The 57,671-nt window shown below is 39.5% G+C and carries 57 protein-coding genes and 2 riboswitches (1 of these 59 running past the window's edge); of the genes, 12 read left to right on the plus strand and 45 right to left on the minus strand.

Annotated elements, in window-relative coordinates; genetic code table 11:
* Positions 1-89: 89 nt before the first annotated feature.
* From lpdA to ACFVSW_RS02825, 5 genes are all read right to left on the minus strand, one after another.
* Entirely contained in the window at positions 90-1,505 is a 1,416-nt protein-coding gene (lpdA, locus tag ACFVSW_RS02805) for a dihydrolipoyl dehydrogenase (protein ID WP_387311910.1), read from the minus strand.
* Between the two features lie 3 nt (positions 1,506-1,508).
* Positions 1,509-2,849, minus strand: a complete 1,341-nt coding sequence (locus ACFVSW_RS02810) for a dihydrolipoamide acetyltransferase family protein (protein ID WP_387311913.1) — start codon at positions 2,847-2,849, stop codon at positions 1,509-1,511.
* Positions 2,850-2,965: 116 nt separating this feature from the next.
* Positions 2,966-3,943, minus strand: a complete 978-nt coding sequence (locus ACFVSW_RS02815) for an alpha-ketoacid dehydrogenase subunit beta (protein ID WP_387311916.1) — start codon at positions 3,941-3,943, stop codon at positions 2,966-2,968.
* Positions 3,944-3,946: 3 nt separating this feature from the next.
* Positions 3,947-5,062 carry a pyruvate dehydrogenase (acetyl-transferring) E1 component subunit alpha gene (pdhA, locus tag ACFVSW_RS02820; protein ID WP_387311919.1) on the minus strand — a complete coding sequence of 372 codons (1,116 nt, stop codon included), beginning with the start codon at positions 5,060-5,062 and terminating at the stop codon, positions 3,947-3,949.
* A gap of 435 nt (positions 5,063-5,497) precedes the next feature.
* A complete protein-coding gene (locus ACFVSW_RS02825) occupies positions 5,498-6,160 on the minus strand; it encodes a YkyA family protein (protein WP_387311921.1) in 663 nt (220 codons plus the stop codon).
* Between the two features lie 175 nt (positions 6,161-6,335).
* Between ACFVSW_RS02825 and def the strand changes: the two genes are divergently transcribed.
* The gene (gene def / locus ACFVSW_RS02830; protein WP_387311924.1) at positions 6,336-6,890 is read left to right on the plus strand and encodes a peptide deformylase; all 555 of its coding nucleotides are present in this window, start codon (positions 6,336-6,338) and stop codon (positions 6,888-6,890) included.
* Positions 6,891-6,924: 34 nt separating this feature from the next.
* On the opposite strand, the gene ACFVSW_RS02835 is transcribed toward def, so the two are convergent.
* Entirely contained in the window at positions 6,925-7,695 is a 771-nt protein-coding gene (locus ACFVSW_RS02835) for a Cof-type HAD-IIB family hydrolase (RefSeq protein ID WP_387311926.1), read from the minus strand.
* Between the two features lie 505 nt (positions 7,696-8,200).
* Between ACFVSW_RS02835 and ACFVSW_RS02840 the strand changes: the two genes are divergently transcribed.
* Positions 8,201-8,410, plus strand: coding sequence for a DNA-dependent RNA polymerase subunit epsilon (locus ACFVSW_RS02840; RefSeq protein ID WP_387311928.1), 210 nt, complete (start codon positions 8,201-8,203; stop codon positions 8,408-8,410).
* 6 nt (positions 8,411-8,416) lie between these two features.
* On the plus strand, positions 8,417-10,084 hold the full coding sequence (gene rnjA / locus ACFVSW_RS02845; RefSeq protein WP_387311931.1) for a ribonuclease J1: 1,668 nt from the start codon (positions 8,417-8,419) through the stop codon (positions 10,082-10,084).
* 42 nt (positions 10,085-10,126) lie between these two features.
* On the opposite strand, the gene ACFVSW_RS02850 is transcribed toward rnjA, so the two are convergent.
* The 10 genes from ACFVSW_RS02850 to ACFVSW_RS02895 form a co-directional block, all read right to left on the minus strand.
* Complete coding sequence (locus ACFVSW_RS02850) at positions 10,127-10,786, minus strand: potassium channel family protein (RefSeq protein ID WP_024031121.1); 660 nt, start codon at positions 10,784-10,786, stop codon at positions 10,127-10,129.
* 87 nt (positions 10,787-10,873) lie between these two features.
* On the minus strand, positions 10,874-11,782 hold the full coding sequence (locus tag ACFVSW_RS02855; protein ID WP_387311935.1) for a DUF4349 domain-containing protein: 909 nt from the start codon (positions 11,780-11,782) through the stop codon (positions 10,874-10,876).
* Positions 11,783-11,937: 155 nt separating this feature from the next.
* Positions 11,938-12,393: a TlpA family protein disulfide reductase gene (locus ACFVSW_RS02860; RefSeq protein WP_387311938.1), complete on the minus strand. Its 456-nt coding sequence runs from the start codon at positions 12,391-12,393 to the stop codon at positions 11,938-11,940.
* A 265-nt stretch (positions 12,394-12,658) separates the two neighbouring features.
* Complete coding sequence (locus ACFVSW_RS02865) at positions 12,659-13,207, minus strand: peroxiredoxin (protein ID WP_387311940.1); 549 nt, start codon at positions 13,205-13,207, stop codon at positions 12,659-12,661.
* Between the two features lie 162 nt (positions 13,208-13,369).
* Positions 13,370-14,494, minus strand: a complete 1,125-nt coding sequence (locus ACFVSW_RS02870) for an N-acetyldiaminopimelate deacetylase (RefSeq protein ID WP_387311942.1) — start codon at positions 14,492-14,494, stop codon at positions 13,370-13,372.
* 60 nt (positions 14,495-14,554) lie between these two features.
* Positions 14,555-15,265 carry a 2,3,4,5-tetrahydropyridine-2,6-dicarboxylate N-acetyltransferase gene (dapD, locus tag ACFVSW_RS02875; protein ID WP_387311943.1) on the minus strand — a complete coding sequence of 237 codons (711 nt, stop codon included), beginning with the start codon at positions 15,263-15,265 and terminating at the stop codon, positions 14,555-14,557.
* A gap of 73 nt (positions 15,266-15,338) precedes the next feature.
* Entirely contained in the window at positions 15,339-16,226 is an 888-nt protein-coding gene (locus ACFVSW_RS02880) for a transcriptional regulator CcpC (RefSeq protein WP_387311946.1), read from the minus strand.
* Positions 16,227-16,302: 76 nt separating this feature from the next.
* Entirely contained in the window at positions 16,303-16,746 is a 444-nt protein-coding gene (gene cbpB / locus ACFVSW_RS02885) for a cyclic-di-AMP-binding protein CbpB (protein WP_024029052.1), read from the minus strand.
* 114 nt (positions 16,747-16,860) lie between these two features.
* Positions 16,861-17,097: a YkuJ family protein gene (locus ACFVSW_RS02890; protein ID WP_024029051.1), complete on the minus strand. Its 237-nt coding sequence runs from the start codon at positions 17,095-17,097 to the stop codon at positions 16,861-16,863.
* A 261-nt stretch (positions 17,098-17,358) separates the two neighbouring features.
* Positions 17,359-18,570 (minus strand): EAL domain-containing protein, encoded by a 1,212-nt coding sequence (locus tag ACFVSW_RS02895; protein ID WP_387311950.1) that lies wholly within the window; start codon positions 18,568-18,570, stop codon positions 17,359-17,361.
* A gap of 290 nt (positions 18,571-18,860) precedes the next feature.
* On the opposite strand from ACFVSW_RS02895, the gene ACFVSW_RS02900 reads away from it, so the two are divergent.
* Entirely contained in the window at positions 18,861-19,730 is an 870-nt protein-coding gene (locus tag ACFVSW_RS02900; RefSeq protein ID WP_387311953.1) for a metallophosphoesterase, read from the plus strand.
* A 41-nt stretch (positions 19,731-19,771) separates the two neighbouring features.
* Here ACFVSW_RS02900 and ACFVSW_RS02905 read toward each other — a convergent pair whose 3' ends face one another.
* Positions 19,772-21,889, minus strand: a complete 2,118-nt coding sequence (locus ACFVSW_RS02905) for a sensor domain-containing protein (protein ID WP_387311956.1) — start codon at positions 21,887-21,889, stop codon at positions 19,772-19,774.
* Positions 21,890-22,191: 302 nt separating this feature from the next.
* Between ACFVSW_RS02905 and ACFVSW_RS02910 the strand changes: the two genes are divergently transcribed.
* Positions 22,192-22,671, plus strand: coding sequence for a YkyB family protein (locus ACFVSW_RS02910; protein WP_387311957.1), 480 nt, complete (start codon positions 22,192-22,194; stop codon positions 22,669-22,671).
* 42 nt (positions 22,672-22,713) lie between these two features.
* Here ACFVSW_RS02910 and ACFVSW_RS02915 read toward each other — a convergent pair whose 3' ends face one another.
* Positions 22,714-23,226, minus strand: a complete 513-nt coding sequence (locus ACFVSW_RS02915) for an RDD family protein (protein WP_387311960.1) — start codon at positions 23,224-23,226, stop codon at positions 22,714-22,716.
* Positions 23,227-23,432: 206 nt separating this feature from the next.
* Between ACFVSW_RS02915 and ACFVSW_RS02920 the strand changes: the two genes are divergently transcribed.
* Positions 23,433-24,629 carry an aminotransferase A gene (locus ACFVSW_RS02920; protein ID WP_387311962.1) on the plus strand — a complete coding sequence of 399 codons (1,197 nt, stop codon included), beginning with the start codon at positions 23,433-23,435 and terminating at the stop codon, positions 24,627-24,629.
* A gap of 83 nt (positions 24,630-24,712) precedes the next feature.
* On the opposite strand, the gene ACFVSW_RS02925 is transcribed toward ACFVSW_RS02920, so the two are convergent.
* From ACFVSW_RS02925 to ACFVSW_RS02970, 10 genes are all read right to left on the minus strand, one after another.
* A complete protein-coding gene (locus tag ACFVSW_RS02925) occupies positions 24,713-24,892 on the minus strand; it encodes a hypothetical protein (protein WP_387311965.1) in 180 nt (59 codons plus the stop codon).
* Between the two features lie 70 nt (positions 24,893-24,962).
* Complete coding sequence (locus tag ACFVSW_RS02930) at positions 24,963-25,841, minus strand: NAD(P)-dependent oxidoreductase (RefSeq protein ID WP_387311968.1); 879 nt, start codon at positions 25,839-25,841, stop codon at positions 24,963-24,965.
* 162 nt (positions 25,842-26,003) lie between these two features.
* Positions 26,004-26,477 carry a hypothetical protein gene (locus ACFVSW_RS02935; RefSeq protein WP_387311971.1) on the minus strand — a complete coding sequence of 158 codons (474 nt, stop codon included), beginning with the start codon at positions 26,475-26,477 and terminating at the stop codon, positions 26,004-26,006.
* Positions 26,478-26,774: 297 nt separating this feature from the next.
* On the minus strand, positions 26,775-28,490 hold the full coding sequence (ptsP, locus tag ACFVSW_RS02940) for a phosphoenolpyruvate--protein phosphotransferase (protein ID WP_387311973.1): 1,716 nt from the start codon (positions 28,488-28,490) through the stop codon (positions 26,775-26,777).
* A complete protein-coding gene (locus tag ACFVSW_RS02945; RefSeq protein WP_024029040.1) occupies positions 28,490-28,756 on the minus strand; it encodes a phosphocarrier protein HPr in 267 nt (88 codons plus the stop codon). Before ACFVSW_RS02945 ends, ptsP begins: the two co-directional genes overlap by 1 nt.
* A gap of 276 nt (positions 28,757-29,032) precedes the next feature.
* Entirely contained in the window at positions 29,033-30,718 is a 1,686-nt protein-coding gene (locus ACFVSW_RS02950) for a glycerol-3-phosphate dehydrogenase/oxidase (protein WP_387311976.1), read from the minus strand.
* Between the two features lie 141 nt (positions 30,719-30,859).
* Positions 30,860-32,086 (minus strand): hypothetical protein, encoded by a 1,227-nt coding sequence (locus ACFVSW_RS02955; protein ID WP_387311979.1) that lies wholly within the window; start codon positions 32,084-32,086, stop codon positions 30,860-30,862.
* Positions 32,083-33,282, minus strand: coding sequence for a DUF58 domain-containing protein (locus ACFVSW_RS02960; RefSeq protein WP_387311982.1), 1,200 nt, complete (start codon positions 33,280-33,282; stop codon positions 32,083-32,085). Before ACFVSW_RS02960 ends, ACFVSW_RS02955 begins: the two co-directional genes overlap by 4 nt.
* On the minus strand, positions 33,279-34,229 hold the full coding sequence (locus ACFVSW_RS02965; protein WP_387311984.1) for an AAA family ATPase: 951 nt from the start codon (positions 34,227-34,229) through the stop codon (positions 33,279-33,281). Before ACFVSW_RS02965 ends, ACFVSW_RS02960 begins: the two co-directional genes overlap by 4 nt.
* A gap of 139 nt (positions 34,230-34,368) precedes the next feature.
* A complete protein-coding gene (locus ACFVSW_RS02970; protein WP_387311987.1) occupies positions 34,369-34,680 on the minus strand; it encodes a hypothetical protein in 312 nt (103 codons plus the stop codon).
* Between the two features lie 124 nt (positions 34,681-34,804).
* On the opposite strand from ACFVSW_RS02970, the gene ACFVSW_RS02975 reads away from it, so the two are divergent.
* A complete protein-coding gene (locus tag ACFVSW_RS02975; protein WP_387311989.1) occupies positions 34,805-34,993 on the plus strand; it encodes a YkvS family protein in 189 nt (62 codons plus the stop codon).
* A gap of 40 nt (positions 34,994-35,033) precedes the next feature.
* On the opposite strand, the gene ACFVSW_RS02980 is transcribed toward ACFVSW_RS02975, so the two are convergent.
* On the minus strand, positions 35,034-35,153 hold the full coding sequence (locus ACFVSW_RS02980) for a DUF6254 family protein (RefSeq protein ID WP_387311991.1): 120 nt from the start codon (positions 35,151-35,153) through the stop codon (positions 35,034-35,036).
* A 164-nt stretch (positions 35,154-35,317) separates the two neighbouring features.
* On the opposite strand from ACFVSW_RS02980, the gene ACFVSW_RS02985 reads away from it, so the two are divergent.
* Positions 35,318-35,929, plus strand: a complete 612-nt coding sequence (locus ACFVSW_RS02985) for a CPBP family intramembrane glutamic endopeptidase (protein ID WP_387311993.1) — start codon at positions 35,318-35,320, stop codon at positions 35,927-35,929.
* Between the two features lie 32 nt (positions 35,930-35,961).
* On the opposite strand, the gene ACFVSW_RS02990 is transcribed toward ACFVSW_RS02985, so the two are convergent.
* The gene (locus ACFVSW_RS02990; RefSeq protein WP_387311995.1) at positions 35,962-37,011 is read right to left on the minus strand and encodes a YkvI family membrane protein; all 1,050 of its coding nucleotides are present in this window, start codon (positions 37,009-37,011) and stop codon (positions 35,962-35,964) included.
* Between the two features lie 186 nt (positions 37,012-37,197).
* Here ACFVSW_RS02990 and ACFVSW_RS02995 point away from each other — a divergent pair, with 186 nt between their 5' ends.
* Positions 37,198-39,357, plus strand: coding sequence for an ATP-dependent Clp protease ATP-binding subunit (locus tag ACFVSW_RS02995; RefSeq protein WP_387312697.1), 2,160 nt, complete (start codon positions 37,198-37,200; stop codon positions 39,355-39,357).
* Positions 39,358-39,403: 46 nt separating this feature from the next.
* Here ACFVSW_RS02995 and ACFVSW_RS03000 read toward each other — a convergent pair whose 3' ends face one another.
* Both ACFVSW_RS03000 and ACFVSW_RS03005 read right to left on the minus strand, forming a co-directional pair.
* Positions 39,404-41,098 (minus strand): M3 family oligoendopeptidase, encoded by a 1,695-nt coding sequence (locus ACFVSW_RS03000; protein ID WP_387311998.1) that lies wholly within the window; start codon positions 41,096-41,098, stop codon positions 39,404-39,406.
* Positions 41,099-41,202: 104 nt separating this feature from the next.
* A complete protein-coding gene (locus ACFVSW_RS03005; RefSeq protein WP_024030713.1) occupies positions 41,203-41,643 on the minus strand; it encodes a MarR family winged helix-turn-helix transcriptional regulator in 441 nt (146 codons plus the stop codon).
* Between the two features lie 270 nt (positions 41,644-41,913).
* Here ACFVSW_RS03005 and ACFVSW_RS03010 point away from each other — a divergent pair, with 270 nt between their 5' ends.
* Positions 41,914-43,152 carry an MFS transporter gene (locus ACFVSW_RS03010; protein WP_387312000.1) on the plus strand — a complete coding sequence of 413 codons (1,239 nt, stop codon included), beginning with the start codon at positions 41,914-41,916 and terminating at the stop codon, positions 43,150-43,152.
* Positions 43,153-43,173: 21 nt separating this feature from the next.
* On the opposite strand, the gene ACFVSW_RS03015 is transcribed toward ACFVSW_RS03010, so the two are convergent.
* On the minus strand, positions 43,174-43,701 hold the full coding sequence (locus ACFVSW_RS03015; RefSeq protein WP_387312002.1) for a hemerythrin domain-containing protein: 528 nt from the start codon (positions 43,699-43,701) through the stop codon (positions 43,174-43,176).
* A gap of 218 nt (positions 43,702-43,919) precedes the next feature.
* Between ACFVSW_RS03015 and ACFVSW_RS03020 the strand changes: the two genes are divergently transcribed.
* Positions 43,920-44,267: a hypothetical protein gene (locus ACFVSW_RS03020; RefSeq protein WP_387312005.1), complete on the plus strand. Its 348-nt coding sequence runs from the start codon at positions 43,920-43,922 to the stop codon at positions 44,265-44,267.
* A gap of 126 nt (positions 44,268-44,393) precedes the next feature.
* Here the strand turns inward: ACFVSW_RS03020 and ACFVSW_RS03025 are convergent, their stop codons facing one another.
* The 10 genes from ACFVSW_RS03025 to ACFVSW_RS03070 form a co-directional block, all read right to left on the minus strand.
* Positions 44,394-44,678, minus strand: a complete 285-nt coding sequence (locus ACFVSW_RS03025) for a ferredoxin family protein (protein ID WP_040204690.1) — start codon at positions 44,676-44,678, stop codon at positions 44,394-44,396.
* Positions 44,678-45,973, minus strand: a complete 1,296-nt coding sequence (locus tag ACFVSW_RS03030) for an FAD-dependent oxidoreductase (protein WP_387312007.1) — start codon at positions 45,971-45,973, stop codon at positions 44,678-44,680. The genes ACFVSW_RS03025 and ACFVSW_RS03030 overlap by 1 nt, the downstream gene beginning before the upstream one ends.
* On the minus strand, positions 45,966-46,997 hold the full coding sequence (locus ACFVSW_RS03035) for an electron transfer flavoprotein subunit alpha/FixB family protein (protein ID WP_387312009.1): 1,032 nt from the start codon (positions 46,995-46,997) through the stop codon (positions 45,966-45,968). The genes ACFVSW_RS03030 and ACFVSW_RS03035 overlap by 8 nt, the downstream gene beginning before the upstream one ends.
* Before the next feature lie 35 nt (positions 46,998-47,032).
* On the minus strand, positions 47,033-47,857 hold the full coding sequence (locus ACFVSW_RS03040; protein ID WP_387312012.1) for an electron transfer flavoprotein subunit beta/FixA family protein: 825 nt from the start codon (positions 47,855-47,857) through the stop codon (positions 47,033-47,035).
* Positions 47,858-48,625: 768 nt separating this feature from the next.
* On the minus strand, positions 48,626-48,868 hold the full coding sequence (locus ACFVSW_RS03045; RefSeq protein WP_387312014.1) for a Spo0E family sporulation regulatory protein-aspartic acid phosphatase: 243 nt from the start codon (positions 48,866-48,868) through the stop codon (positions 48,626-48,628).
* A gap of 243 nt (positions 48,869-49,111) precedes the next feature.
* Positions 49,112-49,642, minus strand: a complete 531-nt coding sequence (locus ACFVSW_RS03050) for a 1,2-dihydroxy-3-keto-5-methylthiopentene dioxygenase (RefSeq protein WP_387312016.1) — start codon at positions 49,640-49,642, stop codon at positions 49,112-49,114.
* Between the two features lie 235 nt (positions 49,643-49,877).
* Positions 49,878-50,507, minus strand: coding sequence for a methylthioribulose 1-phosphate dehydratase (locus tag ACFVSW_RS03055; protein WP_387312018.1), 630 nt, complete (start codon positions 50,505-50,507; stop codon positions 49,878-49,880).
* On the minus strand, positions 50,501-51,175 hold the full coding sequence (locus ACFVSW_RS03060; RefSeq protein ID WP_387312021.1) for a 2-hydroxy-3-keto-5-methylthiopentenyl-1-phosphate phosphatase: 675 nt from the start codon (positions 51,173-51,175) through the stop codon (positions 50,501-50,503). Before ACFVSW_RS03060 ends, ACFVSW_RS03055 begins: the two co-directional genes overlap by 7 nt.
* Positions 51,176-52,387 carry a 2,3-diketo-5-methylthiopentyl-1-phosphate enolase gene (gene mtnW, locus ACFVSW_RS03065; protein WP_387312024.1) on the minus strand — a complete coding sequence of 404 codons (1,212 nt, stop codon included), beginning with the start codon at positions 52,385-52,387 and terminating at the stop codon, positions 51,176-51,178. It abuts the gene before it with no gap.
* 77 nt (positions 52,388-52,464) lie between these two features.
* A riboswitch (SAM riboswitch) is annotated at positions 52,465-52,572 on the minus strand.
* 77 nt (positions 52,573-52,649) lie between these two features.
* Positions 52,650-53,828, minus strand: a complete 1,179-nt coding sequence (locus ACFVSW_RS03070) for a pyridoxal phosphate-dependent aminotransferase (RefSeq protein ID WP_387312025.1) — start codon at positions 53,826-53,828, stop codon at positions 52,650-52,652.
* Positions 53,829-54,067: 239 nt separating this feature from the next.
* Positions 54,068-54,224, plus strand: a riboswitch (SAM riboswitch).
* Positions 54,225-54,329: 105 nt separating this feature from the next.
* Here ACFVSW_RS03070 and mtnK point away from each other — a divergent pair.
* Positions 54,330-55,520: an S-methyl-5-thioribose kinase gene (mtnK, locus tag ACFVSW_RS03075; protein WP_387312028.1), complete on the plus strand. Its 1,191-nt coding sequence runs from the start codon at positions 54,330-54,332 to the stop codon at positions 55,518-55,520.
* A 34-nt stretch (positions 55,521-55,554) separates the two neighbouring features.
* Here the strand turns inward: mtnK and ACFVSW_RS03080 are convergent, their stop codons facing one another.
* Both ACFVSW_RS03080 and ACFVSW_RS03085 read right to left on the minus strand, forming a co-directional pair.
* Positions 55,555-56,679 carry an ATP-binding protein gene (locus ACFVSW_RS03080; protein WP_387312031.1) on the minus strand — a complete coding sequence of 375 codons (1,125 nt, stop codon included), beginning with the start codon at positions 56,677-56,679 and terminating at the stop codon, positions 55,555-55,557.
* A gap of 164 nt (positions 56,680-56,843) precedes the next feature.
* Positions 56,844-57,671, minus strand: the 3' portion of a protein-coding gene (locus ACFVSW_RS03085; protein ID WP_387312034.1) for a thiamine pyrophosphate-dependent enzyme. Its footprint extends 1,467 nt past the window's final position; the window shows 828 of its 2,295 coding nt (coding positions 1,468-2,295); the start codon falls outside the window, past its right edge; the stop codon is at positions 56,844-56,846.

The raw sequence follows: 57,671 nt of genomic DNA on the forward strand, positions 1-57,671 counted from the left end.
CACCTGTCCCGCTGCTCCCGCAGGAGTCTCACGCCTTCCACTCCAATCAACATTGAGCTTAAATTTAACAATATGTGCTTTAAAACAGCCTATTTCATTATATGGATTGGGCTGCCAAGGGCTACTTCGGCTGCTTCCATCGTAATTTCACCTAGTGTTGGATGGGCATGGATCGTCATCGCAAGGTCTTCAGCTGTCATTCCAGCTTCAATTGCAAGACCTAATTCTGCAATCATATCCGATGCACTTGCGCCAGCAATCTGCGCTCCAATCACAAGACCGTCTTCTTTACGCGTGATTAATTTTAAGAAGCCATCACCGCTGTCTAGTGATAATGCACGGCCATTTGCTGCAAATGGGAATTTAGCAGCATTCACTGTGATCCCTTCTTCTTTCGCTTGTGTTTCTGTATACCCAACTGAAGCTAGTTCAGGTTCAGAGAAAACAACTGCTGGAATACCTAAGTAGTCAATAACAGACGAATGACCGGCAATCGCTTCGGCAGCAATTTTTGCTTCATATGACGCCTTATGCGCTAATTGAGGACCTTTAACAACATCACCAATGGCGTAAATATTACTAATATTTGTTCGGCATTGCTTGTCGATTTCAATCAAGCCGCGGTCACTCAATTTCACACCAACTTGTTCAAGTCCCATTTCATCAGTGTTAGGACGGCGTCCAACCATGACAAATACGTAATCGGCTTCGATTTTCTTCTCTTCGCCTTTTGATTCGAATGTTACAATCACACCGTTTTCTGTTTCTTCGACACCCTTAGCCAATGCTTTCGTATAGAATTCTGCACCTTTTTTCTTCATGTTGCGCTTAACAAGGGCAGCCATTTGCTTATCAAAAACGCCAAGACCTAAAATTTCATCAGCGCCCTCTAAGATGGTTACTTGAGAACCAAAGTTTGCATAGGCGCCTCCAAGCTCAATCCCGATAACCCCGCCGCCGATTACAACGATTTTTTGGGGAATTTCCGCTAAGTCAAGTGCACCAGTAGAATTAAGCACACGTTTTGAATATTTAAAGGCTGGAAGTTCAATTGGGCGAGATCCTGTTGCAATGATCGCATTCTTAAAGGTATACGTCTGCGCTGAATTTTCATCCATCACTCTTAGTGTATTAGCATCAACAAAATATGCTTCACCGCGTACAATATTTACTTTATTTCCTTTTAATAGACCTTCTACACCGCCAGTTAATTTCTTCACAATTCCGGCTTTAAATTCTTGAACCTTGGAAAAGTCAACCTTTACATTTTCAGCCGTAATCCCGAATGACTCAGAATGAACCGCTGTTTCGTAGCGATGGCCGGCTGCAATTAACGCTTTAGAAGGAATGCAGCCAACATTTAAACAAACGCCACCTACATATTCCTTTTCTACAATCGTTACTTTTTGTCCGAGTTGCGCAGCCCGTATCGCTGCTACATACCCTCCAGGACCCGCACCGATGACTATTGTATCCGTTTCAATAGGAAAATCTCCAACTACCATTTTTTACGCCTCCATTAACAAAAGTTCTGGATCGTTTAATAATCGTTTGATGTGATTTAATGCGTTCTGTGCTGTCGCCCCGTCAATCATGCGGTGGTCGAAACTTAATGAAAGAGCTAAAACTGGAGCAGCGACAATTTCACCGTCTCTAACAATCGGTTTTTCGGCAATTCTCCCTACACCCAAAATAGCTACTTCAGGATGGTTAATAACAGGGGTAAACCATTGTCCGCCTGCTGAACCAATATTTGAAATTGTGCATGATGCACCTTTCATTTCGTTAGGAGCCAGTTTTCCTTCACGTGCTTTACCAGCTAATTCATTAATTTCATTGGAAATTGAGAAAACGGACTTACGATCTGCATCTTTAACAACTGGTACTAACAAACCTTTTTCTGTATCCGCTGCAATTCCAATGTTGTAGTAATGTTTATGAATAATTTCACTTGTTGCATCGTCAAGTGAGGTGTTTAACGCTGGGAATTCACGCAGCGCACTTGTTAATGCTTTTACTATATACGGTAAGAAGGTTAGCTTAATGCCTTTTGCTGCCGCTACTTCTTTGAATTTCTTGCGATGAGTAACTAGTTTTGTTACATCGACTTCATCCATGAGTGTTACATGTGGAGCAGTGTGTTTCGAGTTAACCATCGCTTTGGCAATTGCTTTACGGATGCCGCTCATTTTCTCACGTGTTTCCGGATATTCACCCTGCGGAATTGGAGCTGCCTTCGCTTCTGCATTGTTGTTTACGGCTTCAGGAGCTTCAACTGCTGCAGTCGCTTGTGGTGCAGCTGGTTGTGCACCGCCACTTAAGAATGTATCAATGTCTGATTTCATAATACGGCCGTTTTTCCCTGTACCAGCAACTAAGCTTATTTCTGCCCCTTTTTCGCGTGCATATTTCCGAACAGACGGCATAGCAATAATCCGGCGATTAGGATCTACTTCAGCTTGTGGTTGTACAGCAGCTGCTGCAGGTGCTGGTTGTGGTGCTGCTTCTGGCGTTGCTTCAGGAGCAGGAGCAGTAGTAGGAGCAGCTGCCTTTTCTTCTTGTTTAGGCTCGTCATCACCGTGATCGCCCTTAAATTGCAAGTTCTCATATCCTGGTGCATCAAATGTTACAAGGGTTTGACCAACTGTTGCAACAGTTCCTTCACCAACTAATATATCGACAACTGTTCCTTCTACAGGGGAAGGAATTTCAACGACTGCTTTATCATTTTGGATTTCACAAAGGACATCGTCTTCTTGGACCTTGTCACCTGGTTTGATGAACCATTTGACGATTTCCCCTTCGTGAATACCTTCACCGATGTCAGGCATTTTAAATTGAAATGGCACTGAGATTCATCTCCTATTATTCATGTATTTTAGCCAATTTTGCTAAGATGAAAACGGGAAAAGAACAGCCTTTCCCCGAATATTTATAACCCTGCTAACTACCGAGCAGCGCTTTTCTAGAATGTTAATACCTTTTTAGCCGTTTCGATCACATCTTTATAATTAGGGAGCCAGACAGACTCAGCTTGCGGGAACGCAAATACTGTATCTGGTGCTGCTACTCGTAATACAGGTGCCTCCAAGCTTAAAATTGCTCGATCGTTAATTTCAGCAACTACATTCGCAGCAATCCCAGCCTGTTTTTGAGCCTCTTGAACAACAATGGCACGCCCTGTTTTTTCAACAGATGCAATAATTGTTTCAATATCAATCGGGCTTACTGTACGTAAGTCAATAACTTCAGCAGAAAACCCTTCTTTTTCTAGCTCTTCAGCAGCCTTCAATGATTCGTGAACCATTGCACCATAAGTAATGATTGATACATCTGTTCCTTCTCGTTTCACATCCGCTTTTCCAAGTGGAATTGTATATGCCTCTTCAGGAACTTCCTGGCGGAAAGAACGGTATAACTTCATATGCTCAAGGAAAATGACCGGATCATTATCACGGATCGATGAAATGAGAAGTCCTTTTGCATCATATGGTGTTGATGGAATGACAACTTTTACTCCAGGTGTTTGCGCCATAAGACCTTCTAAGCTGTCAGCGTGCATATCTGGAGTATGGACGCCGCCGCCAAAAGGCGCACGGAAAGTTACCGGTGCATTATATTTTCCGCCTGTACGATAGCGGAGACGAGATGCCTGACCAGAAATTGAGTCAATTACTTCAAAAACAAAGCCGAAGAATTGAATTTCCGGAACTGGACGGAAGCCTTGTAAACTAAGACCGACCGCTAAACCGCCGATACCTGATTCAGCAAGTGGTGTGTCAAATACACGATCTTCGCCAAATTCTTTTTGCAATCCTTCTGTCGCACGGAATACACCACCGTTTACGCCTACGTCTTCACCGAAAACCAATACATTTGGATCATTACGTAATTCCGTCCGCATTGCATCAGTAATTGCTTGAATCATTGTCATTTGAGCCATGGCTTACTTCGACTCCTTTTCTTTATAAATTTCATATTGTTCTTTTAAGTTATAAGGCATTTCTTCATGCATGATGGAAATAAGATCAGTAACTTTTTGTTTTGGTGCCCCATCAGCTTTTTTAATCGCTTCTTTAATGTCTTCCTTTGCTTGTTCGATTACTTCGTTTTCTTTTTCTTCGCTCCAAATCCCTTTGTTTTCAAGGAATTTACGGAAACGAACGAGCGGATCTTTCTTTTCCCACTCATTGTCAAGGTCAGCTGTACGATAACGGGTCGGGTCATCACCAGCCATTGTATGCGGACCATAGCGGTAAGTTAATGTTTCAATTAGTGTTGGTCCCTCACCATTAAGGGCACGTACGCGGGCATCGTGAGTCGCCGCAAAAACTGCTAATGGATCCATACCATCCACTTGGATACCAGGGATACCCGCTGCAATTGCCTTTTGCGCAAGTGTCTTTGCAGCAGATTGTTTGTCAACAGGAGTTGATATCGCAAAACGGTTGTTTTGAACAATAAAGATAGCTGGAGCTTTAAATGCACCTGCAAAGTTAATTCCTTCGTAGAAATCCCCTTGAGAAGTTCCACCGTCTCCTGTATAAGTAATCGCAACTGCTTTTGCTCCACGTTTCTTCATTCCAAGCGCTACACCAGCAGTTTGAACGAACTGAGCGCCAATAATGATTTGCGGAATAGCAATATTAACCCCTTCAGGAATCTGTCCGCCTTGAAAATGTCCTCTTGACCATAAAAACGCTTGGTATAAAGGCAATCCATGCCAAATAATTTGTGGAACATCGCGGTAGCCCGGTAAAATGAAATCTTCTTTTTCAAGAGCAAACTGTGATGCTAATTGAGACGCTTCTTGTCCTGCAGTCGGTGCATAGAAACCTAATCTTCCTTGACGGTTTAATGAAATTGAGCGCTGATCAAGAATTCTTGTATACACCATGCGGCGCATTAATTCCTGCAGTTGCTCATCTGTTAGGTCAGGCATTGCCGACTCGTTTACCACTTCGCCTTCTTCATTAAGAATTTGAAGTGTTTGAAATTGATCTTCTACAGCTTGGAGTACTTTTGTCGCATCAAGCTGGGCGTTTTTTGTTTTAGAAGCCATTTTAGTCACCTCTTCCTTTCTATTCAGAGCATAATTTTTAAATATATATACCTTGTTAGATTACCCAAAAAGCAGTTGAATAAAAGCATGTTGAAAGCATCCTTTTATTTTTTCCACTGTTTTTTCGGAAAATCGTCTGATATTATATAGGCTATGATTCGCATCATTCTATTAATATCATATTCTGTATTACTTTTTTATGTAACATCATTGATACAACTTTTTAACTCATTTATGAGTGTACACCATTCATTTTTACTCGTCAATCACTGCGCATCATAATTTACCAACGCGAGCATATTAATAATATAAAATATCATTTTCCTATCTGTATCACTTTACTCCTCATCCTGTTATATATGATTTCACAATTTGGACAATTGTTATAATATAGGAAAAATCGGCTGGTTTCAGCCGATTTCTATAGCGGGATCATTATTTATTTAATTTTAGTCCTGCTTTCTTATAAAATAACAGTTTCTTATCATTGTATTGTTCAGTAAGCTTATTAAAATGTTCATTAGCCTCAAGAACCTTTTTATACGTCTCATTTAGTTTTGTAACTTGTGCCTCAAGGTCTTCGCGGGCTAGGTTTTTATTCTTAAACATCCCGTACAAATCTTTATCGCTTTTTAAGGATTCTGAATATTCCTTGTACAACTCTTCATGTGCTCGATATCTTTGCGTCATGATTTCATATAATTCATTTATCAATTTCTTAAGTTCTGGATTATCTAGTTCATCCTTAATGTCAGCAACTTTCCTAAATTCCTGCTCAGATTTCTTAAGGCTCTCAGTTTCTTTGTCCATATGTTCTTTTCTTTTATCGGTTAAAGCAATTGCTTCGTCGGATAGCTTGACTATCTGGTCATACTCTTTCATGCCAAGCCCGATAATCTGGTCATATTTTTCTTTTTCTTCCTTTTCCAAAGTTACAAGCGGATCTTGCTGTTCTTCAAATACCGCTTCTTTAGAAACAACCTTCTCTAAAACATCATACATTTTTTCAACTGGTGTCCTTTTATTAACACAACCTGATAAAATTAAACAAATAGCGAGCATAAAAATTAAAAAGCGGCCTTTTTTCTTATAAGACAATTCACAACCCCCTAACTAATACCAACTATATCGATACTTGGTTTATTTGACAATATCCTCTAGATAAAAACGCGCAAAATATGGAAGGAATCATTATTTCATTATTAACATTTTATCCATTGTTTGATAGACTAATGGTTGCTAATAACTTTTTTGCACACAGGAGTGAAGGTTTATGATAACGATGGAGGATATCATTAGAGATGGCCATCCCACACTTAGAAAAGTGGCTGCAGAAGTGGCTATGCCGCCATCCGATGTGGATAAACAAATTCTATCAAGCCTTTTAGAATACGTAATCAATAGCCAAAACAGCGAATTTTCTGCCAAATATGGATTGCGTCCAGGAATCGGTCTTGCAGCACCACAAATTAATGTTTCTAAACGGATGATTGCCGTACATCTCACTGACGATAAAGAAGAACTTTATAGCTATGCTTTATTTAACCCTAGAATCATCAGCCATTCTGTTGAAAAGTCCTATTTACAATCCGGTGAGGGCTGTCTTTCGGTTGATGAACCGTTCCCAGGTTACGTTCAAAGACACGCTAGAATTACCGTCAAGGGAGTTAACCTTGAGGGCGAAGAAATAAAGCTCCGCTTAAAAGGATTGCCTGCTATCTGCTTTCAACATGAAATTGATCATTTAAACGGTATCATGTTTTATGATTATATTGACAAACAAGACCCTTTTAAACAAATAGAAGGGGCAATAGCGATTGAAAGGTAAAGAAAACACCGGCCAATAATTGGCCGGTGTTTCTTTATATGAGTTGTAATTCCTTTAAGCCATTCCAAATGCCGTCGTTATCTACATCAGTTGTGACAAAATCAGCAAGCTTCTTAGCCTCGGGAACACCATTTCCCATTGAAACACCTGTCCCAACAGCCTTCAACATTTCTAAATCATTTAAACCATCCCCAAAGGCATAAACATCCTTTAAATCAAAACCTAATCGTTCGATCATTTTTTTGATACCTTCCGCTTTCGAGCCGCCTTTTGGCAACACATCAACAGAATAAGAATGCCACCTTATGTAATTAAATTCCGGGAAGTCAGCAAGATATTTTTCTTCTTCCCTTTCTTCACAGAAGAGTAAGGACTGATATATATTTCGATTTACATAAAAAGAAGAGTCTTTCTCTGGATGTGAAAAATTAAGGCTTCCTAAACTTTGTTCGATGAAAGAGTGATGCTGTACACTCGCCTTCATTGTATTCTCGTTCATAAAAACAATTGGATGATTACTTTTTTCAGCGCGCTGGTGCAACCTTTTTAGTTCAACTTCATTCAAAGGATTTTCGTAAACCACTTCATTTTCAAAGACAACAAATTGACCATTAAAGCTTACATAGGAGTCAATTCCAAGTTCTTCGCGCAAGCCTTCAAACATAAATGGGGCTCTGCCAGTGGCAATGGCGATAAAAGTTCCGTTCTCCTTCAATAATTCGATTGCTTTTTTCGTGCTTGCTGGAAGACTCTTTTCATGATCAAGCAGGGTACCGTCTATATCAAAAAAAACTATTTTTTTCATTCTTTATCAATTTCCTTTCCGCAAACCAATGCTTCCTTTTCGATTCTCTTCAAAAAGACTAAACCTTCGAATTATAAATGTCAATTTCAATAATTGTACCATTATTCCATGATTATCCATGATATAATCAGCTAATTCACCATATAATAATAGTAAAAAAAACGTTTTTTTTTAAAATAATTCAATTATCTGCTATTGCTTGCTTTACATTGGACAAGGATCGTATAAAATAGGAAGTAAGGAGATGATCCACTATGTTAAAGAAGCTAAGGAAGAAGCTCTTAAAACAGTGGAACGATTTACTGCGAAAGAAATCCATTGCCTAATTTTTTAAGGGCCCTTCAAAAATTAGAAGGGCTCCTTCGTTATTGTAAATTGTAAAACAGCGGCACTTTTTACATACTTTTCATATGAAGTCCAAGACTTTTGTAGAAAATAAATGAAAAAGATGAAAATGTTTTATATAATAGAAAAAGTTATGACCAAAGTTAGGAGCGAAATTGTCATGATATTTAAAGTTTATTTTCAAAAAAACATTAAAGAAGTTCCAGTTAGAGAGAACACCAAATCTCTATTTATTGAAGGGGAATCGGTACGAGATGTCCGCTCAAAAATTGCCGATCGCGGCTTTAATGTTGAATTTGTACAAGAAGTTAAAGGAGCATATTTAGAATATGAAAAACAAAATGCAGACTATAAAGTATTGGAGATTTGATAATTTATGAAATTTGTAAAAAATGATCAAACTGCAGTTTTTGCGCTTGGCGGTTTAGGTGAAATCGGCAAGAACACATATGCAGTTCAGTTCCAGGATGAAATCATATTAATCGATGCCGGTATAAAGTTTCCGGAAGATGAACTTTTAGGTATTGATTATGTAATACCCGATTATACCTATCTTGTAAAAAATGAAGACAAAATTAAAGGGTTGTTTGTGACCCACGGACATGAAGATCACATTGGCGGTATTCCCTATTTATTACGTGAAATCAATATTCCCATTTATGGCGGAAAGCTTGCCCTGGGATTAATTAAAAATAAACTAGAAGAACATGGACTATTACGCAATGCCAAATTGATTGAAATTAAAGAAGATGATGTGATTAAATTCCGCAAAACATCGGTTACGTTTTTCCGAACAACCCACAGCATTCCGGATTCATATGGAATTGTTGTGAAAACTCCTCCGGGTCAAGTCGTCCATACAGGTGATTTTAAATTTGATTTTACCCCTGTAGGTGAACCAGCCAATATCACAAAAATGGCGGAGATCGGAAAAGAAGGTGTATTGTGTTTACTTTCTGATAGCACAAATAGTGAAATTCCTGACTTCACAATGTCAGAACGCCGGGTTGGAGAAAGTATTCACGATATCTTCCGTAAAGTCGATGGACGAATCATCTTTGCGACTTTCGCTTCAAATATTCACAGATTACAGCAGGTCGTCGAGGCAGCAGTAGACAACGGAAGAAAAGTAGCCGTTTTTGGCAGAAGTATGGAAGCTGCCATTAATATAGGACTTGACTTAGGTTATATTACCGCACCAAAAGAAACGTTTATTGAAGCAAATCAAATTAATCGCCTGCCTGCCGATAAAGTGACTATTCTTTGTACCGGAAGCCAGGGTGAAACGATGGCGGCGCTTTCAAGAATTGCCAACGGAACACATAGACAAATTCAAATTATCCCTGGAGATACGGTTGTATTTTCATCATCACCAATTCCTGGGAACACAATAAGTGTCAGCAGAACGATTAATTTATTGTATCGTGCTGGTGCAGAAGTCATTCACGGGAAGTTAAGTAATATCCATACATCCGGACACGGCGGGCAAGAAGAACAAAAACTAATGCTCCGATTAATTAAACCGAAATTCTTTATGCCGATTCACGGTGAATACCGGATGCAAATTATGCATGCCAAACTTGCGGTTGATTGTGGTGTTGAAAAAGAAAATTGCTTTATTATGGATAATGGTGAAGTGTTAGCACTTTCAGATGACACCGCACAAGTGGCTGGAAAGATTCCATCCGGTTCTGTATATATCGATGGAAGCGGCGTAGGTGACATTGGAAATATTGTCTTGCGTGACCGGAGAATTCTTTCAGAAGAGGGCTTAGTCGTTGTTGTTGTCAGCATTAATATGAAGGAATTTAAAATTGCTTCAGGCCCAGACCTTATTTCCCGCGGATTTGTTTATATGAGGGAATCAGGCGACTTAATCAATGACGCTCAAAACCTAATTACAAAACACTTAAATAAGGTGATGGAGCGAAAGACAAGTCAATGGTCTGAAATTAAAAATGAAATTACCGATACATTAGCACCATTCCTGTACGAAAAAACAAAACGCAGACCGATGATTTTACCAATCATTATGGAAGTATAAAAAAAAGCGGAAGCGCCTAACCTGGCGCTTCCGCTTTTCTATTTATTCTAAAACTTTTCTTTCGAATCGGGCAATATCATTATCGTTTCCGATTACTATTAAGACATCATTGACGTAAATCGTTTCTTTTGCTTGCGGGGAAACAATGATTTCTTCTCCCCTTTTAATCGCAACAATATTTAATCCATATTTCTTACGAATATCCATACCCATAATGGTATGACCGCTAAGTTTTCCGTTTGCAACTATTTCTACAATACTATGTTCATCAGATAGTTCTAAATAGTCAACAACATTACCTGACGCCATGTTATGAGCAATTCGTTTACCCATATCTCGTTCAGGGTGAACGACATGGTCCGCACCAATTTTACGAAGCACTTTTTCATGATAATCATTTTGGGCCTTTGCGGTAACTCTTCCTACCCCTAATTCTTTGAGAATAAGTGTAGTTAGGATACTTGATTGAATATCGTCGCCAATTGCAACAATCACATGGTCAAAATTTCGAATCCCAAGACTTTTTAAGACATTTTCGTCCGTTGTATCACCTACAACAGCGTGGGAAGCTATCATCGAAAATTCATTGACTCGTTCTTCATCTACATCTATTCCCAGAACTTCCATTCCTTCATCGGTCAGCGTCCGGCAGATACTCCCGCCAAATCGGCCAAGCCCAATGACTGCAAAACTTTTTTTCACAAATAACTCCCCCAGGAACACAAAATATCTAATATGGTATCATTTTAGCATCCTTTGTCCATTTTTAATATAGTGAGATATCATCAGTTACTCCCGTCTATTTTTGTTTCTCCTTTTTTTGTAAAAAAGGAAGCATAAGGAGCCAATAATGATCAAAGTTAATAAAATCGGCAGATTGCCGAGAAGAAAAACGACTAAGCCAGAAAGCCCTGCCAATAACGTGTTCGTACTTTTCATAAATTGTTTTTTTGTTTTTTCCCATGTATTTAGTTTATCTTTATCGATATTCGGGATCACAACTTTATTTTCGTAAAGGGTAATATTGACCGTCGAAAGCGATGTTTGATTCTCTAAAAACTTCATTTTCCCTTCAATTGTTTCAATCTCTTCTTGAACAGCTGCCAAATCTGCAGAAATTTTTAATAAATCCTCAGTTTTAGCTGCACCTTTCATAAAGGTCAGGAGCCGTTCCTCGACGACTCGCTTTGATTTTAAACGTGATTCAAGGTCAACATATTCCTCGGTTACATCCTGGCCTGTAATGGTCCTTTGGAGGACCTCTGCAGCCTGCCCTTCTGCTTCATGCAAAAAGTCCTGGAAATGATTTTGTGGAATTCTAATTTTGATACTGCCGCTAACCTGCTCTTTTCCTTCTTTTGTGACATTCGATTCAGCAATATAACCGCCATATTTTAGCGCCTTTTCCTCCAAACTTTGCAAAGTTTGATTAAACTTCTTCACCCTTAGCGCTAGATCTGCTTGATAGATCACCATCTTATTCGATACTGTTATTTTTCCAGATTCCGTAGTTGCCTTATTTTCGGTGGCTTTATCCCCTGCAGATATAGAGTCATACTCGCTTGAACTGGACTTGGCTGAATCCATCGCTTCGTCATTCATCGTTCCGCTCTTATCTTCACTACTCGCACTGCACCCAGCAAAAAAAACCAACAAGGCAATAAAATAAATTGGTACCAATTTTTTTAGTTTTTTCAACTCACGACACCCCTTTTTCTCTCTTGGTAGACCGTTCTGGTACTTATCTTTACTAATACCGACGATTAAACGGACACAAGGTTACAGGAAAACAACGCACCATCAAAAAAAAACTGCCCGTTGGCAGCAACGAGCAGTCGATTCTTTATCATGGATTATTCTGTTTTTTCTATCTCATCTAAAACTCGATTAACCCGTTTCTCAAGCATTTTCATCCCGCTTCCGCCAGCTTGGAAATGGCGGAGCTTGCCTTCACGATCAAACACATAATAGGCAGGAACGTATTGATTTTCAAAGACTTCCGTTAATTTATGATCGCTATCGACAAAAATCGGCTGACTAATTCCGTGTTCAGCAGCTGATTGCTTAATTTCTTCCATGTTCAAATCGTTTTCAGAGCGCGGCATATGAACGGCAACAACATTTAATTTTTCTTTGAAATCATCATGGAATTGATTGACCTGTGGCATCGCCTCTTTACATAAATGACAGCTAATCGACCAAAAATGAATTAAAGTTGGTTTGTCGCCGATTAACTCCTCTCTTGTCACTTCGCCGTTCAGCCATTCCGTTGCACCGGTTAACTCCGGCATTGGTTCACGTAATTTCATTTAATTAGCCCCCTATTTTAAAAAAGACCTAACGCTAAATAGTGTTAGGTCTATCTCTTTGTTAATGGCTGTGTTAAAAGTGAATGTTGATTTCCGTTCCAGGCGCGAGCGGCTCGCGGGGCGGGCGGTGAGCCTCCTCGGCGCTAAAGCGCCTGCGGGGTCTCACCTGTCCCGCTGCTCCCGCAGGAGTCTCGCGCCTTTCACTCCAATCAACATTGTGCTCAAAATCAACAATGTGCTTTAACACAGCCTTGTTAATAAAAAATTACACGTTCAATGTTGCTTGTCCAGGCTTCCAGTTTGCAGGGCAAAGACCGCCAGTTTGTAATGCTTGAAGCACACGTAATGTTTCATCAACGTCACGGCCAATATTATTGTGGTTAACAACAGAATACATCATTTCACCTTCTGGGCTGATGATGAATAGGCCGCGCAGTGCGATACCTTCTTCTTCAATCAGCACACCGTAATCGCGTGCGACAACATGGTTCGTGTCAGCTGCTAATGGGTAGTTTAAATCACCCAGTCCGTTTTCTTTGCGGTCCGTTTTGATCCAAGCAAGATGTGTGTGGATCGTATCAGTTGACGCACCAATTACAACTGCATCTAAATCGTCAAATTCTTCAAAACGGTCAGACATCGCAGTAATTTCAGTTGGACATACAAATGTAAAGTCCATTGGATAGAAGAACAATACTGTCCATTTGTCGTTTTTCATGTTTTCTTCAAGACTAACTTTTTTGAATTCTTTGTTCGGCATAACGGCATCCATTTCAAATCGTGGTGCTTGTTTACCTACCATACGTTCTGGCATTTCAAATCCCTCCATGATAATTATTTAAATAGTCATTCTCATTTGCTCCTACATAAGTTTTACCTATTTCACATAAGAATAAACGACAATATGTAACAATCTTCCGTTAATTCTCTATAATTTTAGCATAATTAACCAAAGGAACCAAATAAAATGGCTTCCTTACTCTTCATTCCCTTTAAAGGAAATATAGCTGGTCATTACATTTACAGCAACGTCAATTGCGGCTTCATTTGGTGATAATTTAGCATGATGAAGTCCGAAGGGTGATTCGACACCAAGCCAAAACATCAGTCCTGGAATATCCTTGAGCATATATCCAAAATCTTCTCCCGTCATCGCTTCTCTGCATTCTATTACCTTTACATCTAACTCCTGCTGTATATAATTGATAAAATCTTTTGTAATTGACTCTGTGTTAAATACTTGGTGGTACATTGAACCGTAGTCGATGACCGCTTTACATTCATAGCCAGTCTCGATTCCTTTCACTAATGCTTCAATCCGGTGCTTGACCTTACCCATTGATTCTGGCGATAATGTCCGAATTGTACCTTCCAGTCTCGCTTTTTCTGCGATAATATTTTGGACTGTACCCCCGGTGATTTTCCCGATGGTAATGACCGCACTATCTAATGGATCGACATTCCTAGAAATAATCGTTTGGAGCTGATTAACGAGCGTGCAGGCAGCAATCACCATATCATTCGTTTGGTGCGGGTAAGCTGCATGCCCTCCCTTGCCTTCTAGATCAATGAACAATTCAGATGTGTTGGCAAATAATAGGCCTTCTTTCACAGCAATAGTTCCTACGGGATATTCCGGGGCAATATGAAGAGCGAAAATCATATCGGGCATCCATTCCTGCATTTCAGCCGATTTCAACATTGGTTCTGCCCCGCCTGGCCCTTCCTCAGCAGGTTGGAAAACAAAGACTATATCGTCGATAATAGGATTATCTACAAAGTGGGTTAAGACCCCGAGAGCAATGCTCATGTGAAAATCATGCCCGCAGGCATGCATCCTTGCCTCATGTATTGACGAAAAAGGCAAGCCTGTTTGTTCACTTATGGGTAGACCATCTATATCTGTTCTGTACCCAATTGTTTTTCTTGGATTTAAACCATGAACCTTAACCAGCAACCCAGTCTTCCATTTTTTAATCGTAATCCGCTCTTGAGCTAATGCCTCCAGGTAATATAATAAGTAGGCTTGTGTCTTAAATTCTTGAAAACCGATTTCGGGAATTTGATGGAGGTCACGGCGAATTTTGACCAAAGGGTTCATCTTTAAGTCCTCCTCTTCTATAAAAGAAGCGTGGAAATTCTCCACGCTTTTGCTCACTGCTTATAATTGTCTAAGTTCTTGCATGATTTCTGTTTTTGACTTTGTCTTTTCGTCAATATCTTTAATTTTTCTAGCAGGAGTTCCCGCAACGACTGTAAATGGCTCTACGTCTTTTGTAACAACCGCCCCAGCAGCAACAACAGAACCGGTTCCTACCCTTACTCCTTCAAGAACAACCGCGTTGGCACCAATTAGCACATCATCTTCAATGATTACTGGCTGTGCTGATGGCGGTTCAATTACGCCTGCTAAAACGGTTCCTGCACCGATATGGCAGTTCTTACCAACCGTTGCTCTGCCACCAAGGACAACGCCCATATCAATCATTGTTTTCTCACCGATCACTGCACCAATATTGATTACAGCGCCCATCATAATGACGGCATTGTCGCCAATTTCTACTTGATCACGGATCGTGACACCTGGCTCAATCCGGGCATTAATATGTTTAGTATCTAATAATGGAATCGCTGAATTACGGCGGTCGTTTTCCACTACAAAATCTTCCACTTTTTCTTTATTCGCTTCTAAGACAGCATTGATTTCAGACCACTCGCCAAAAACAACACCTGTATTTCCACTAATAAACGCTTTTGCATCGCTTCCGAAGTCAATTCCTGCTAATTCACCTTTTACATAAACCTTAACCGGCGTTGACTTTTTACTATTTTGAATAAAAGAAATAATTTCATTTGCATCCATCATTTTCATATGGTAAACCCCCTAAGTATGTACTAGAAAATACTTTAACAAACAAAAGAACTGAAAACAAGAAAAAACAACCTTACTCTTCTGAGGATTCAGCGATATATTCTTTGATTAATTCCACAAATGCCTGAACTTGCTTTAATTGAAAGGCAGATTCATAACCAAGCAGCCATGTGTCACGTTTTAGCGGTTCGTTATTCTCATCAACAAGCGGTATTTTAAAAATATCTCTTTCCGTTTTGGTTAACGTAATCGCCGGTAAAATAGCGTAGCCAATTCCATTAAAGGCCATCTGTTTACACGTCTCAATTTGATCGACAACAACCGTTCTCTTCGGTGCTGTTTTAAAGTTCCGCATCCACCAATCTTGAATCTCCTGGTAATAATTCGAATCACTTTTAAATTGAATAAAGGGGCGGTCGGTATTTAATACCTCTTCTGGCTTAGTGATTTCCCTGTCGACTAAATAAAGCGGGTCGTTAAAGAGATGGACCTTTACGCCTTTCCAGTCAGGGGTTCCTCGAATAATTCCAATATGAACCTGGTCATCGTATAAGCATTTAAGGATTTCGCTGCTCCACCCCGTCACAAGAGAAATTTTCGCCTGCGGATACTTATCAATAAACTTCTTGAGAACCTGTGGAAGCCAATTCTGACCGACAATAGAAGCTACCGCGATTTTTAAGGTGCCTGACACTCCCGATTGCAGAGAATAAATGGTTTCACGAACCTTCTCCTGTTTTTTGATCACGTCGTTTACAAAATCAATTACATGTTCACCTGCAGGAGTTAGTGCCAGACCTTTTTGCGAGCGGATAAATAGCTTTGTACCCCAGTCTTTTTCGATCGTCTGTAAGCGCTGTGACAGGGCTGGCTGTGAGACAAACAGCCGTTCCGAAGCTTTGCGCATATTCATTTCCTGGGCTAAAACGGATAATAATTGAAATTCTGATAATGAGGACAAGGGAAACCTCCTTCAAAAAAACCGTTTCTTTTCTTATAAAAAATACAGCTCCCTTTTCGGGAGCTAAAGTTATTTTCTATTTTTTAAACCTTTTAACAATTTTATTTACTTGATTTAATACTGTGCTCCTCGGCAAAATTCCTGCAAAAAATCCATCTTCTGTTTCAACACAGAGAAACGGATGGCTAACAAGTAATTCAAGACACGTAATAATTGACGCTGAAATTTTTATCCGTGGAATTGAGCCCTTCATGACCTCTTCAACACGTTTGTTTTCAAGTTGTTCAAATTCAATTCTTTCAAGACCTAGTATAGAATCCATAATAATGGGTGTACTAATTAACCCATGGAGCTTGTAATCTGGATCTAAGACAGGAATAGCTGTATATCCACTTTTCGTCAGCACCAATAAGGCATGCTCAAGATTGTTTCCAATTTGCACATGTGCAACCCGCTCTGATGATATCATTAATTCTTTTATCGTTAATTCCAAAAACTCTCCACTGGGAAGACTGATCATCGCCGAAAACTCCCTAATATTTGTTTTCCTTCAGACACATTCTAACATGTTTTCGAGAGTCTGGGTTAACTTTTCACACCTCTTTAGGTAAAAAGAAAGGAACCCATAAGGTCCCTATTGAATCAAATCAAAAATTTCGATGGTAATCATATCAATATTATCAAATTGATATTTTTTAGGTTTTTCCTTCTCGTTGTATATTTCTAATTCAAATGTTTCGGTTTTCGGATGAAATGTTACTTGACACTTTCTTTCTCCATTTACCTCGAAATAGCGTTGTGCTGGCTCACCACTATTTGATTGTTCCTGTAGGTTTTTTAATCTTGTTAATATGCCTTGAAGCTGTGACATAGGTTTATCCTCCTTTTAAACACAAACAAACTATCTACATTTATGTTTCTCATTTGTCATATTTCTATCCTAATGTGATTCTTTTTTAAAATTTTACATTAGAATTTTTTATGCCAATATTAAAAGAATAAAATAACGCTCCCCATTTGTCCAAGTAAAAATGAAAAAATTAGCTATTTTTTTCTATTTTGTATATAAAAAAAGGTCTCATCGGCTTGAGACCTACAATAATAAAGTAAATCTTTCTATACTGGTGCCTACTTAAAGTAATTGGTCGTGTTCGAATAAATACTGATAGCTTAAATCAATAAATAAATATTCATTACCGTTCATTGGAAATGAAAAAGTTCGAATTGTCTCTCCCGTTTCAATATCACAATACAAATCAGACAGGATCCCCTTTTGTTCGTGACGCATTTTGATGATATTTTCCAAAAAATAAGGACGCCAGCTCCAATTTTTATTCAAATATTCAGACTGTGTTATCCAGCCGTTCTGACCCTTAAAAATATTGGCTGACTTTTGAAATCCATCCCCGTCGCAAACATACATGCGAAAAGCAATTTGGTCCATTTCCCTTATTAACACCTGAAATAATTCTTCGTAGCCGCCTTTTTTATTTTTGAAGACTATTTCCTGAACCTTTGCATGAAAATATTCTGTTGCAGTAAAAACAGCTTCTAATTTTTTCTTTTCATAGGAAATAAAGTCATGAAACTTTTCTTTTAAGCGATGTCTTAACAGATCCCGTTCAACAAACTCGCTAGAAGGAGGATGTAAATAATAACCCTGATAATAGCGGCCGCCATTTTTCCACGCAAACTGAAGCTGATAACTCATTTCAATATTTTCAAACAATAGCGCCGCCCCGATTTTCCTTGCCAAAAGTGACAAAGAAAATAAAACATCATTAAAATTTATCCCCGTTGCCGTCGATTTCAATGCCTGAAGATTAATTTTCAAAATATCCGGTTCGAGCTGCCCGATTCGTTCAAAATAAAGACTTTCATTATCAATACCGGCTATGGCAATTTTTATACCATAAGTCCGGTAATATTGCAGCAGATGATCAAATTGATCCAAATCACCATGGTAGTTCCGGTCGGATATTTCAAGAACAATCCGCTTTAAACTCAATCCTCTTGCTTCAAATGCTAAAAGCTCCTGTAAAAATGGTTCGCCGTTCCGATACATTAATAGCTCTGCATTACGATTTAAAAATATATTAACGTCCTCATCCAGCTCAAGAGCTTTTTCTAGAGCCATATTTACTAACAGCAAATCCACTTCAAATTTGTATTCATCAGGAATTTGGTCATCCTGAAAAAAGGGACCTAAGCTTATAATATTGCCCTCCGATTGATACCTTCCCAGTACCTCATAGGCAATTACACGTTGTTCATCGGCACTAAAAATCGGTTGAAAATACGGAAAACAATTTTCAAGATCCGATAGGATTTCCAATGCATCCATCCAAGTACCTCCAAAAATTTTTTTCTCACTATATGATACGCTTCACTCAAGCTTCTCGTTCTTTTCCAAAAGGATACCATTATAGCTTGAAGGATACAATCGTATCCGATATTCAAGTTCTATAGAGGGATGACCCAAATATTATTGGGCTGCTTTTTAGCATGTTTTTTATTTTTTCGAATAATAAACTACTAATGAACTTTTCACTTGCAATATAGGCTGTTTTTAACGAAAATACTTATGGACTCTTTTATTTTATAGATAGAAAAAAGATAAGGCTGGGGAAAAAAATGGCAAATAAACTGACGAGGAGAAGGTTCCTGAAACGAACATTTGGATCTTTTCTTACTGTTTTCGGGTTGAGTTCGGGGGGCTACTTTTATGCCAATCGAATTGAGCCCACATTACTCGATATTAAGAAGCAGCAAATCAAACATCCATTAATCCCTAAAAGCTTTGATGGAATGAAAATAGTTCAATTTAGCGATACCCATCTGGGGTTTCATTACAATCTTACCCAATTCAAAAAGTTAATTAATAAAATCAATAAGCTTCAGCCTGATATTATTTTATTTACCGGTGATTTAATGGACGAGCCGAATAAATATAGGGAAATGAATCAACTTGTACCATTGTTAGAACAATTACATGCCCCGCTCGGGAAATTCTGCATTTTTGGCAACCATGACCACGGTGGCTATGGTTCCGAAATCTACCGAAATATTATGGAAAGCACGAATTTCACCGTTCTTCTCAATGATTCAGCAGCAATAAAACGGAAGGACGGCGGCAGCATCTATCTGCTTGGTATTGATGATGCGATGTTAGGGAAACCTGATTTGCCTTTGGCTCTGAAAAATGTGCCTGATCATCGATTTACCATTTTATTATCACATGCCCCTGACCTTGCTGATGATGCCGCTAATTATCCAATCCACTGGCAAATAAGTGGACATAGTCACGGCGGACAGGTAAAAATCCCCTTTATTGGAGCGCTTGTCAAGCCGCCATTTGCAAGAAATTATCCTGAAGGGCTTTATACAATTGGAGATGACGACCCGTTAACCCTCTATGTAAACAGAGGAATTGGCACCACCCGGCTTCCGTTTCGCTTTATGGCAGTACCGGAATTAACCATCTTTACCTTAAATTCTGGTTAAAAAAATCCTTATCACAGTTGATAAGGATTTTTGCTTTGTGATTATTGCTTTAGCTTATTTTTTGCTAAAAATTGTTTTTCAATTTCATCACCGTGAAGCGGTTTAGAATAATAAAAGCCTTGAATTTTATAACACTCCGCATTTGAAAGGAACTCTACTTGTTTTTGATTCTCGACTCCTTCGGCAATTACTTCAAGCCCGAGACTTTTTCCTAAGTGGATGATCGTGGATGTAATCGCTGCATCCTTTTCATCCAACAGGATATCCCTAATAAAGGACTGATCAATTTTTAAGACGTCAATCGGAAACTGCTTAATATAATTTAAGGATGAGTACCCCGTCCCAAAATCGTCTACAGAAATGGAAATACCCAGTTCTTTCACTTTCTTTAGAATGGGAATCGTTTCCTTCGTATCATTCATGGCACCTTCTGTAATTTCAATTCCTAAAGACGAGGCTTGAATATCATATTTTTTAATCATCGACTGTATAAACTGAACAAGGTTTGGGTGCTGGAATTGCTTTGGTGAAATGTTAATAGCCACATGGATATCATTATAACCGTTGTCATTCCAGGATTTTATTTGCCTGCAGGCATTTTCGATAACCCAATACCCAATTGAAATGATCAGTCCTGTATCTTCAGCCAATGGAATGAAAATACTTGGTGAAATGTGACCGAACTCCCTGTCCTTCCAGCGAAGGAGGGCTTCAAAGTTTTTCACCTCTCCAGTTGCCGTGTTTACTTGAGGCTGATAATATAAGCTAAGTTCCGCTTTATCAATTGCCTTCCGTAAATGTGTCTCTAATGTAACAACATTATTAAAGACAGAATTCATCTCTGTCCGATAAAATTGATAATGTGCCTTCCCTCTTTCCTTCACACGATAAAGTGCCTCGTCCGCATTCTTAATTAGCATTTCAGCATCTTTGCCATCGTTTGGATACATACTAATCCCGATACTTGGCGAAATAAAATATTCTTGGGAATTTAAATAAAAGGATTGTGAAAAGGCCGAAAACACCTTTCGTACAAATATATTGGCCTTCTTGCTTCCTCTATTCAAAAGTAAAATGTTGAACTCGTCCCCGCCAACGCGATAAACAAAACAATGTTCATTTTGAAACCGCAATAATCGTTCTGAAACCCTTTTTAATATTTGGTCGCCTGCTAAATGACCAAGTGTATCATTTAAGAATTTAAACCGATCCAGATCGATGGTGATTAAAGCAAACTCGTTTGTTTTGTAGGACGGCGAAAAGATATGTTCATTCAAATGCTCATGCAGTGCTCTTCTATTAAGTAATCCCGTTAGCTGGTCATGAAAAGCCATAAATCTAATCATTTCCATATTTTTAGCCTGGTCTGATAAATCCTTTAACATGACATAAAGCCCGTTTATTTGTTCATGGACCACGATGGGAACCGTCTTTATATGGACGATCAGCTGATTTCCTTTGCGATGCATAATTTTGCAATCCAGTGACTCAAGTGCATAACCGGAACAAGTCTTTTCTAATAAAGTTTTAAATTTCTCTAAATCTTGGTCAATGATCAAATCATATATGTTTCTATTGGTCATTTGTTTTTCCGAATATCCCGTCATTAGTGCTGCTGCAGGATTAGCTTCAAGAATTTTACCTTCGGGGCTAATCATAAAAATCGCGTCTAAGTTGTTATTTACAATGGAACGATATTTTTGCTCGCTTTCAATGATTTTATTTTTTTCAATAGACCATTTGGTAATATCCCTCGTTACGGCAACGATGTAACTAATTGATTTTTCATCGTTATATACAGGGGTTAAAATAGTTTCTCCATAAATTTTTCTCCCGCCATCAAAGTAGAATTTATCTTCAAACATGACTATTTCTTTTTTTCTTAATAATTTCTCATAGTTCTGTTGTAGAGATTTAGCATTTCCCACAGGAAGAACCTCTTGAAGGGTCTTTCCAAGTGCTTCAATTGAAAGTTTTGCTTTCTGCATCCCTGATTCATTGACAAACAAATACCGAAATTTCGGTCCATTTTCCACCTTCATAACAAAAACCATGTCTTGAACATGTTGAAATATAATATCAAACATGATTTTCTGAATGAGGTTACTTGTATTTTCTAATTCTAATTCATTAGCTAATAATCTATTTAAATATTCCATATTATCATCCTCAAAAGAAAAAGTTCCCTGTTTTCACAATAATGTTTTTACATTCTTGTATTTCTATTTTACAATGAAATTAATTGAAAGAAAGTAATTTATTGAAAATAGTGATTATTTCACTAAAGTTTTTTATTCTTTCATTGGATGGAATGGATTTAGTAACATAATGCTACCTTGATTATTTTCAATACCAAAAAATCTGCTAGTCTTTTCAGACAATAAATCCTTTGTTGTATTTCTATTTTCCTGAAATAAAGGTATAATGTACTTGTTGTAAAAGATAGAAAGGAGAACATATTTTGAAAGCCGATCAGAAATACCCCCTTAAAAGTGTAAACCTAACCATCGAAAACCTCGCTCAAGCAGTTTTTATTGTGAATCGCCATGCGAAAACAGCACCAAACCCCAAATTTTTATACAAATTAAAACAAGAATCATTAAAAAAGTTAATCGAAGAAGGTAAAGCTAAAAAGGTAGGTCTTCATTTTTCTGAGAATCCAAGAAATAGTCAGCAGCAATCTGATGTACTCGTTGAATGTGGAAAATATACCTTTCATATTCCTCCAACTAAAACGGACTTCCTTGAGCTCCCACATCTTGGAAAATTGGATGGACATGTTAGAAACCCGAAAGCAACTCTTTCACTAAATACAGCAAAAGCATTATTACAAACCTATACTGGTATCTCAGATTTTGATCAGCCGCCTTCAAATCCGCGAAAAAATCAGCGGCCCTACCAAAAACCGATTTTCAAAAAATTAGGTGAAAGATATTTTTAATAAATGCAAAAAAAGCCAGGATGCCCCTGGCTTTTTTGTTCTTTACTCACCTTCTACTACGACTGTTCCGGCAATTAAATCATGTAATGATTGTTTCTTTTCGGTAAAAGCTGCCATGATATAACCAATATAAAATATTCCTGATAAAAAACTCATTGCCAGCAGCCGTCCAAAAGCGCGCCAAAAAGAAATTCGGTTCCCCTGCAGGTCTGTTACTTTCAGCTTTAACAGTTTTTTCCCAACAGTTGCCTGCCATTTTGATGCGTGCATGCCCGCATAATAAGCAGTGCTGCCAATCAAACCTATTAGGATCATCAGCAGGGACATGAACAGTAACGAGATTGCTTGCTGGTCGGTAATATTCTCGGCTTCCAACGCAGCCGGATCTGCAAATACATCCATTGTGCCAAAACCAAAAACCATAATCACAATCATAAGGATAGTTAGAGGGATTGAGATAATGATTGAGTCTAGCAAATAGGCGGCAAAACGAATCCAAAATCCAGCATACTTCACTTGCTTTACTGGCTGTTTTTCTAAAGAATAGTGTTCCATCGAATTCCTCCAAAATAATATTGAAAATTTCAATTTAAGTATATCATTAGAAGCAGCTCATTTATTCTTATTTTTAAATATTTTAATAAATGATGGAATAATTTCTGTTAATCCTTTGCTAGAAATGTAGAACCTTGAGTGGAAAATAGTCTATAATCAATATATTCTAAATCTAGATTATTCCTGATACGGAAGGATGAACAATATTGGAGCATTTGATTAATCAGCGCGTAAAAAACATCGAAATCTCAGGAATTCGGAAGTTTTTTAATCTGGTTTCCCATATGGAGGACTTGATATCATTTACCATTGGGCAGCCTGATTTTCCTACCCCAGAGCATGTAAAATTGGCGGGTATTGAAGCAATTAGGGAGGATTTTACCTCTTATACCCATAATGCAGGTACAATTGAATTAAGGAAGGCAGCCTGTGATTTTGTTGAAAAAAAATATGATTTACACTATAAACCTGAATCAGAAGTGATTGTGACCATGGGGGCAAGCGAAGCAATTGATATTGCCTTTCGGACGATTTTAACAGAGGGGGCAGAAGTCATCCTGCCCGGACCGATTTATCCCGGATATGAACCGATTATCCGGATGATGGGCGCCGTCCCCGTACATGTTGATATTCGCGCAAATCATTTTCGTTTTACTTTAGAGTTGATAAAACCATATATCACAGACAAAACCCGGTGTATTGTCCTTCCCTACCCATCAAATCCGACCGGAGTAAGCCTCTCTGAAGAAGAACTGAAAGAAATGGCCTCGTTTTTTGGGGATAAGGATATTTTTATCTTAGCAGACGAAATCTATAGCGAGCTAACCTTTGACAAGCCTCATAAATCAATCGCCAGCTTTTTAAAAGATAAAACGATTGTAATTAACGGGTTATCCAAGTCCCATTCCATGACGGGCTGGAGAATTGGTTTTTTATTTGCTCCAGAAAACATTGCTAAGCACATTTTAAAGGTTCACCAATACAATGTGTCCTGTGCCAATTCCATTGCCCAAAAGGCAGCGTATGAGGCTCTAACTGCAGGAATGGATGACGCTATACCCATGAAAAAGGAATATCTGGCCAGAAGAGATTATGTATATCAACGGTTAATTTCAATGGGACTTGAAGTCGTCAAACCCGATGGGGCGTTTTATTTCTTTGTCAAAATCCCCTCCAGTGTCCCGTTAAACAGCTTCGACTTCGCCCTTACCCTCGTTCAGAAAACAAAGGTAGCGGTTGTTCCAGGAAGTGCATTTTCCGATTATGGCGAAGGCTATTTCCGATTATCCTTTGCCTGTTCCATGGAAACTTTAAAGCTTGGCCTAGATCGAATTGAGCAGTTTTTGCAAAATAAAGAAAACTCGCCGACTGGCGAGCCCGTTAGGGCGAAGACAGAGGCGTAGTTGCACTTATGCCTGATAGGAAAGTTATACTTTCCTATCGGCTGAGAAAAAGATAACCCTCACTTAAAAAGTGAGGGTTATCTTTATTGTCCCTGATATTTTCCATTATTCTTTGATGCCTTTTCCTTTTTAGCCTTGTCCTTATGAATTTGATTGGCAGCGGCTGAACCCATTTCATGGGCAAACTCTTCATTTAAAACGGCAGAATCAAAGCCCTTTTTATTCTTTTGTTTAGCGTCATTCTTCTTTGTCCGTTTTGCCATTTACAACTCCTCCTATTTTCAAGCTTCCATATAGTTTCTTGAAGCCAGGTGGAAATTATTCATAGCCAATTTAGTATTTCCAATATTTATAAAGGGCCTGGGTGCCGCTGTTTTCTTCCCCTCGTTCTACTAATTGATCATAAAGCGACTTTGCCAATGCTAACCCAGGTACCTCCATATCCATTTGTTCAGCCTCATCTAAGGCAATTTTCATATCCTTAATAAAATGCTTTATGTAGAAGCCCGGTTCAAAATTCCCCTGGAGCATCCTTGGGGCGAGATTGTTTAATGACCAGCTTCCGGCGGCTCCCGTTGTAATACTTTTCAAGACATTTTCCGGATTAAGCCCTGCTTTCTCAGCATAAATGATGGCTTCACAGACACCAATCATATTAGAAGCAATCGCGATTTGATTAGACATTTTCGTATGCTGCCCTGCTCCCGGCTCTCCTTGGTAAACGATATTTGTTCCTAGCAGCTCAAGTAGAGGATGAACTGCCGCAAAGGCAGCTTCTTCGCATCCAACCATAATGGAGAGCTTTGCTTCCCTCGCCCCCACGTCCCCGCCAGAAACCGGTGCATCAATTACCTGAATCCCTCTCTTTTTCGCCTGTTCGTAGATTTTCACAGCGAGTGATGGTGCAGAGGTTGTCATATCAATTAAATAATTCCCCTCTCTCGCATTTTGAATTAACCCATTTTCACCTAAATAGATTTCTTCAACATCCTTCGGGTAACCGACCATCGTAAAAATAACGGAAGCCTTTTCCGCCACTTCCTTTGGCGTTTCGCCCCATTCGGCTCCTTTCTCCAACAATTCTGCCGCTTTTTCTTTTGTTCGTGAATAAACAACCAAAGGATAGCCGGCATTTAGCAAATGCCCCGCCATACTTTTCCCCATCACACCGATTCCAATAAAACCAATAACCGTATTTTTTGGAGTAAACAAATAAATCTATCCCCTCATAGGTACTTTCTTTTATTTTAGCACTATCATTTTTTTTTAGGAATAAAAAAAGCCGAAACGTCACAGTCGTTCCGGCTTTCGTGCTCCATCTCCAAATTTATGCACATATTAATGATACCCAAAATTTTCACAGATAAACCGTTATTATAGTTCAGATGAAAAGTTTGTTAAAAAGACACGGCCAAATACTTCCTCATTATTAAACACTTCGATAGAGACGGCCTGGTCCTGCTCAATCATGTTTTTGAGCTCATCAATATGTAAATCTTTCTTTAAGGGAATTGGGTCCATAAAAATATATTTCTCGCGTTTTCCTTTAACTTCTAAATATTCACCGTTCAATACTTGGTCCTCGCCATAGACAATTTCCCGTTTACCAATTGCCGCAGCAAGCCTTTCATCGTGGATGCTTACTTTCACTTTATATAATTGATCCCCATCAAGGATCTCATTGTTAATACGAAAGCGGAATTGGAGCTCATTATTTTTTGTGAGCAGGGCATCTGCATAGCGATTCACAATCAACTCATTGGAAAATAGCATTCCACATCCACTCAGAACGGAGAAACAAAAAATACCTAAGACCAAAACCTTTACGATTCGAATATTACTTCGCATTTATAACACTCCCTTATATTTTTACCATGGCCAAAATACATTGGTGATAAACGTATAGAAAGGTTAATTAAGGAAAATATTGAAAGTTACATCGTTTTAATCATCCAGACATAGCAAACATTAACCCCCGGCTCGAAGCAACAACAAGTGCAATTTTACCAGTCAATGTCAAATCCATAGTTTCTTATTCCTCCTTATTGGTCCATAGCTTAATTATACAAGATAATGAAAGGAAACACTTGGAAATAGGCATAAAAAAGGACCAACATTTTGGACATTGTTGATCCTTTTAATAATTTATTGTTTCGTTGCAAAATTAACTGCTTCGATAACCTGTGAAGTTGTCTGCATATTCAGGACCTCTTGTGCGAGTTTCTCCATGTCAGACTTTTTCAAGTTCCGAATTAAGGAGCGGGCCTTTAGAATCGAAGTGGCACTCATAGAAAACTCATCAAGACCAAGGCCAAGAAGAATCGGAATCGCAGTTTCATCGCCGGCCATTTCGCCGCACATACCTGTCCATTTTCCTTCTGCATGTGATGCGTCAATGACCATTTTTACTAAGCGTAAAATAGATGGGCTATATGGCTGATAAAGATAAGAGACACGCTGATTCATCCGGTCTGCTGCCATCGTATATTGAATTAAATCATTTGTTCCGATGCTGAAGAAGTCAACCTCTTTTGCAAATTGGTCAGCTAAAACTGCGGTTGATGGAATTTCCACCATGATTCCGAGTTCAATTGAATCGGCAACCTTTTCACCTTCAGAAAGAAGCTTTTGCTTTTCTTCCTCAAGAATCGCTTTAGCAGCTCGGAATTCATCCAACGTTGCAATCATCGGGAACATGATTTTGAGATTTCCATAAGAGCTTGCACGTAATAAAGCACGAAGCTGGGTACGGAATATCCCTTGCTCTTCTAAACACAAGCGAATAGCGCGGAAGCCAAGAAAAGGATTCATTTCCTTTGGCAATTCCAGGTACGGCAGCTCTTTATCGCCGCCAATATCCAAGGTCCGAACAACAACTGGTTTGCCTGCCATTCCTTCAAGAACTGCTTTATAAGCTTCAAACTGTTCGTCCTCGGTCGGAAGCTGATCGCGACCCATGTAAAGGAATTCGGTTCTATACAGTCCGACACCTTCCCCGCCGTTAGCGACAACTCCTTTTAAGTCATTGGGAGTACCGATATTGGCAACCAATTCAACATGGTGGTTGTCAGCAGATACAGTTGGTTCATTGACTAACTTTGCCCATTCCGCTTTCTGAACTTCATATTCATCATGAATTTTTCGATATTGATTTACTAGTTCAGGTGTGGGATTAATATGGACTTCACCCTTCAGCCCATCAACAATCACTAAATCTCCATTATTAATGGCTTCTGTCGCTGTTTTCGTACCAACAACAGCAGGAATTTCCAATGAACGTGCCATAATCGCTGAATGGGATGTCCGACCGCCGATGTTCGTCGTGAAGCCTTTAACAAATTGCCGGTTCAATTGTGCTGTATCAGAAGGGGTTAAATCTTCCGCCACAATAATCACTTCTTCGGCAATCATACTTGGATTCACTACTTGAACTCCTAATAAATGAGAAAGAACCCGCTTGGTCACATCACGGATATCTGCTGCTCGTTCTTTCATATATTCATTATCCATTTGTTCAAACATCATGACAAACATGTCAGCCGTTTCTTTTAGGGCTGATTCTGCATTCACATGATCAGATGTTATCTTATCTTCAATCGGTGTGTTTAATTCCGGATCACTAAGTACAAGTAGATGTGCTTCAAAAATGGCAGCCTTGTCCTCGCCAAGGTCGATCTTGGCCCGGTCACGAATGACTTCTAGTTCCGCTTTGGATTTGTTCATTGCTTGACGGAAACGTCCAACCTCTTGGGCAGCATCATCAATTTTTGTTTGTTCAAAAGAGAGATCCGGTTCAACTAAACGGTATGCTTTCGCAATCGCAATCCCATTTGAAGCGGCTATTCCAGATAAAAAAGTCATTATTCAGCCAAACTTTCTTTTTTCAATGTTTCTTCAAGGCTGCTTAGTGCATGTTCAGCATCGCTGCCTTCAGCAGCAATCTTAATGTCTGCTCCCTGGCCAATCCCAAGTGACATAACACCCATAATTGATTTTAAATTCACTTTTTTCCCTTTATATTCTAAGGTAATTTCAGAATCAAATTTGCTTGCTGTTTGTACCAATAAAGTTGCTGGTCTTGCGTGAATTCCGGTATCTGCGATTACTTTAAATTGCTTTTCTGCCATGTTAAATCAAACTCCTTTAATATTTATCTAAAAATTTTACTTTCTCCATTAAAAATAAACATTTCTTCTCATTTAGTCAACTAAATCAATAATAGGGTAAAGAAATAGAAGCGTAATCCATTTGGTATTTTCACCAAAAAGAAAACGATCATGTATCGATTTTTCACCCTATGATAATGTTTATCTTATATACAAATGCTAGAATAGCATTTTCGTCATTTTCAAACAACTGAAATACTCAGGATTCGCTAATGTTCACAAAAAAGTCAAAAACATTCATTTTCTTTCATGCTTTTCGCGGGGAGGCAAATCAACTGGGATAACTGTAGCGAGAATGGCTTCTTCTAAAGATAAACTATATCTATTCATTTCTTGTTCGGTCCAGTCCAGTCTTTCAGCCATGTATGCAATCACTTGTTTCTTCCATTTTTCAACTAAATGAATATGAAACAAAATATCTCCAGTCCGGCGATTGAAGAAGTCAATTGGTGTTGCAATCATCTCGTGCTCTATTCCATAAACTAATTGCGCAAATAAATCGAGCGGTAACTTGGATTTAGCGGCAGCATCTTTATTCTGTTTAATGAGGTCGTAAACAAGCCCAACATTTGAGCCATAGATGGCACCTAACCGTTCAGCTTCCGCTTTTGTTAACCCGGCTGCTGTACCGTTATGGATTTGTTCCGCAACATAGGCATGAAAATTGGCTGATCCACCAACATTGCCGCCTGAAATCGGCAAATGCTTTGTTTTGCATGATGCGAAGCTTTTTGCTTCCTCTGCCTGAAATTTTGCAGCTATTAAATTTACAATTGTTTCAGCCATTTTTCGATAACCAGTTAATTTGCCGCCAGCAATGGTTATTAATCCGGAATTGGACTCCCAAATTTCATCCTTCCGTGAAATTTCAGACGCCTTTTTCCCTTCCTCATAAATAAGCGGACGCACCCCAGCCCAGCCTGATTCTATATCTTTTTCGCTGATTTTCACTTCAGGGAACATGTAATTGATGGCATTGATTATATAGCTTCGGTCACTTATCGTCATCCCTGGATTTAGCGCATCTTCATTATAAAATGTGTCAGTTGTTCCTACGTACGCCTTTCCACCTCTTGGGATTGCAAAGACCATTCTGCCATCTGGTGTATCAAAATAAATCGCTTGTTTTAAGGGAAAACGGGACTGGTCAATGACAAGATGGACACCTTTAGATAATTGGATTGTTTTCCCTTGCTTTGATTGATCCAGTTCACGTATTGAATCCACCCATGGTCCTGCAGCATTGACTACCTTTTTCGCGTGAATCTCATATCTTTCACCGGTTAACTGATCTTCGATAAGAACACCGGCCATTTTTGTATTTTCGTAGATGAGCTCCAATACTTTGGTATAATTACAGGCAGTTGTTCCTTTTTCAACCGCAGCCTTAATCACTTCAATCGTCAGCCTGGCATCATCTGTTCGGTATTCAACATAATAGCCCCCGCCCATTAAGCCTGCCCTTTTTACAAGCGGTTCCTTCGCCAAAGTTTCCTCAATCGATAACATCGTCCGCCGTTCGGATCTTTTTACTCCTGCTAGGAAATCGTAAACGAGTAAACCAATTGAAGTGCTGAATTTACCAAAGGTCCCTCCCTTGTGCAATGGAAGCAGCATCCATTCCGGTGTGGTCACATGCGGACCGTTTTCGTAAACGATTGCTCTTTCCTTCCCGACCTCCGCAACCATTTTCACTTCCAATTGTTTTAAATAACGAAGCCCGCCATGTACAAGTTTAGTTGATCTGCTAGACGTTCCGGCGGCAAAATCCTGCATCTCAACAAGTGCAATGCTCATTCCTCTAGACTGGGCATCCAGGGCAATTCCAGCGCCGGTAATTCCACCGCCAATCACCAGTACGTCATATGGTTCACTTTTCAATTTATTAACAATTTCTTTGCGGTTTAAATTTGAAAAATTCAATGTGTTTTCCTCCCGATTATGAAGCCCTTATATTTAATATGCGTAGATTAATGAATCGGAAATAAAAAAAAGACCACAAAACACCATGGATTCCAATCATGTTTTTGTGGTTTCTGCTTTTATGAAATGAATGAATATTATTTAAATACCGCCGCTGCCTTTAGATTTCGATTTTTCCTTCTTAGTTTTATATATGTCTTTTAATTGCTGTTTTACCTGGTGAATTTCCGTTTTCATCATGGTTTGTTCCTCAATTGATGATGTTCCTTCGCCGTAACGGACCTTTTCATAGATAGCGGTTGCTTCAGACGATCCTGATAAACCAACCCGCTGCCACCATTCTTCAAGTGTTTCAAACGGAAGCCGACCTAACTTTAGTTTACTAGCATATTTCTCCAACTCAAATATTTCTCGTCTTATGACATCCACAGGCGGTTTGGTTCGTCGGCGGAAAAGATTTGATTGCCTTGCTCCATACGTAGCTTCTGAAACAGAAGCAACAGATGAATGATCAACGGAAAAATTCTGCTTCATGAATTTCTTTTTATACAGAAAGATGATTAATGCAGCGGCCGCCACGATTAGCAGAATATACAAAGTAGTTTCTGTCTTTTCGTACGATGGCGGTTGGTATTCATCAGGCAAACCGGTGTCTGCTTTTATATTTGCTTTTCGTCCCTCATTCCCGTTTAAACTTAACAGATATTCCAGAACCCCAAAAATAGGTTCAGAAACTGTCGATAAAAGGATGACAAAGAAATGTAAAACAGCAAATAACATCATTTGAATGTATTTTAGTAAAACAGCCGGTATTACACCAATCGCCATAACCACTGCAATCACTTTTAAAAAGTAAACGGCAAACCTGGCTTTATCTGTTTGAATTGAATTCCATTTTCTTGAAAATCCGCCAAGTAGCACTAATACTAGCTGCGTGATAAGCAATAAGATGATTTCACTTTGGAAAGAATACTTACTCATGGCTGAATAAATGATTGCAACCACACCAATTATGAATGAAAGTAGCAGCAAGAGGGCTTCAGGACGTTCTGAAACATCTTCAAACAAGGAAATACCCCGCCAATAAATAAGCAATCCTAGTCCTAATCCGGCAAAAAGCGGCAGCCCGGTTTGTAACCCAATCAATATTACTAACGGAAATATGGTTACAAAATACAGCCATTTCCCGTTATTGTGAAATTTTGCAAGGAGGAGAGAAAAAAGAATGATACTGCTGATACACAATATTGCCAATAAAAGGACAGGTGGAAACTCGTTTTTATTGATATAGATAAAAAATAGAACAAGCATCCCTAAGATTAATTCTAAAATAAATTGATAAGTAACAGCCGCCACACGGTTCATCATAGCAGCATCCTTCTTTCCTGCTGAATAGCCATTTCACTTAATAGGCCAAACTCCTGCTCAATTGTCAATTCAAATAATTTTGCCCCTTTTTTCGATATACGAAGCAGCATTCTCTTCGTGTCGTCTGTCTTAATCCCGGCATGGACGAAATAGGGCTGGGCGGTTAAATGACTGTTATAAAAGGAGAGCATATAATCATACGTCAGACTTGTATTTTGCGTACTAACCGAAGCAAGTGTCTCTAATACCTTTTGTAAATGCTCTTTCCCTTCTCCGATTGGAAGATATAGAAACGGAGTGCTCCCAGCCGTCCGAACGTTAATGCAAAGCGAGTAGGGAATTTGCTTATTGAAAGCATAGTAGGCAAATTCCGTGATGCTGCTAAGTAATTTTTCAAGATTCCCTGTAATTGAATGCCCATCGGAAACATTAAGCGCAATATTCCAGCTCTTCTCCGAGATTTTTTCAAACACTTTTGTTTGGAGCTCCTGTTTTCTGGCACTGGCTTTCCAATGAATTCGATTGAAGCTGTCGGAGGGAACATAGTCTCTTGTTCCAACAGGTCCGAGCAATTCCTCATAGACAGAAATCGGGACAACCTGGATCCCTTGAAGGACAGAGATTTGTTCCTTTAAACCCTTTACAGGAATGGGCATCGGATAGACTACTGCTTGTTGTTTCACGAAATATTTGGATTCTAGGACGGTTTCCCCAAACCCTAACAGGCTGGGAACCCGAAACTCGATGGAGCGAATTTTGGCAATTCCCCGCTGTTTTGCTGTAAAGGGAATTTTTATTTGTTTTGCTTGATTGGTAAATAAGGAAAAAGGAATCGACATCTCATACCTGGAAGAAAGACTTGTTTCCTGCTGCTCTCCATCTGGCGACACAAAAAAATCAAAATAAATCTTCAACTCAGCTTTTAAAATCGGAAACCCTTCGTTCCGAAACGTTAAGAACCATTCGCCCTTATCTCCAATAAAAAAGTGATTTTTTACATTCAGATTTTCAAAATATAGCTTTTCGCCGGTCCTGTTTAAATAAAGCTGATTACAGAATGCAACAATAAGGAAAAAAACGGCAAGGAACAGCACTAATTTTGATTGAATATATAAACTCACAATAATAAGGATGATGGCAAAGCCGCTAATACCCGGAATTATCCGATCTTCTACCGAATATTTTTTCCAACTCATCCATTTGTACCTGCTTCTACCGGGACATGTATTGAATCAAGAATTTCTTCGATAATGGTTTCTGCTGTTTTCGTCAGTGATCCTTCAATCGAAAGAAAGATTCGGTGTCCCAGCACAAATGGGGTGACTGTTTTCACATCATCTGGCGTAACGTATGTACGTCCATTCAAAAAGGCTTTTCCTTGCGCTGCTTTCATAAGCGCCAAAGTTCCTCTAGGGCTGACACCTAGTTCGATGCTATTGTGCTCGCGGGTCTTTCTTACAATGGTTAAAAGATAATCTTCGATATCCGCTGAAATCTGCGTGCTATTTATCGCAGCCTTTAATTGTTCTATTTCTTGAATAGAAAATACTTGGGCAATAGGGTAGATTTTTTTATCGCCGCGATGAATTTGCATGATTTTCTTTTCATCCTCGTAATCAGGATAACCGACTTTTATTTTGATAAAGAATCGGTCCATTTGGGCAATAGGCAGTGAAAAGGTCCCTTGCTGGGATTCCACGGGATTTTGTGTGGCAATCACCATAAAGGGCTCTTCCAACGGTACGGTTATTCCATCGATGGTTACTTGCCTTTCTTCCATTACCTCCAATAAACTTGACTGGGTTCTAGGTGTTGCCCGGTTAATTTCATCCGCCAGAACGATATTTGCCATGATCGGCCCCGGCCGGAGCACAAACTCCTGCACCTTTGGATTAAAAAACTGAATCCCGGTTACATCGCTTGGAAGCACATCCGGGGTAAACTGGATTCTCGAAAACTTCCCGCCAATTGCGGCTGCAAAGCTTTTTGCAAGCATTGTTTTTCCTGTTCCAGGGACGCTTTCTAATAATATATGTCCATTAAATAAGACGGAAATGGCCAATAACTCCACTTCTAAATCCTTTCCTACGATTACCTTGCCTATCTCCTGCTTTAATTGGTCGATTTTCTCTGTAAGTCCCATTCTTTCATCCCCTTAGACACTATTTGTATGTATATGTCCTTTTATATTTTAGCAAATTTTTATACTTTTCCAAAACCTTTAACTAATCTAGGATAAAAGAGGAGAACCCAAATTGCTGAGTTCTCCTCTTGAAAAGCCATTAACTTCTAGGTTCTTTCAGGTATTGATACAAAACATCTCCGCCCCGCTGACCGATGCCGCGGAAATGCTTAAAATCGTTTCTCTTTACGAGAACCTCGCGAAATTCCATAAAATCTTCATTCTTAACGTAATACTCTGAGAGCTCCCCTGTCATAAGCCGATCCAAAATTTCTGTTATTTCTTCCTTCAATTGCTGCACCACCTTTACCATCTTTATTTTATCGTATATACCTTTCTCCAAGTCAACTTTGATAATCTCACACTCTACTATTGTAAGCGCTATCCATTCTTTTTCTTGAATTTGTAACATATAATCAATTATTCATGAGGAATTAACAAAATTGTCAAACAAAAGGCTTTACGAATTCAAGAAAGTAGTGCAAACTGTTATTTAAATGGATTTTATAGTTTTTAAGGTAGAGGAGAGAGACTAAATGAAAAAAGCAGAAGTAGGTAATATCATCGAATTCCGCGACGGCTTGCAAGGGATAGTAGAGAAGGTAAATGAAAATTCTGTCATAGTCGACCTAACACTTATGGATAATTACCGCGATTTAGAGTTGGATCAGCGTACAGTCGTCAACCATAAAAACTATAAGGTGGTAAAAGAAAGCGCTTTTTAATAGAATCTTAGAAAAGGCAGCCTGGGCTGCCTTTTCTAGTTTACTTTCCTTGCCCCGTTTCTTTCGCTATCTGCTTTAAAGATTTTACCTTACCATGGGGACTTTGATCCTGTTTCCTGACAGTCCATTCACGTTCATGCTGACTCTGCGATTTACTCATCTCTTTCACTCCTTTCTCAATTATTTTTTTCTTCTTTTGACAATCTAATCAATTTAATGGGTTAAAATGTTTTGTAATCATTTCCATGAATCGGTTGTGAGTTGAAACTCATGATAGTTTTTTGTTAAAGTATACTTTATTGATTATTAAAGGGGTTCACGAAAATGAAAAAACAATTCCTAAACATCCGTTTTATCGCCGGATTGATTATTGCACATGGACTGATCTATTTTTCCTTTCATGATAAAGCAATCTTTTGGTATATCTTTTCTGGATCATTGCTTGTGCTAATAGCGTACGCGATGTTTCAAGGTGATGTTGATGATGAGGCCCCCTTTTTCCAATATATTTTCCTGGGGGCTATCAGCGGACTCTTGTTATATTTTGTCTTTTGGCTGGGATTTCAAACCATCCAAAATCTTCATCTTCCGTTTGAAAAAGACATAAAAAAACTGTACCGCTGGTATGGACCAAAACTGTTTTGGCAGTATATTGCACTAGTTTTGGTTGCTGCGCCCGGAGAAGAAATTTTTTGGCGGGGCTTTATCCAAAAAAGTCTATTAGCTAACTTTAAACCGATTGTCAGCATTGGAATAGCCGCGTTGTTATTCGCCTCAGTCCATATTTATTCAGGCTCATTTATACTAGTCTTTGCTGCCTTAATTTCAGGTTTTTTCTGGGGTTTACTTTATTATTGGAAAAAGAGTATGCCGCTCGTCATTGTTTCACATATCATCTTTGATCTAATGATTTTTATCATACTACCGTTAAAATAAAGAAAGCAGCTGATAATTCTTCAGCTGCTTTCTTACTTTCGCTTACTTGGTGTAAATGGTTTCATCCACAATAAAATAAAAAACGACATACAAATATAGCCGAACAATGGATATAGATAGGAAAGGAGCGTACTATAATTCACTAGGCTTATGAGGTAAGAGACGGCAAAAATAGCAGTAACCGATACCATTGTCGAAACCGGTATGAACTGCTGCAGCTGTCGATCAAGTCCAAAGACATTTCCAATCACAGAAGTAAAAATCTCCCCATAAATAACAAGGACAAAAATCCAATAAAAGAATGGAGCCAGATTTTTCATAATAATTGCCATTGGAATATCATACAATTCTAAATTTGGAAGCATAATTAACGTAAAATGACTGCCGATTAAAATCAATGTTAATGCCAGTCCGCCAAGGATTCCCCCCCATTTGATTGTCCAGTCATCCTTAACCTCTGTGGCAACCGGGACTAGTACTGCCTGAGCTAAGCCCAGATTCAATGCTGCATAAGAAAAAGGAGCAATCACACTCTTCCAGCCATCCGCAGCATGGGGAATATACAAAAATTGTTCTAAAAAGTTCGGCATTTGCACGGATAAAAACATTAAAATTAAGCTGAAGGTGATCATCAATGGAACAACAAATGTATTAACAGCAAACAGACCTTTTGTTCCGACAAGCATCACAAGATAGGAAAGAAATATCGTTAAAAAAACGCCGATATTTCTTGGCAGTCCTAACTGTTCCTCAAAAACCGCACCCGCACCTGCGAGCATCACTGCGCTAACCCCGAGAAGCATTAATAGCATAAATAAATTAATGACACTGCCTGCCCATTTACCAAAAAGGTACTCATTAAATTCTTGGTACGATTTTGCCTCGATTTGAGCCGCCATCCTCATCATCTTCGACCCAATCATGACAAAGAGATAACCACTCATTAATATACTAATAAAGCCAAAGAAACCAAATCGTGAAAAAAATTCAACGATTTCTTTTCCTGTGGCGAATCCTGCTCCAACAACAGTTCCTACATAAACTGCCGCAATTTGAAAGGCTTGATTCCAATTCCTTTTCACATCATCTCCCCCTTATCATCAAATATATGAATAAGAGGACAAACAAAGACGAGCTTTTTGCTTAGATTTCCAACTATTACTACAAACAAAATCCTTGAAAGTCAAAAAAGGTCAGAGTATACTATGCACATAAGGTCAAATATAGTCAAAGTCAAAGCAACACACTAATAAGGAGGTTATTTTATGATGCTTTGTCAACGATGCAATCAAAATCAAGCTCAAGTTCAATTAACTTTGAATGTTAACGGGCAGCGGAATGATATGAAACTTTGCCATGATTGTTATTCAAAAGAAAAGCAAGCATTAGGTGCGGGCTTTGGAATGAAACTGAACCCATTCCAAGGATTCCCACTTGAAGATTTCTTCATGAATAAAAACTTTTCAGCGGATCAAAACATGAATAAACAATTTGCTCCGCAAAATGAACGTAAAACCGCACATGGCGGCTTTATTGATCAATTCGGACGGAACTTAACTAAACTAGCTAATGCAGGGTTAATTGATCCGGTAATTGGACGTGACGAGGAAGTCAACCGCGTTATTGAAATCCTAAATAGACGAAACAAAAATAATCCAGTACTAATCGGTGAACCAGGTGTAGGGAAAACAGCCATTGCCGAAGGTCTTGCCCAAAAAATTGCTGATGGAGATATCCCTGGCAAACTGCGAAATAAAGAAGTTTATTTATTAGATGTTGCTTCACTTGTTGCCAATACCGGAATTCGCGGTCAATTTGAGGAACGCATGAAACATTTAATCACGGAGGTGCAGGAGCGCAAAAATATAATCCTGTTCATCGATGAAATTCATCTGCTAGTTGGAGCTGGTTCCGCAGAAGGTTCCATGGATGCCGGAAATATTTTAAAGCCTGCCCTTGCCCGCGGTGAATTGCAGTTAGTCGGTGCCACAACCTTAAAGGAATACAGGCACATCGAAAAGGATGCCGCCTTAGAACGCCGCTTCCAGCCAGTACATGTCCAAGAACCAACTGCCGAGGCAGCGATTGAAATCTTAGAAGGCATTCAGAAGAAATACGAGGATTATCACGATGTCATTTATACAGATGAAGCAATCCAGGCTTGTGTAAACCTGTCACAGCGCTATATTCAAGACCGCTTCCTGCCGGACAAAGCGATTGACTTACTTGATGAAGCCGGTTCAAAATTGAATCTTACAGCTGATATCAAAAGTAATGAGCAGATTGAAGCACGCCTAAAGGAAATTGCTGCTGCTAAGGAAGAAGTCCTAAAAAATGAAGAGTATGAAAAGGCAGCAAAGCTGCGAGATGAAGAAGCAAAGCTTGAAAAAGCTTTAAATCATCTTCCAAGTTCAGAGAGACCAATTGTAACGGTTAGCCATATTCAGGAAATCATTGAACAAAAAACCGGAATCCCGGTTGGCAAACTACAGCAAGATGAACAACATAGAATGAAACATTTGGAAGAAAACCTAAACAAAAAGGTCATCGGCCAAGAAAAAGCTGTTCAAAAAACGGCAAAAGCAATCCGCCGCAGCCGTGCCGGCTTAAAAGCGAAGAACCGTCCAATCGGCTCATTCCTATTTGTCGGTCCGACAGGTGTCGGAAAAACCGAGTTATCGAAAACACTTGCGGAAGAATTATTTGGGACAAAGGATTCGATGATTCGCCTTGATATGAGCGAATACATGGAAAAACATAGTGTCGCTAAATTAATTGGTTCACCTCCCGGCTACATTGGTCATGATGAGGCAGGTCAACTTACTGAAAAAGTTCGTCGGAACCCTTATAGCATTATTTTACTGGACGAAATTGAAAAGGCGCATCCTGACGTCCAGCATATGTTCCTTCAAATTCTCGAAGACGGCCGTCTCACAGATAGCCAGGGAAGAATTGTAAGCTTTAAGGATACGGTCATCATAATGACCAGCAATGCCGGCATTGGCCACAAACCAGTTCATGTTGGCTTTGGCATAAGTGAAGCAGTTGAGGAAGCAAATATTCTCGATTCGCTCGGCAACTTCTTTAAGCCAGAATTTTTAAATCGTTTTGACAGTATTATTGAATTTAACGCACTCGCTAAAGAACATATTTTATATATTGTCGATTTAATGTTTGCAGATTTGAAGGAAACATTGGCAGAACAAAACATTGAATTAACAATCACAGCGGATGCAAAAGAAAAACTAGCTGAGCTTGGTTACCACCCTGCTTTTGGAGCACGCCCCCTTCGCAGAGTGATTCAAGAACAGCTTGAAGACAAAATCGCTGACTTTATCTTAGACCAGCCGGAAGTAACAAAGTTAGCCACAGTCGTTGAAGACGGGGAAATAAAAGTTGTTTTAGACATTGCAGTAACTGTTAAGTGATAATAAAGCGAAGCCACTAATGAAGCGGCTTCGCTTTTATTTTTTATTATAGCTTTTTATCGTCAACAGAATTTAGCCAATTCTCAATTTCACCGACAACTGATTCGACACAGCCATCTTCAAATGGTGAAATTAAATTTGCCGCTTCGGCAAGTTTGGTGAACGACATGCTGCCGCCTAGCTTACACAGCTTGACGTAATCTGCCCAAGCTTCTTCTTGATTCTCTCTTGAACGTTTCCAGAATTGGAAGGCGCAAATTTGTGCGAGTGTGTAATCAATATAATAAAACGGCGAATTAAATATATGCCCTTGGCGCTGCCAGAAGCCGCCCTTTTCTAAATATTCATTGCCATCATAATCTTTATGCGGCATATATTTTTTCTCAATTTCTCGCCATTGAAGCTTGCGCTCTTGCGGAGAAGCTGTTGGATTTTCATATACCCAATGCTGGAATTCATCAACTGAAACTCCATATGGCAAGAAAAGAAGCGCATCACTTAAGTGAGAAAACTTATATTTATCTGTATCCTCTTGGAAGAAAAGCTCCATCCACGGCCAGGTAAAAAACTCCATACTCATGGAATGAATTTCACATGCTTCGTAGGTTGGCCAGTAATATTCCGGAATTTCAAACTGACGGCTGGAATAAACCTGGAAGGCATGGCCTGCTTCATGGGTCAATACATCGATATCCCCTGAAGTTCCATTGAAATTGGAAAAGATAAACGGCGCTTTATAGTTTTCAATATACGTACAATATCCGCCGCCTGCTTTCCCTTTCTTGGCAACGAGGTCCATAAGGTTATTTTCCTGCATAAACCGGAAAAAGTCTCCCGTTTCCTTTGATAAGTCTTCATACATTTTTTGTCCGTTTTCAATAATCCATTCCGGACTTCCCTTTGGAGTTGCATTTCCAGTCTGAAAAACGAAGCCTTCATCATAATAGTTTAATTGGTCAAGGCCTAATCGTTCACACTGACGCTCTTTAAGCTTTGTCGCAATTGGTACAATAAAATCCTTCACCTGCTGGCGGAAATTAGCAACCATTTCGGCATTGTAATCCGTTCGCATCATTCGGTAATAACCAAGCTCAACAAAATTTTCAAACCCTAATTTTTGGGCTATTTCAGTTCTTACTTTGACAAGCTCATCATAAATTCGGTCAAGTTCTGCTTCATGCTCAGCAAAGAAACCAAATTTTGCCTCACTTGCACGCTTGCGCATTTCTCTATCTGTTGATTCGATAAACGGGTCGATTTGGGCAAGTGTCCGTTCTTCGCCTTCAAAATCAATTTTTGCCGATGCAACCAACTTCGTATATTCTGTTGATAAACGATTTTCCTTTTGCAATAAAGGAACGATTTCCGGTTTAAACGTCTTAAGCTGTCCTTCAGCTAGTGCGAAAAGCTGCTTGCCCCACTTTTCTTCTAACTCATTGCGGAATTTTGAATCAACTAGCGCTTGATAATAGTTGGTCACTAGCCCTTCAACCTCAGGTTGGAGTTCATCCATATAATCTTGTTCAGCTTTATAAAACTCGTCATTGGTATCAATCGAATGACGGGTATAACAAAGGTTAAACATCGTGCCAAGGTCATTTCTAAGCTCATTTACTAAATTCATTGCCTTACTTTGTTCCTCAACGGAAGCAGCATTTTTGAATTCTTCAATCGCGGCGTTAAACTTTGTTGTTATGTCATTAAGATTAGGACGTTCATATGTATAATTTTCAAAGGTCATTTATCTCTCTCCTATGTTAAAATTTTTTTAATATTCCAACCCCTTTTATTATACACTAACCACTACTATTCTTTACAATAAAAAAAATACGACCATTGGCCGTATTAAAATTTCCCCGCAGGCAGACCTAGTTTTTTCAATAGGTCAATCGCTTCTGTTTTTTCAGAATCTGTGAGGCTCGACATTAACCTATCGATTTGCGCTGCATGCTCCGGAAAAATATCCTGAATAAACTTTTTCCCCTCGTCCGTAATTTGTGCGTAGGTTACCCTTCGGTCGCTTGGACAGGCGACTCTTTTCAACAATCCTTTTTGTTCGAGCTTATCGACCACGTAAGTAATGCTTCCGCTCGCAAGCAATATCTTCCCGCCAATTTGCTGCATCGGCTGATCGCCTTTATGATAAAGCAGTTCTAAAACAGCAAATTCAGTTGGATTTAACCCATTAGCCTGAATAATCTTATTCACGTGTTCATTAATCGCTTTAAAAGCTCTTGAAAGGACAATAAACAACTTTAATGATTTAGTAATTGAATCATTTTCCATACAAAAACGCATCCTTTTAGGTTTAAATAATCATAATCTAGTTTACACTAAATTATCTCGATTTCAAAATTATTATAAAAAAAATTTCTACTCTTGTCAATTTATCTTGAAATAAAAGGAATATTTCAATAACATACTGCCCATATGGTATAAATTTCAATCCACTATAATTTAAATATTTCGAAATTAGAAACAAATATTTCTTATTCTAGCCATTAAGTAGTAAAATAGGAAAGAAATATTTAGATACTTTAATAAAGAAGGGATACCATGAGTCAACAAGCCGTATTGTCTGCGAATAAACCCCAGACCACCGAATCAACCATATATAAAATTCTTTTCATTATTGGCCTGTGCCATTTATTGAATGATGCTATTCAAGCCGTTGTGCCGGCGATGTTTCCTATTTTAGCTAAGTCCATGGGTTTAAGCTTCACCCAGCTCGGAATTATTGCTTTCTCGTTAAATATGGTCTCTTCTGTCATGCAGCCAATGGTCGGATTCTTTACTGACAAAAAGCCAATGCCCTATGCACTGCCAATCGGTCTCTCGTTTACTTTAGTCGGGATTCTTGGGTTAGGGTTTGCTTCAAGCTTTGGGATGATTGTCTTGTCTGTTCTATTTATTGGTCTCGGTTCCGCTGTCTTTCACCCTGAAGGCTCAAGGGTGGCTTATATGGCTGCCGGGAAGCGAAGAGGACTCGCTCAATCGATTTACCAAGTTGGGGGAAATACAGGCCAGGCGTTAGCCCCAGTGATTACTGCCCTGGTATTGGTTCCTCTTGGCCAAATTGGCGCATCCTGGTTTACGATTGTCGCCGCCCTCGCCGTGATTTTATTAATTTATATCGCCAATTGGTATAATCAGAGATTAATAACTTCTCCAAACTTATCAACGAAAAAGAAAGTTGGAGTTGAAAAGAAGAACGGTTTGTCTAAAGAGGTAAAAAATACATTAGCCCTGATTTTATTATTAATTTTTGCAAGAACTTGGTACACTTCGGGAATGACCAACTTTTACACCTTTTATGCGATTAAAGAATATGCACTTTCGATTAAAGAATCTCAGGTCTTTTTGTTCGCATTTTTGGTATCCGGGGCCATCGGGACATTTTTCGGAGGTCCACTGGCAGATCGATTTGGAAAGAAAAACATCATTTCCTTTTCAATGTTGGCTACCGTTCCTTTTTCGATTCTTATTCCTTATGTACCGCCAACAATAGCCTTTATCTTCCTTATTCTTACCGGATTTATTTTAATGACCAGTTTTTCTGTTACGGTTGTGTATGCTCAGGAACTAGTGCCAGGGAAAATTGGAACAATGTCAGGTTTGACTGTAGGGCTTGCGTTTGGCATGGGGGCAATTGGCTCCGTCGGTCTCGGCTATATTGCCGACTGGATTGGTTTACAGTCGATGATCACCTGGCTCGGGGTGCTGCCGCTGCTTGGTCTAATCGCCTTCCTTCTTCCTTCTGATCACAAGGTTTGGGAGTGGAATCAAATAAAATAAGGATGACCCTGGGGGCCATCCTTATTTTATTTCTTGGATTTTACGAAATAATTCCGATTTTTCTTCATCAGAAAGCATTCTTTCTGCCATTGGGAATAACACATTTTCCTCTTTAGAGAAATGCTCGGTTAAGATTAAGTAGGCATTTTGAATTAATTCAGCTGATTTCTTTTTTTCATCAGTCGCCCCTTGACCAACCTCCGTTTTTGCTAAGAAAGCACCAATATTTGCTTTCGCTTGATCATGTTCATACTCCATAACCGCAATCGGTCCAGAAGTGGTACCTATATAGACGCCCATCATTGGGAAAAGAACTCCCTCTTCTCTTTCTGAATGCGGGTCAAGAGCCGCCTTAAATGCTTTAACCTTCACAATTAATTCGTTAAAGTTATTTTCAACATCTAATTCTTGATCAATTTGTTGTGTTAAGCCGTATAATTCTTCTAATTGTCCTAATAATGGAGGATGTTCACTTTTTAATTGTTTTAGCCCTTCACTTAATTCAGCTTGGGGCATGTCCCCAAAACCACTCATGCAGCCACTCATCATCATTCACCTCATACATCATTTAATGCCTCAAGTATAAAAGGAACCATCATTTAATGTAGTGACATAGGTCACATTCATCGGTAATTGTTAAAAGCTTGCTTCAAATATGTCCATTTTATGAAAGCGTTTAATTTTTTGAAAAATTTTAACATTTATCACTCAAAAATGTTTAAAAGTTTCATATAATATAGATAAACCATTTAAGGGAGGGCAAAAACATGAAAACCCCAAATTACCATGACTTTTATCCAAAGGAATTAATAGCAATTGGTGCAAATGATTTAATAACATTAAAAGAATCCGATACTTACAATCCAAATTCACCTTCTACCCATTGGCTCATTGCTGTAGAAGGGGTACAACTCCCGCAGTCAAAAATTTATTATCATTGGAAAGTGAGTGTTTATCCCGCTAACAGTGAAGGCGATTTTAATTGGCAAAAGCCATTTTATTGTTCAGCACCTATGAAATTAATCGATCATGCTATCGAACTTGCTTCTTCATTAGCAGCATCAAGCATAAAAGATGAACTTACCTCAGCTGCCCTATTAGAGAAAATAAGCTAACTCCTAAAATACTTACCTTCTGCTTCACCTTCTTTTTACCCTCACTTGTGAAAAAACCTACATATAGTGATATTATTCTTTTATAAAAAAATGCTGCTCGCGTATGGCAAGCAGCATTTTTTTAAGTTAAGCTAACCGGAAGACAATTCCATGTCCGCCTTTTGGATATTCCCACTTGATGTTTTGGTATGGGCACCCGATACGGCAGCTGCCGCATTCGTGGCAGCCTTCATAGCCGACCTGCATCCGGGTGCCCTCCCACTTATACACTTCCGCCGGGCAAAATACTGTACAAATTTTATCGGGACATTGTGTCATGCAGACATCATGATCAAGTACGGTCAAATGGGATTTTGTATCACACTTAAACCTTAGAAGATATTGTTTTTCCTCAATATTCTTCGTTGACATTATTTCACCGCCTTCCAAGCACGATATAAATCTTGCAGCACTCGAAGCGTTCCTTTTTCTGCTGTTACACTCTTCATGATTTGTTTTTGCTTTTCGCGTTTTGGCGTTCCATCAACGGTAAAGAATTTACTCATTGCTTTATTCATCATCGGCACGTAGTCATTAAAGTATTGTGGATACTTCTCAAACGTATGGGCCGCATCTTTATATTTCTCTAAATCTTTAATAATAAAGCTATCAAAAAGCTTCTCACGATAGATATTTAAACTTGATTCACTAAAGTCTTCCCGATGTTTAGCCTCAAGGATCGATTCAGCAGCTAAAAGGCCGGAGTGCATCGCCATGTTCGAACCTTCACGATGGATGGCGTTAACAAGCTGGGCCGCATCGCCAATAATAATAACGCCATTGCCTGCCACCTTCGGAACCGAGCGGTAACCGCCTTCTGGAATCAAGTGGGCAAGATACTCAGCTGATTCCCCGCCCGCAATCAATGGTTTGACCATTGGGTGATTTTTCAAGTAGTCAAGAAGCTCATATGGCTTCAATTTCGCTTTAATCATACTTGAAAGCGTTGTTCCTACCCCGATATTCAAGCTTTCTTTATTCGTATACAGGAAGGCGGTGCCAAGATTTCCTTTTGTTGAATCACCAAAAATCTCAATCGTACAGCCTTGGTTATCTTCTACGTTAAAGCGGTCATTAATTTTTTCTTTTGGCAGATTGATAACTTCCATAACCGTTAAGGCTACTTCATCTGGACGGAATTCTTTATGGAAGCCTAATTGTTTCGAGAGGAGTGAGTTAACCCCGTCGGCAAGGACGACAACATCTGCATAAACATCTCCGTCCGGGCGGTCTGTACGGACTCCTACTACCTTTCCGTTTTCAACAATACATTCAGTGACAACGGTTTCGTTGATCAAAAGGGCTCCAGCATCGACTGCCTTTTTCGCAAACCACTGGTCAAACTGCGCTCGAAGTACGGTAAAGTTATTATATGGTTCCGTTGCCCATTCCAGACCTTTATAGCCAAATTGTACGACAGATTCTTTATCCATCATCCAGAAACGCTGTTCAATGACGGGTCTTTCAAGCGGAGCTTCCTTCCAAAACTCAGGGACCAACTCTTCCATTTGCTTACGGTATAATACCCCGCCCATTACGTTTTTAGCCCCGGGGTATTCCCCTCTTTCAATAAGCAAAACGTTTAGCCCATTCTTTGCACAAGTGAGGGCACAAGAGGTGCCTGCAGGGCCTGCCCCAACAACGATTACGTCAAATTTTTCAGGCATAGCTTATTTCACCGCCTTTTTCGGTCCTTAGCTGCTTAAATTGCTCGATTAGTTTTGGGACGATTTCCATTGCGTCTCCGACAATTCCATATGTGGCGACATCAAAGATCGGTGCATTCGGATCTTTATTGATGGCGATGATAAACTCAGAGTTTTTCATGCCGACCACATGCTGGATTGCACCTGATATCCCAATCGCAAAATAGATTTTTGGTGTTACTGTTTCACCTGTTTGGCCTATTTGCTGCTCATGCGGCAGCCAGCCTGCTTCGACAACGTCACGTGTACCGCCGACACTCGCTCCAATCGTATCTGCTAGTTCATGAATGAGCTGGAAGTTTTGCAAATCCCCCATTCCCTTACCGCCGCAGACAATCACATGGGCATCAGCCAAATTGGCTTTTTTTGTTACATCATTCACAATTCGGAGCACTTTAGTGCGCATATCTTCTTCTTGCAATGATATTTTCTCTTCAATAATTTTGCCTAGTCTTGCAGTATCCGGTTCTAATGCCTTCATGACCTTTGGTCTGACTGTGGCCATTTGCGGACGATGCTTCTTACAAAGAATGGTTGCCATAATATTACCGCCAAAGGCAGGCCGGCTTGCCTCTAATAATCTATTATCTACATCCACGTCCAGCATCGTTGTATCTGCTGTTAAACCGGTATTTAAATCGGTTGCGACGGCACTTGCTAGGTCTTTCCCGTTTGGTGTCGCTCCGTAAAGGATAATTTCTGGTTTGTATTTTTCCGCTAGGAGCATAACGCCTTTCATATAGGACTCTGTCCGATAATTATTTAATACTGGATGGTCGACCATGTATACTTGATCAGCACCATAAGCAATCACTTGATTGGCTAATGATTTAATTTCACTGCCTAATAAAAATCCCGATAGCGGAACTTGTAATTTATCTGCCAGCTTCCTGCCAGCTCCAAGCAATTCTAGGGAAACACCTTCGATTTTCCCATCGTTTTGTTCGATGAATATCCAGACTCCACGATAATCGTCTAGATTCATGTAAACCCCTCCCTGCGAGACAAGATTAATCTTTATTATTTAGATGACTGGATTGTTAACAGGTCCTTTTTCTCCATCAGGACTTCCATAAGCTGGCTAACCTGCTCATCAGAAGAACCCTCAAGCCGTATGCCGCCTTCTGGCCGTGGAGGTGTAAACATTTTACCAACGATGGTTGGTGAACCTTTTAGTCCAAGCTGCGCGCGTTCAACATTTTCAAGATCACTTACTGCCCAGATTACCGGCTCATATCTTGCTGCTTTAATCATGTTTGGCATTGGTGAATATTCGATATCATTAATTTCTTTTTCAACAGTTAATAAACAAGGCAGTTCAGACTGAATTAATTCATAGCCGCTGGTCAATTTCCGTTTAATTAAAACAGTTTTTTCCTGCTGATTAACTTCCGAAACTTCGATTACATTGGTAACCGGGGGAATATCCATCCTTCTTGCGATACCCGGTCCAACCTGTCCGGTATCCCCATCAATGGCATGTTTCCCGCAAATAACCATGTCCACGGGAAGATCTTTACTAATTCTCTCCAGTGCTTTAGATAGGGCATAACTCGTTGCAAGTGTATCTGCGCCAGCAAAAGCACGGTCAGAAATTAAATAACCTCTATCTGCACCTATTTCAATGCTCTTTTTAATAACAGCCGTTGCTTGCGGCGGTCCCATCGACAAAACCGAAATCGTACCGCCTGTCTTTTCCTTGATTTTTACGGCCTCTTGAACAGCATGGGCATCGTAAGGGTTCAAGATAGCTGGCGCACTTCGGCGGTCGAGTGTGTTAGTTTTTGGATTAATTTTAATGATTTTTGTATCGGGTACTTGTTTGACACATACGACAATGTGCATGTAGGACTTTCCCTCCTCCATTTAATCGCTAGATTGTTGAAAGCGTTTGCTCCCTTTGGTTATAAAAAATGCTTTTATTAACGATATATGAATCGCAACACAAGCATAGTACCAAACAATGTTCGTTTTCTTTTTTTCTTTTGGCTGTGTTAAAAGTGAATGTTGATTTCCGTTCCAGGCGCTTCGCTTTCCGCGGGGCGGGCGGTGAGCCTCCTCGGCGCTATAGCGCCTGCGGGGTCTCACCTGTCCCGCTGCTCCCGCAGGAGTCTCGCGCCTTCCACTCCAATCAACATTGTACTCAAAATCAACAATGTTCTTTAACACATCCTTTCTTGTAAATAAAACTAGGAAAACTTAAATCAATTCAATAAACTCTGTGCCGTTTCTATGTAGTGGTTTAATAAAAAAAATGAAGTGGATGCAATGATTCGTTGAAGTGAAAAAATATAAAGTTCATCGCAATGTTAAATTTCAGGAAAATAGTACTAATATAACTATAAGAAATATTGAAATTTAAACAATGATAAAAATCACAGTTTGTTTATTATTGTAGAAATACATGATTAGGTGCGGGAAGATTATTTGGTGTTTGCTTCGCCTCTGAGGAGTTTGTGAAAGAATACTCTATGGAAATTAAGTTGTTTTCAAAAAGTGCCGGAAGGCCTTCCTAACAGTTTAATTTTAATCCGGTAACAGAAAAATAGAAGACCTTCATTATCGTTACTTTAAACAGGACAGGTGGCAATTATTAAACCATTTTCATTATCATTAAACTAATACCTTAGGCCACACCATCATCATTTGTTTAAAGGCAATTTTCACTTCTTCATTGGGTCTTGAAGCTTGTCCCATAAACCTATGGTATTTATTAATTAATTCGTCTAGTTCTTGGCTGTATTTTATCGTTTCTTCACTCGTATAGCCCAATGTTGTTGCACTATTAATCATTAATTCCCTTTTAACCTTTATCTCCTCAATCATTTCAGATTGACTATTACTATACGTATACAATGTGATCCTCCTACTCATTACACTCTTACTATCCACCTGTTAGAAAAGTAGACTACTTGAAGAATTATGCCAAGAATTTATCTAAATGTAAACACTTTCGCAAAAGTAGACAAAACATTCTATTTCTTTCGTTTTTCGACAAATTCCTTTTGTTTTTTCTTGGATTTACGACAAATTCCACATTGATTATTTACAGATAATTAAAAAAACTGACCGCACAAGCTGGCAGCCAGTTTTTTCTTATTAATATACTTCTTCCTTTTCGTAAATCGGCACCCAGCCTTCAGTCGTGACAAAAATTCTAACGGCGACCACTTTCCTGTCTTCTTCAAGTGTGAAGTAATGCCTAGTATTTTCAGGAACTGAAATCAAATCTCCCGGGTTTAGATGGACTTCGAAAAACTCACCATCTTTTCCCTGGATAACAAATACACCGTGACCGCTCACAATAAAGCGGACTTCATCATCTGTGTGATGATGCTCATTTTTAAAATTGGTAAGTAATCCATCAAGATTTGGTGTATTTTCAGATAACGAGATAACATCTTGAGCCTTATAGCCGCGTCTTGCAGAGATATCGGCGATTTCTGCCGCGAAAGCCTGTAAGATTGCTTCTTTTTCTTCATCACTCAACAAATACTTTTCAACAAGTGTTCCAGGCAGTTTGGAGATATCCCAATTTTCATAAATAACTTCCTGTGACTCTAGAAAGCTTGCTACTGCCTCTTGTTCATGAATTTGCTCTTCACTAGTTTGAAATGTAATATACGCCATCGTTTCTCTCTCCTTATTTGTTCAGCTCCAACGCCTAGGCGCTTCCGCTTTTCTATTTGTCTAGCTCCAGCGCCTAGGGGCTCGGGTCATAAGCCAATCCGTCAAGAAGGTTAAAAAACAACCTTCTCGCCGGCTCGTCTTATGCCTGTCACCCCTGAGTACTAAGGAAAGCTCCTTAGAATAATCCTCGCAGGAACAAGCTGTGCTTGTTCCGAAGGCGCTTCCGCTTTTCTATTTAGACTACTTTAAATAATTGATATGGCTTGTGTTCTAGTAAACGTAATTGGTAGCGGAATAAAAATTCTGATGCTTCAAGGATCTTTTTCGCCTCGAAAGCATTTCTTCCCCATACCGTAATGCCATGGTTTCTAATTAAAACGGCTCCAGTATCTCCAGAAACATGTTCAGAAAAGGCATGCGCAAGTGTCGGAATATGGGCATAGTTGCGAATGATTGGGATTTTGAGGACAGCCTCTTCTTCCCACTTATCAAAGGCCTTAATCAGCTCCTGCCCCTTAAAGGTCACCTCACCATTGTCACCATACACTTCCGAAATGACGTTATTATCAATCGTATGGACATGGAGACTGCAGCCTGCATTGGTCTTGCGATAAATCTCAACATGAAGAAGTGTTTCAGCGGATGGCTTTAATTGCGTTTCTTCAACAGCACGGCCGAATTCGTCCACAAGGAGAAAATCCTCGGCTGTACGCTTGCGTTTGTCCTTGCCACTTGCCGTCACCAAAAATCGCAGCGGATGATCACTTACTTTAATCGCAAGGTTGCCGCTTGTTCCCATAAACCAGTCCCGCTTTGCCAGCTCATCCTTTACATCAGCTAATTCAGTCCATCTTTCCTCTAGCATGTCAGCTCACCTGCCCCAATTCTTTTCTTGATTTCATTGATACAATCAAAGAATGTAGTAAACCCTTGATGGTTAATCCCCCATTCCCCGCACTTTTCCAACAGTAAATCACGAGCCAGCACAAAATCGGCATGTTTAGCAGCCTCAAGATCGGTTACTGAATCGCCAATGACGATTTTGAAGCTGTCTTCACTGTGATTTAGTTCTCGAATGATACTTGGCTTGCAGCAGCCGCAATCATTTTTACACAATGAATCGCATTCATAAGGCCAAAGAATCTTAATTGTCTCTCCCGAAAAATCAGATTCATTACAGTAAATCCCAGCAAACGGGGAATAATCTGCTAAAATCGGCTGAAGGAAAAAGTCGATACCGCCGCTGACAATATATAAAGGGATCCCTTCCTGCCGTGCAAATTCAACAAACTCTTTGAATCCTGGACGAATCCTGGCATTTTCAATCGCAAACGCAGTAATTTCTTCCTTCAAGTTACTTGGTAAAAGCGAAAATAATTTTCCTACGCCCTCATTAATCGACATCTGGCGGGAAAGGATTTGATCTTTAATCGCCACCCATTCTGGAGGGGCAAATTTTTTCATAATGGCAATGATGTTATCACTTTCGGTTACGGTTCCGTCAAAATCACAATAAATTACCGGATTTGTCATTTAGGCAGTCACCTCGGCATTTCCCCATAGCTGGAGCGCCTTTTTTAGCTCAGCGTACTGTTCAGCCCCCTCAACTAGGAGTTTTCCTTGGAGATTGGTTTCAATTGCCTGCCGGAATGCCAGGCCGCCGCCGCGAGCCCCGTCTGGATGACCATGGACTCCTCCACCTGCGTTAATCACAGAATCGATTCCGAAATCACGGATTAACAATGGTACTAATCCCGGATGAATGCCCGCTGAAGGAACAGGAAATGACTTTTTAAATACGTCTTCCTTCGTCAACTCACTCGCAATCGAGAGTGCCGATGCTTGCTCCAGGGCTACTGTTCCATACGGCGATGGGAACAATGATAAATCTGCACCTGCATAACGGAGTAGCTTGCCAAGGAGCAAGGAGTGTGCCAATCCATATTCGCGAGAGGAAGTGAATGCACCGCTTACTGCAGGATGTGCCATCAGCGGTAAAGCAATTTCATCATCCTCTCTTAATTCTTGCAGGACATCGAGGCCGTAGGCAAACACATTAAACAGTAGGAGGTCGGCACCAAGTTCTGCAGCCTTTCTTGCTTTATCCCGTAACTGTGTTGTTCTGCCGGTTAGGTTTACTGCGTATAGGGTACGATGTCCAGTTTGTTCTTGAACTTCTCGCAGCGCTTGTTTCCCGGCAGTAATTCTTTTTTCAAATGGGCTCAGCTCATTTTCAAAAAGGATTTCATCATCCTTTACTAAGTCAACTCCCCCAAGGGCTTGCTGTTGGAGCTGACGCGCCAAAAAGGTAATGTCTTTTCCGAGCACACCCTTAAAAATGCTCATTAACAGCGGGCGGTCAAACACATTTATTTTTTCACGGAGACCTTCAATGCCCAATCTTGGTCCCGGGAACAGACCCTTTAATCCGTCATCAAACTGCAAATCTAGCAGTTTGATTTTTCCATCCAAAGAAAGTTTTCCGAAGACAGTTGTTAAGATAGCAGGAAGATCGTTGGAAAAATTAATCGTTGGATAGGCAATCCGAATAAGGGATTGATCCACATAGTTAGAAGGTAATCCCTCAATCGAAACAACTCTGCCTTTATGCTTGCGGAGCTGATTTTGCTCTAATTCAGGCAAATTGGTCCAGGAACCAACCGTTAAACCAAGTGCAATTTCTTCGGCTTTTTTTTCTGGATTTTTTTCATCATGTAAGAGGTATGTTGCGATTAATTCAGACATTTTTTTCAAACTTCCTTTCGATAAAACATAAAAAAACCTCTTCAAATAAGAAGAGGTTAGCATGACAAACTAACATCTTCTCATCTTTCAGCTTGTCGCTGCAAGATTTAGCACCGTGCTTAACTATGGTTAAGTCGGTTGCCGGGCTTCATCGGGCTTTTCCCTCCGCCTGCTCTTGATAAGAAAACGATTCGTATTTATTCACTTTTTAAAGTTGCTTAACTTATTTTGGATTATCCCAAGAAAAAAATAAAATGTCAACCTATTTTTTAAATATTTCTAAACGACTTATTCTTCTGATAGCTTCTGTTAACCGTTCCTCTGATGATAATAAACCAACACGGACATAGCCCTCGCCAAAATCTCCAAAGCCAATCCCCGGTCCTACCATGATATGTGCTTGATCAAGAAGAATGGTTGAAAATTCCTCAGATGAATACCCATCCGGAACCTTAAGCCAGGCAAAAAATGAGCCTTTTGGGGCGGTGACATTCCAACCAAGCGAATGAAGACCAGTAATTAAAACGTTGCGCCTCCGTTCGTACAGTTCATTTAGTTCGTTCACACAATCCTGGGGACCCGTCAATGCAACCGCAGCGGCCTCTTGTACCGCTCCAAATAAACTGACGTAAAGATGGTCCTGCAAAAGTTCAATCGCGGAAATGACACTCTCATTCCCCACTGCAAATCCAACTCTCCAGCCCGCCATATTATAGGTTTTCGATAGCGTGTAGATTTCAATTCCCACTTCTTTCGCACCGTCTGCTTGTAAAAAGCTAATTGGTTTAACGCCGTCAAATCCAATCGCACCATAAGCAAAATCATGGACTACGCAAATATCATTTTCACGGGCCAGATTGATAGTTTCTGCAAAGAACTCCTCACTCGCGGTTGCACCGGTAGGATTATTCGGGTAATTGAGAAACATTAATTTTGCTTTTGATAAAGCAGTTGAATCTAGTTCTTGATAATCCGGTAAGAAACCATTTTCTTCTCGTAACGGCATGGTAACCATTTCCGCCTTTGCAAGCGCAACACCCGACCAATAATCAGGATAACCTGGGTCGGGAACGAGGATGGTATCGCCTGGGTTTAATAAACACTGAGGAATCTCAACCAGCCCCGCTTTACCGCCAAATAATATTGCCACCTCTTTGTCGGCATCAATGGTCACACCATATTCTCTTAGATAAAAATCTGCTGCCGCTTGTTTTAAGTAACTAAATCCTTGAAAAGGCGAATATTTATGGTTGAGCGGATTGGCTGCTGCTTCCTGAAGCTTTGCGACAATATGCGGCGGTGTCGGCTGATCTGGATTGCCTTGTCCTAAGTTAATCACATCATGGCCCGCGGCTATATATTCGCCAACTTTTTTAACAAGACCGGCAAAAAATTGTTTTGGTAGACTATTCAAAAGTTCCGATGGCGGAAACTGCTTCATCGTTCTCACCTGCTTTTTTATTTTCAAATTATTGTTGAATTTCTAGTGACAAATGTTATAACTTTTATATTAGCTTGTAAAGGGAAAATTTCAAAAGCAGTGAAGATTCATGAAATTAAAGATTTCTTAACGTTACCTTTTGGACGGATTGGTTTGTGGATTGAATAAAAAATATTGACACCCATTACTTAATCTTGTTATAGTTTTTATCAGATTGAAAAAACTGAAAACTTTATTTACTCTTATCATGAGCTGGCTGAGGGATTGGCCCTTTGAAGCCCAGCAACCGACCGGAAAACCATTATGAAATGGGGCGCCTATTCGCGCCGGGGAAGGATCCCCTAACAGGCACGGTGCTAATTCCAACAGAAGGATTGTCTTTCTGAGAGATAAGAGGTGCGAAGAATCACCGTCTTCTAGCCTCTTTCAGATGAGAAAGAGGCTTTTTTAGTGCCGAAATACGCACGGATAAGCCTCCACTAATTAGGAGGAATTTTAGAAATGAGTCTATTAAAGCAAACAACTTATCAGCCATTAACCGAAACTACCGCCACAGAGTTGGCATTAGCATTAAACCTTTTTTCTGATAACCCTGAACTTTCCTGTAAGGAGATTGGTGATGGGAATCTTAATTTAGTTTTTCATATTGTCGACGAAAAGAACGGAAAAGGTGTAATCATCAAACAAGCTCTTCCATATGCCAAAGTCGTGGGTGAAAGCTGGCCATTGACACTTAAAAGGGCAAAGATTGAAGCAGATGCCCTGATAATTTTTGGTTCTATTGCACCAAAGTATGTTCCAGAGGTTTACTATACTAATGATGTGCTGGCAGTGACCGTCATGGAAGACCTCTCCCATCTTTTAATTGCGAGAAAGGGATTCATAAAAGGCGAAACTTACCCGCTTCTATCCCAACATCTGGGTGAATATCTGGCGAAAACACTATTTTTCACATCGGATTATGGATTAGGTCCGTCTTTAAAAAAAGAAAAGGTTCAACAGTTTATCAATCCAGAGCTTTGCAAAATCACCGAGGATTTAATTTTCAACGATCCCTTCTTTGATGCAGAGACCAACGAATTCGAGGCCGGCTTACGTACTACAGTCGAAGCCCTTTGGAAAGATGAAGAACTGAAATTTCATGTGAACGTATTGAAAAAAAGCTTCCTAACAGAAGCAGAAGTTCTTCTTCATGGAGATTTGCATACTGGAAGTGTTTTTGCCAATGATTCGGAAACAAAAGTTATTGACCCTGAATTCGCGTTTTATGGTCCCGCTGGATTTGATATTGGCCAGGTATTTGCGAATCTCCTTTTCCAAGTCATAGTGAACGAGCATAACCAAGTTCTCTTTATCAATCATCTTGAAACAGTGTGGAATGTATTTGAAGAACAATACAAGCACCTTTGGAATACTGAAAATAAGGAAAATTTAGCGCAAACCTCCACATTCTTAAACTACAATTTAGCTAAGTTTTTCGATGATGCTCTTGGTTTTACTGGCTGTGAGTTAATCAGAAGAACAATTGGGCTTGCACATGTTGCCGATTTAGACAGCATTGAAGAGGAGCAAACTAGATTAGCTGCCAAACGTAAAACGTTGGAACTTGGGGGAATCCTAATCAAACAGAGGAAAGAAATCAAAAATCTTGGAGCTTTCATAAATTTGGTTAAAGAAGTACTTAAAAAGTAAAAAGCAATCCGAGCTTGTTCGGACTGCTCTTTACTTAGGTATCATTCACATTGATATCGTCAAGAGGGAGGGTGATCCGAAAAATCGTCCCTTTCCCTTCTTCACTTTCAACGTTAATGGTTCCTTTATGCTCTGCAATGATGCGAAAGCTAACCATTAAGCCAAGACCGGTACCTTGGTCTTTAGTCGTATAAAATGGTTCACCCAGCTTATTGATAATTTCTTTCGGTATTCCCATCCCTTCATCCTCAATCGAAATACTCATTCGATTGGCCATTTTCTTAATGGTAATGGTAATATTCCCGCCTTCTTGCATAACCTCGATAGCATTTTTGATTAAATTGATAAAGACTTTTTTCAACTGATTTGGTTCACAAAATATAGGCGGAAGCTGTTCATCATAATTTGTAACAAATTGAACATTGTGAAGGACTGCTTGTGCAGTCAACAAGTCGACTGTTTCCTTCATGATTTGATTTATTTCCTTTTCTTCATACCTAGTTGCCTGCGGTTTAGCAAGCATCAAAAATTCGTTGATAATTGAATCAATTCGCTGAAGCTCCGAAGTAATAACCTGATAATACATCGAATGCTCTTTCATAATACTGCCCTCAAGTAATTGAATGAAACCTTTTAAAGCGGTCATCGGATTACGTATTTCATGGGCAATTCCTGCCGCTAGTTCGCCAATCACATTTAAGGTATCTGATTTTCGCAGATGCTCCTGCATCTCGATTGTTTCCGAAATATCCTTAAAAACAGTAAAATTCAACCCCTCAACGATTTCCGCTTTTGAGGAATATTCAAAATACGTCTTTTTACTGTCCACTTTTTCAACAATGATTATAGAGGTACTCTGCCCATCAATGAGAGCCTGTTCAAAATGTTTTATTATTTCCTGTGTATTGCTTTCATGATGGGTATATAAATCGTATAATCGCAGTCCGATTAATTCTTCCTTTGGGAGGCTAAGCATTTTTTCACCAGCCAAATTAATATCAACGATACGATGCTGATTGTCCCATAAGATAAGTCCATCGATGGAATCTTCAAAAATCCGTCTGTATCTTTGTTCGCTCTTCTGCAAATCAGTTTCCATCTTCTGCTTTTCACTAATTTCTAGAGGTAAAGCGTTTTCCTGTTTGATCTGCTTCTCCACCTATAGCCACCCCGCGAACACAAATAATCTTGCAATAGTATTAGACATATATTCTACATCGAACGAGCAAAACCCTTTTCGTATGGTAAGCAAATTTTTAATGACCATAACCGTAAAAATGCAAAAACGCAAAGCACTTTGTGTGCTTTACGTTTTTGCATTATCTATAACATAGGGTTTTCATGCTTCGCTTTTAAACGCTGCCATCTTTTTTCTACTTCTTCTTCAAACTCTTCTAAAATAGGTTTGTTTTCATCTTTTAATAGATGTTTTGTTTTACCCATATATTTTAACCAATCAGAAAGTGAAATCCGTTTGTTCTTTTCTTCTGGATTGTAGGTAATCGTTGTTTCCCCTTGCTCCACTTCATAAAGCGGGAAGAAACAGGAATTTACCGCAGCTTCGACAATCGTTGTACCGAACCGGTCGTCCGATTTCCAGTTTAAAGGACAAGCGATTAAGAGTTTCCCGTACACAGGTCCTACATTTTGCGCATACCACTGTGCTTTTGCACCCTTTTTCACCAAGTCTTGCGGGAAGGCTTCCGAACCAGTAAAGACATACGGTATATTGGTTGCAGCCATGATTTGTGCTGTATCCTTATGGTGGAAGGCTTTACCGCGCTGTGTTTTTCCAACACCGGAGGTACTGGTCATATGCCCAAGTGGCGTCGAATAGGACATTTGTGAACCTGTATTCATATAACCTTCGTTATCATATTCAAGCATAATTAATTTATGTCCGCGAAGAGCCGTACCAATTGCCGAACCCATTCCGATATCCATTCCGCCGTCACCAGTAATCATTACAAATGTAGCATCGTCAGCTACCTCGATTTCACCACGGCGCTTCAGTTCCATAAAGGCTTCAAGCGTGCCGGATAATGTGGCAGCACCGTTTTGGAACAAATTATGAATCATTGTTTGCTTATGTGAAGTGTTTGGATAGCCAGTCGTTGTAACATAAGCACAGCCAGTTTGGAATAAGGTAAC

Source organism: Neobacillus sp. NPDC058068 (genome assembly GCF_042885335.1).
Lineage (GTDB): Bacteria > Bacillota > Bacilli > Bacillales > Cytobacillaceae > Neobacillus.

What these genes read in the sequence shown, in the direction of transcription:
- ACFVSW_RS03050 (WP_387312016.1), bottom strand. Translation starts at nt 49,642, where the DNA reads ATGGCGTATATTACATTTCAAACTAGTGAAGAGCAAATTCATGAACAA.
- cbpB (WP_024029052.1), bottom strand. Translation starts at nt 16,746, where the DNA reads ATGATCAGTCTTCCCAGTGGAGAGTTTTTGGAATTAACGATAAAAGAA.
- def (WP_387311924.1), top strand. Translation starts at nt 6,336, where the DNA reads ATGATAACGATGGAGGATATCATTAGAGATGGCCATCCCACACTTAGA.
- ACFVSW_RS03025 (WP_040204690.1), bottom strand. Translation starts at nt 44,678, where the DNA reads ATGTCAACGAAGAATATTGAGGAAAAACAATATCTTCTAAGGTTTAAG.
- ACFVSW_RS02915 (WP_387311960.1), bottom strand. Translation starts at nt 23,226, where the DNA reads ATGGAACACTATTCTTTAGAAAAACAGCCAGTAAAGCAAGTGAAGTAT.
- ACFVSW_RS02925 (WP_387311965.1), bottom strand. Translation starts at nt 24,892, where the DNA reads ATGGCAAAACGGACAAAGAAGAATGACGCTAAACAAAAGAATAAAAAG.
- ACFVSW_RS03030 (WP_387312007.1), bottom strand. Translation starts at nt 45,973, where the DNA reads ATGCCTGAAAAATTTGACGTAATCGTTGTTGGGGCAGGCCCTGCAGGC.
- ACFVSW_RS02995 (WP_387312697.1), top strand. Translation starts at nt 37,198, where the DNA reads ATGCTTTGTCAACGATGCAATCAAAATCAAGCTCAAGTTCAATTAACT.
- ACFVSW_RS02870 (WP_387311942.1), bottom strand. Translation starts at nt 14,494, where the DNA reads ATGAACCCTTTGGTCAAAATTCGCCGTGACCTCCATCAAATTCCCGAA.
- lpdA (WP_387311910.1), bottom strand. Translation starts at nt 1,505, where the DNA reads ATGGTAGTTGGAGATTTTCCTATTGAAACGGATACAATAGTCATCGGT.
- ACFVSW_RS02840 (WP_387311928.1), top strand. Translation starts at nt 8,201, where the DNA reads ATGATATTTAAAGTTTATTTTCAAAAAAACATTAAAGAAGTTCCAGTT.
- ACFVSW_RS02900 (WP_387311953.1), top strand. Translation starts at nt 18,861, where the DNA reads ATGGCAAATAAACTGACGAGGAGAAGGTTCCTGAAACGAACATTTGGA.
- ACFVSW_RS03005 (WP_024030713.1), bottom strand. Translation starts at nt 41,643, where the DNA reads ATGGAAAATGATTCAATTACTAAATCATTAAAGTTGTTTATTGTCCTT.
- rnjA (WP_387311931.1), top strand. Translation starts at nt 8,417, where the DNA reads ATGAAATTTGTAAAAAATGATCAAACTGCAGTTTTTGCGCTTGGCGGT.
- ACFVSW_RS02895 (WP_387311950.1), bottom strand. Translation starts at nt 18,570, where the DNA reads ATGGATGCATTGGAAATCCTATCGGATCTTGAAAATTGTTTTCCGTAT.
- ACFVSW_RS02935 (WP_387311971.1), bottom strand. Translation starts at nt 26,477, where the DNA reads ATGCGAAGTAATATTCGAATCGTAAAGGTTTTGGTCTTAGGTATTTTT.
- ACFVSW_RS03015 (WP_387312002.1), bottom strand. Translation starts at nt 43,701, where the DNA reads ATGATGAGTGGCTGCATGAGTGGTTTTGGGGACATGCCCCAAGCTGAA.
- ACFVSW_RS02985 (WP_387311993.1), top strand. Translation starts at nt 35,318, where the DNA reads ATGAAAAAACAATTCCTAAACATCCGTTTTATCGCCGGATTGATTATT.
- ptsP (WP_387311973.1), bottom strand. Translation starts at nt 28,490, where the DNA reads ATGACTTTTTTATCTGGAATAGCCGCTTCAAATGGGATTGCGATTGCG.
- ACFVSW_RS02905 (WP_387311956.1), bottom strand. Translation starts at nt 21,889, where the DNA reads ATGGAATATTTAAATAGATTATTAGCTAATGAATTAGAATTAGAAAAT.
- ACFVSW_RS02960 (WP_387311982.1), bottom strand. Translation starts at nt 33,282, where the DNA reads ATGAGTTGGAAAAAATATTCGGTAGAAGATCGGATAATTCCGGGTATT.
- ACFVSW_RS02865 (WP_387311940.1), bottom strand. Translation starts at nt 13,207, where the DNA reads ATGCCAGAACGTATGGTAGGTAAACAAGCACCACGATTTGAAATGGAT.
- ACFVSW_RS03000 (WP_387311998.1), bottom strand. Translation starts at nt 41,098, where the DNA reads ATGACCTTTGAAAATTATACATATGAACGTCCTAATCTTAATGACATA.
- ACFVSW_RS03040 (WP_387312012.1), bottom strand. Translation starts at nt 47,857, where the DNA reads ATGCACATTGTCGTATGTGTCAAACAAGTACCCGATACAAAAATCATT.
- ACFVSW_RS03055 (WP_387312018.1), bottom strand. Translation starts at nt 50,507, where the DNA reads ATGCTAGAGGAAAGATGGACTGAATTAGCTGATGTAAAGGATGAGCTG.
- ACFVSW_RS03070 (WP_387312025.1), bottom strand. Translation starts at nt 53,828, where the DNA reads ATGAAGCAGTTTCCGCCATCGGAACTTTTGAATAGTCTACCAAAACAA.
- dapD (WP_387311943.1), bottom strand. Translation starts at nt 15,265, where the DNA reads ATGAAAATGATGGATGCAAATGAAATTATTTCTTTTATTCAAAATAGT.
- pdhA (WP_387311919.1), bottom strand. Translation starts at nt 5,062, where the DNA reads ATGGCTTCTAAAACAAAAAACGCCCAGCTTGATGCGACAAAAGTACTC.
- ACFVSW_RS03035 (WP_387312009.1), bottom strand. Translation starts at nt 46,997, where the DNA reads ATGAATCTAGACGATTATCGTGGAGTCTGGATATTCATCGAACAAAAC.
- ACFVSW_RS02980 (WP_387311991.1), bottom strand. Translation starts at nt 35,153, where the DNA reads ATGAGTAAATCGCAGAGTCAGCATGAACGTGAATGGACTGTCAGGAAA.
- ACFVSW_RS02965 (WP_387311984.1), bottom strand. Translation starts at nt 34,229, where the DNA reads ATGGGACTTACAGAGAAAATCGACCAATTAAAGCAGGAGATAGGCAAG.
- ACFVSW_RS03010 (WP_387312000.1), top strand. Translation starts at nt 41,914, where the DNA reads ATGAGTCAACAAGCCGTATTGTCTGCGAATAAACCCCAGACCACCGAA.
- mtnW (WP_387312024.1), bottom strand. Translation starts at nt 52,387, where the DNA reads ATGTCTGAATTAATCGCAACATACCTCTTACATGATGAAAAAAATCCA.
- ACFVSW_RS03060 (WP_387312021.1), bottom strand. Translation starts at nt 51,175, where the DNA reads ATGACAAATCCGGTAATTTATTGTGATTTTGACGGAACCGTAACCGAA.
- ACFVSW_RS02815 (WP_387311916.1), bottom strand. Translation starts at nt 3,943, where the DNA reads ATGGCTCAAATGACAATGATTCAAGCAATTACTGATGCAATGCGGACG.
- ACFVSW_RS03020 (WP_387312005.1), top strand. Translation starts at nt 43,920, where the DNA reads ATGAAAACCCCAAATTACCATGACTTTTATCCAAAGGAATTAATAGCA.
- ACFVSW_RS02860 (WP_387311938.1), bottom strand. Translation starts at nt 12,393, where the DNA reads ATGAAATTACGTGAACCAATGCCGGAGTTAACCGGTGCAACGGAATGG.
- ACFVSW_RS02955 (WP_387311979.1), bottom strand. Translation starts at nt 32,086, where the DNA reads ATGATGAACCGTGTGGCGGCTGTTACTTATCAATTTATTTTAGAATTA.
- ACFVSW_RS02970 (WP_387311987.1), bottom strand. Translation starts at nt 34,680, where the DNA reads ATGTTACAAATTCAAGAAAAAGAATGGATAGCGCTTACAATAGTAGAG.
- ACFVSW_RS02890 (WP_024029051.1), bottom strand. Translation starts at nt 17,097, where the DNA reads ATGTCACAGCTTCAAGGCATATTAACAAGATTAAAAAACCTACAGGAA.
- mtnK (WP_387312028.1), top strand. Translation starts at nt 54,330, where the DNA reads ATGAGTCTATTAAAGCAAACAACTTATCAGCCATTAACCGAAACTACC.
- ACFVSW_RS02835 (WP_387311926.1), bottom strand. Translation starts at nt 7,695, where the DNA reads ATGAAAAAAATAGTTTTTTTTGATATAGACGGTACCCTGCTTGATCAT.
- ACFVSW_RS02945 (WP_024029040.1), bottom strand. Translation starts at nt 28,756, where the DNA reads ATGGCAGAAAAGCAATTTAAAGTAATCGCAGATACCGGAATTCACGCA.
- ACFVSW_RS02975 (WP_387311989.1), top strand. Translation starts at nt 34,805, where the DNA reads ATGAAAAAAGCAGAAGTAGGTAATATCATCGAATTCCGCGACGGCTTG.